50 protein-coding genes and 1 pseudogene (1 of these 51 only partly in view) are annotated in these 56,196 nt (G+C 72.4%); 28 read left to right on the plus strand and 23 right to left on the minus strand.

Translation table 11 applies throughout. From position 1 onward, the window contains the following. Together AB4039_RS11400 and AB4039_RS11405 are read left to right on the plus strand one after the other, a co-directional pair. Positions 1 to 9,091, plus strand: a 9,091-nt coding sequence (locus AB4039_RS11400) for a type I polyketide synthase (RefSeq protein ID WP_442270629.1), incomplete at its 5' end; no start/stop codon positions are given. Positions 9,092 to 9,137: 46 nt separating this feature from the next. Continuing rightward, entirely contained in the window at positions 9,138 to 10,022 is an 885-nt protein-coding gene (locus AB4039_RS11405) for a thioesterase II family protein (protein WP_442270630.1), read from the plus strand. Here the strand turns inward: AB4039_RS11405 and AB4039_RS11410 are convergent. Continuing rightward, positions 9,950 to 10,681: a hypothetical protein gene (locus AB4039_RS11410; RefSeq protein ID WP_266846769.1), complete on the minus strand. Its 732-nt coding sequence runs from the start codon at positions 10,679 to 10,681 to the stop codon at positions 9,950 to 9,952. The two genes, AB4039_RS11405 and AB4039_RS11410, sit on opposite strands and share 73 nt — an antisense overlap. 62 nt (positions 10,682 to 10,743) lie before the next feature. After that, positions 10,744 to 11,283 carry a GNAT family N-acetyltransferase gene (locus AB4039_RS11415; protein WP_442270631.1) on the minus strand — a complete coding sequence of 180 codons (540 nt, stop codon included), beginning with the start codon at positions 11,281 to 11,283 and terminating at the stop codon, positions 10,744 to 10,746. Between the two features lie 201 nt (positions 11,284 to 11,484). On the opposite strand from AB4039_RS11415, the gene AB4039_RS11420 reads away from it, so the two are divergent. Then, positions 11,485 to 12,597, plus strand: a complete 1,113-nt coding sequence (locus tag AB4039_RS11420; RefSeq protein WP_266846772.1) for an ABC transporter substrate-binding protein — start codon at positions 11,485 to 11,487, stop codon at positions 12,595 to 12,597. Between the two features lie 177 nt (positions 12,598 to 12,774). Here AB4039_RS11420 and AB4039_RS11425 read toward each other — a convergent pair whose 3' ends face one another. Continuing rightward, the gene (locus AB4039_RS11425; protein ID WP_266846774.1) at positions 12,775 to 13,179 is read right to left on the minus strand and encodes a hypothetical protein; all 405 of its coding nucleotides are present in this window, start codon (positions 13,177 to 13,179) and stop codon (positions 12,775 to 12,777) included. On the opposite strand from AB4039_RS11425, the gene AB4039_RS11430 reads away from it, so the two are divergent. Both AB4039_RS11430 and AB4039_RS11435 read left to right on the plus strand, forming a co-directional pair. After that, the gene (locus tag AB4039_RS11430; RefSeq protein ID WP_266846776.1) at positions 13,169 to 13,309 is read left to right on the plus strand and encodes a hypothetical protein; all 141 of its coding nucleotides are present in this window, start codon (positions 13,169 to 13,171) and stop codon (positions 13,307 to 13,309) included. The two genes, AB4039_RS11425 and AB4039_RS11430, sit on opposite strands and share 11 nt — an antisense overlap. Before the next feature lie 218 nt (positions 13,310 to 13,527). Beyond that, on the plus strand, positions 13,528 to 14,772 hold the full coding sequence (locus AB4039_RS11435) for a GNAT family N-acetyltransferase (RefSeq protein WP_442270632.1): 1,245 nt from the start codon (positions 13,528 to 13,530) through the stop codon (positions 14,770 to 14,772). A 157-nt stretch (positions 14,773 to 14,929) separates the two neighbouring features. Here AB4039_RS11435 and AB4039_RS11440 read toward each other — a convergent pair whose 3' ends face one another. Continuing rightward, on the minus strand, positions 14,930 to 16,102 hold the full coding sequence (locus AB4039_RS11440) for a UDP-N-acetylglucosamine--N-acetylmuramyl-(pentapeptide) pyrophosphoryl-undecaprenol N-acetylglucosamine transferase (RefSeq protein WP_266846779.1): 1,173 nt from the start codon (positions 16,100 to 16,102) through the stop codon (positions 14,930 to 14,932). A 284-nt stretch (positions 16,103 to 16,386) separates the two neighbouring features. Here AB4039_RS11440 and AB4039_RS11445 point away from each other — a divergent pair, with 284 nt between their 5' ends. After that, the gene (locus tag AB4039_RS11445) at positions 16,387 to 16,875 is read left to right on the plus strand and encodes a hypothetical protein (RefSeq protein WP_442270633.1); all 489 of its coding nucleotides are present in this window, start codon (positions 16,387 to 16,389) and stop codon (positions 16,873 to 16,875) included. A 73-nt stretch (positions 16,876 to 16,948) separates the two neighbouring features. Here AB4039_RS11445 and AB4039_RS11450 read toward each other — a convergent pair whose 3' ends face one another. Together AB4039_RS11450 and AB4039_RS11455 are read right to left on the minus strand one after the other, a co-directional pair. Next, positions 16,949 to 17,491: an NUDIX hydrolase gene (locus AB4039_RS11450; protein ID WP_442270634.1), complete on the minus strand. Its 543-nt coding sequence runs from the start codon at positions 17,489 to 17,491 to the stop codon at positions 16,949 to 16,951. 110 nt (positions 17,492 to 17,601) lie between these two features. Continuing rightward, positions 17,602 to 18,147 (minus strand): AAA family ATPase, encoded by a 546-nt coding sequence (locus tag AB4039_RS11455; protein WP_442270635.1) that lies wholly within the window; start codon positions 18,145 to 18,147, stop codon positions 17,602 to 17,604. Positions 18,148 to 18,307: 160 nt separating this feature from the next. On the opposite strand from AB4039_RS11455, the gene AB4039_RS11460 reads away from it, so the two are divergent. From AB4039_RS11460 to AB4039_RS11470, 3 genes are all read left to right on the plus strand, one after another. Next, complete coding sequence (locus AB4039_RS11460) at positions 18,308 to 18,826, plus strand: MarR family winged helix-turn-helix transcriptional regulator (protein WP_442270636.1); 519 nt, start codon at positions 18,308 to 18,310, stop codon at positions 18,824 to 18,826. A gap of 156 nt (positions 18,827 to 18,982) precedes the next feature. Beyond that, complete coding sequence (locus tag AB4039_RS11465; protein ID WP_266847081.1) at positions 18,983 to 19,456, plus strand: hypothetical protein; 474 nt, start codon at positions 18,983 to 18,985, stop codon at positions 19,454 to 19,456. A 120-nt stretch (positions 19,457 to 19,576) separates the two neighbouring features. Further along, the gene (locus tag AB4039_RS11470; RefSeq protein WP_266847079.1) at positions 19,577 to 20,449 is read left to right on the plus strand and encodes an NmrA family NAD(P)-binding protein; all 873 of its coding nucleotides are present in this window, start codon (positions 19,577 to 19,579) and stop codon (positions 20,447 to 20,449) included. 110 nt (positions 20,450 to 20,559) lie between these two features. On the opposite strand, the gene AB4039_RS11475 is transcribed toward AB4039_RS11470, so the two are convergent. Both AB4039_RS11475 and AB4039_RS11480 read right to left on the minus strand, forming a co-directional pair. Continuing rightward, on the minus strand, positions 20,560 to 21,786 hold the full coding sequence (locus AB4039_RS11475) for an NAD(P)/FAD-dependent oxidoreductase (protein WP_442270637.1): 1,227 nt from the start codon (positions 21,784 to 21,786) through the stop codon (positions 20,560 to 20,562). A gap of 104 nt (positions 21,787 to 21,890) precedes the next feature. Continuing rightward, positions 21,891 to 22,730, minus strand: coding sequence for a patatin-like phospholipase family protein (locus AB4039_RS11480; RefSeq protein ID WP_442270638.1), 840 nt, complete (start codon positions 22,728 to 22,730; stop codon positions 21,891 to 21,893). A gap of 363 nt (positions 22,731 to 23,093) precedes the next feature. Between AB4039_RS11480 and AB4039_RS11485 the strand changes: the two genes are divergently transcribed. After that, positions 23,094 to 23,264, plus strand: coding sequence for a hypothetical protein (locus AB4039_RS11485; protein WP_442270639.1), 171 nt, complete (start codon positions 23,094 to 23,096; stop codon positions 23,262 to 23,264). A gap of 126 nt (positions 23,265 to 23,390) precedes the next feature. Here AB4039_RS11485 and AB4039_RS11490 read toward each other — a convergent pair whose 3' ends face one another. Together AB4039_RS11490 and AB4039_RS11495 are read right to left on the minus strand one after the other, a co-directional pair. Beyond that, the gene (locus tag AB4039_RS11490) at positions 23,391 to 24,038 is read right to left on the minus strand and encodes a response regulator transcription factor (protein WP_266847074.1); all 648 of its coding nucleotides are present in this window, start codon (positions 24,036 to 24,038) and stop codon (positions 23,391 to 23,393) included. Next, complete coding sequence (locus tag AB4039_RS11495; protein WP_266847073.1) at positions 24,029 to 25,282, minus strand: sensor histidine kinase; 1,254 nt, start codon at positions 25,280 to 25,282, stop codon at positions 24,029 to 24,031. Before AB4039_RS11495 ends, AB4039_RS11490 begins: the two co-directional genes overlap by 10 nt. 148 nt (positions 25,283 to 25,430) lie before the next feature. Here AB4039_RS11495 and AB4039_RS11500 point away from each other — a divergent pair, with 148 nt between their 5' ends. Together AB4039_RS11500 and AB4039_RS11505 are read left to right on the plus strand one after the other, a co-directional pair. Continuing rightward, on the plus strand, positions 25,431 to 25,874 hold the full coding sequence (locus AB4039_RS11500) for a hypothetical protein (protein WP_442270640.1): 444 nt from the start codon (positions 25,431 to 25,433) through the stop codon (positions 25,872 to 25,874). A gap of 53 nt (positions 25,875 to 25,927) precedes the next feature. Further along, on the plus strand, positions 25,928 to 26,887 hold the full coding sequence (locus tag AB4039_RS11505) for an SDR family oxidoreductase (protein WP_266847069.1): 960 nt from the start codon (positions 25,928 to 25,930) through the stop codon (positions 26,885 to 26,887). On the opposite strand, the gene AB4039_RS11510 is transcribed toward AB4039_RS11505, so the two are convergent. Further along, positions 26,878 to 27,912, minus strand: a complete 1,035-nt coding sequence (locus AB4039_RS11510; RefSeq protein WP_442270641.1) for a helix-turn-helix transcriptional regulator — start codon at positions 27,910 to 27,912, stop codon at positions 26,878 to 26,880. The two genes, AB4039_RS11505 and AB4039_RS11510, sit on opposite strands and share 10 nt — an antisense overlap. 208 nt (positions 27,913 to 28,120) lie before the next feature. Between AB4039_RS11510 and AB4039_RS11515 the strand changes: the two genes are divergently transcribed. The 3 genes from AB4039_RS11515 (at position 28,121) to AB4039_RS11525 (ending at position 33,660) form a co-directional block, all read left to right on the plus strand. Continuing rightward, positions 28,121 to 28,912: a bestrophin-like domain gene (locus AB4039_RS11515; RefSeq protein ID WP_442270642.1), complete on the plus strand. Its 792-nt coding sequence runs from the start codon at positions 28,121 to 28,123 to the stop codon at positions 28,910 to 28,912. Between the two features lie 204 nt (positions 28,913 to 29,116). Beyond that, complete coding sequence (locus AB4039_RS11520; RefSeq protein ID WP_266847086.1) at positions 29,117 to 29,761, plus strand: GAP family protein; 645 nt, start codon at positions 29,117 to 29,119, stop codon at positions 29,759 to 29,761. Positions 29,762 to 30,501: 740 nt separating this feature from the next. Further along, positions 30,502 to 33,660, plus strand: coding sequence for a patatin-like protein (locus AB4039_RS11525; RefSeq protein ID WP_442270643.1), 3,159 nt, complete (start codon positions 30,502 to 30,504; stop codon positions 33,658 to 33,660). A gap of 268 nt (positions 33,661 to 33,928) precedes the next feature. Here AB4039_RS11525 and hpf read toward each other — a convergent pair whose 3' ends face one another. Both hpf and AB4039_RS11535 read right to left on the minus strand, forming a co-directional pair. Then, a complete protein-coding gene (gene hpf, locus AB4039_RS11530) occupies positions 33,929 to 34,225 on the minus strand; it encodes a ribosome hibernation-promoting factor, HPF/YfiA family (RefSeq protein WP_266847063.1) in 297 nt (98 codons plus the stop codon). 327 nt (positions 34,226 to 34,552) lie between these two features. Continuing rightward, on the minus strand, positions 34,553 to 35,167 hold the full coding sequence (locus tag AB4039_RS11535) for an MmyB family transcriptional regulator (protein WP_442270644.1): 615 nt from the start codon (positions 35,165 to 35,167) through the stop codon (positions 34,553 to 34,555). Between the two features lie 219 nt (positions 35,168 to 35,386). Between AB4039_RS11535 and AB4039_RS11540 the strand changes: the two are divergent. The 3 genes and pseudogenes from AB4039_RS11540 to AB4039_RS11550 all read left to right on the plus strand — a co-directional run. Further along, positions 35,387 to 35,694: pseudogene (locus tag AB4039_RS11540) on the plus strand (carboxymuconolactone decarboxylase family protein); the annotation flags it as partial. 71 nt (positions 35,695 to 35,765) lie between these two features. Then, a complete protein-coding gene (locus AB4039_RS11545; protein WP_442270645.1) occupies positions 35,766 to 36,179 on the plus strand; it encodes a (R)-mandelonitrile lyase in 414 nt (137 codons plus the stop codon). Positions 36,180 to 36,248: 69 nt separating this feature from the next. After that, a complete protein-coding gene (locus tag AB4039_RS11550) occupies positions 36,249 to 37,271 on the plus strand; it encodes a zinc-dependent alcohol dehydrogenase family protein (RefSeq protein WP_442270646.1) in 1,023 nt (340 codons plus the stop codon). 270 nt (positions 37,272 to 37,541) lie between these two features. On the opposite strand, the gene AB4039_RS11555 is transcribed toward AB4039_RS11550, so the two are convergent. Further along, positions 37,542 to 38,135 carry a TetR/AcrR family transcriptional regulator gene (locus AB4039_RS11555; RefSeq protein ID WP_266847057.1) on the minus strand — a complete coding sequence of 198 codons (594 nt, stop codon included), beginning with the start codon at positions 38,133 to 38,135 and terminating at the stop codon, positions 37,542 to 37,544. 123 nt (positions 38,136 to 38,258) lie between these two features. Here AB4039_RS11555 and AB4039_RS11560 point away from each other — a divergent pair, with 123 nt between their 5' ends. Continuing rightward, positions 38,259 to 39,368, plus strand: coding sequence for an FAD-dependent oxidoreductase (locus tag AB4039_RS11560; protein WP_442270647.1), 1,110 nt, complete (start codon positions 38,259 to 38,261; stop codon positions 39,366 to 39,368). 104 nt (positions 39,369 to 39,472) lie between these two features. On the opposite strand, the gene AB4039_RS11565 is transcribed toward AB4039_RS11560, so the two are convergent. The 3 genes from AB4039_RS11565 to AB4039_RS11575 all read right to left on the minus strand — a co-directional run bounded on the left by AB4039_RS11565 (position 39,473) and on the right by AB4039_RS11575 (position 44,582). Next, a complete protein-coding gene (locus AB4039_RS11565) occupies positions 39,473 to 43,018 on the minus strand; it encodes an nSTAND1 domain-containing NTPase (RefSeq protein WP_442270648.1) in 3,546 nt (1,181 codons plus the stop codon). A gap of 4 nt (positions 43,019 to 43,022) precedes the next feature. Then, positions 43,023 to 43,373 carry a CU044_2847 family protein gene (locus AB4039_RS11570; protein ID WP_266847053.1) on the minus strand — a complete coding sequence of 117 codons (351 nt, stop codon included), beginning with the start codon at positions 43,371 to 43,373 and terminating at the stop codon, positions 43,023 to 43,025. Positions 43,374 to 43,913: 540 nt separating this feature from the next. Further along, a complete protein-coding gene (locus AB4039_RS11575) occupies positions 43,914 to 44,582 on the minus strand; it encodes an HSP18 transcriptional regulator (protein WP_266847052.1) in 669 nt (222 codons plus the stop codon). A 129-nt stretch (positions 44,583 to 44,711) separates the two neighbouring features. On the opposite strand from AB4039_RS11575, the gene AB4039_RS11580 reads away from it, so the two are divergent. After that, positions 44,712 to 45,146: an Hsp20/alpha crystallin family protein gene (locus tag AB4039_RS11580; RefSeq protein ID WP_266847051.1), complete on the plus strand. Its 435-nt coding sequence runs from the start codon at positions 44,712 to 44,714 to the stop codon at positions 45,144 to 45,146. 124 nt (positions 45,147 to 45,270) lie between these two features. Then, positions 45,271 to 45,666 carry a DUF2267 domain-containing protein gene (locus AB4039_RS11585; protein ID WP_266847050.1) on the plus strand — a complete coding sequence of 132 codons (396 nt, stop codon included), beginning with the start codon at positions 45,271 to 45,273 and terminating at the stop codon, positions 45,664 to 45,666. Between the two features lie 198 nt (positions 45,667 to 45,864). Here the strand turns inward: AB4039_RS11585 and AB4039_RS11590 are convergent, their stop codons facing one another. Beyond that, entirely contained in the window at positions 45,865 to 46,041 is a 177-nt protein-coding gene (locus AB4039_RS11590; RefSeq protein ID WP_266847048.1) for a hypothetical protein, read from the minus strand. Between the two features lie 822 nt (positions 46,042 to 46,863). On the opposite strand from AB4039_RS11590, the gene AB4039_RS11595 reads away from it, so the two are divergent. The 5 genes from AB4039_RS11595 (at position 46,864) to AB4039_RS11615 (ending at position 49,022) form a co-directional block, all read left to right on the plus strand. Further along, positions 46,864 to 47,214 carry a MerR family transcriptional regulator gene (locus AB4039_RS11595; protein WP_266847046.1) on the plus strand — a complete coding sequence of 117 codons (351 nt, stop codon included), beginning with the start codon at positions 46,864 to 46,866 and terminating at the stop codon, positions 47,212 to 47,214. 150 nt (positions 47,215 to 47,364) lie between these two features. Beyond that, the gene (locus AB4039_RS11600) at positions 47,365 to 47,712 is read left to right on the plus strand and encodes a hypothetical protein (protein ID WP_266847045.1); all 348 of its coding nucleotides are present in this window, start codon (positions 47,365 to 47,367) and stop codon (positions 47,710 to 47,712) included. Positions 47,713 to 47,722: 10 nt separating this feature from the next. Then, positions 47,723 to 48,274, plus strand: coding sequence for an ATP-binding protein (locus tag AB4039_RS11605; RefSeq protein WP_266847043.1), 552 nt, complete (start codon positions 47,723 to 47,725; stop codon positions 48,272 to 48,274). Positions 48,275 to 48,459: 185 nt separating this feature from the next. Beyond that, complete coding sequence (locus tag AB4039_RS11610; RefSeq protein WP_266847085.1) at positions 48,460 to 48,765, plus strand: DUF6247 family protein; 306 nt, start codon at positions 48,460 to 48,462, stop codon at positions 48,763 to 48,765. After that, positions 48,762 to 49,022, plus strand: a complete 261-nt coding sequence (locus tag AB4039_RS11615) for a hypothetical protein (RefSeq protein ID WP_266847041.1) — start codon at positions 48,762 to 48,764, stop codon at positions 49,020 to 49,022. The genes AB4039_RS11610 and AB4039_RS11615 overlap by 4 nt, the downstream gene beginning before the upstream one ends. Positions 49,023 to 49,137: 115 nt before the next feature. On the opposite strand, the gene AB4039_RS11620 is transcribed toward AB4039_RS11615, so the two are convergent. The 3 genes from AB4039_RS11620 to AB4039_RS11630 form a co-directional block, all read right to left on the minus strand. Further along, on the minus strand, positions 49,138 to 49,656 hold the full coding sequence (locus AB4039_RS11620) for a hypothetical protein (RefSeq protein WP_266847040.1): 519 nt from the start codon (positions 49,654 to 49,656) through the stop codon (positions 49,138 to 49,140). Positions 49,657 to 49,946: 290 nt separating this feature from the next. Next, entirely contained in the window at positions 49,947 to 50,546 is a 600-nt protein-coding gene (locus AB4039_RS11625; RefSeq protein ID WP_266847084.1) for a potassium channel family protein, read from the minus strand. Positions 50,547 to 50,957: 411 nt separating this feature from the next. After that, the gene (locus tag AB4039_RS11630) at positions 50,958 to 51,692 is read right to left on the minus strand and encodes an SDR family oxidoreductase (protein WP_266847039.1); all 735 of its coding nucleotides are present in this window, start codon (positions 51,690 to 51,692) and stop codon (positions 50,958 to 50,960) included. Between the two features lie 71 nt (positions 51,693 to 51,763). Between AB4039_RS11630 and AB4039_RS11635 the strand changes: the two genes are divergently transcribed. Next, positions 51,764 to 52,708, plus strand: a complete 945-nt coding sequence (locus AB4039_RS11635) for a LysR substrate-binding domain-containing protein (RefSeq protein WP_266847037.1) — start codon at positions 51,764 to 51,766, stop codon at positions 52,706 to 52,708. Positions 52,709 to 53,477: 769 nt separating this feature from the next. Continuing rightward, positions 53,478 to 54,914, plus strand: coding sequence for a hypothetical protein (locus tag AB4039_RS11640; RefSeq protein WP_442270649.1), 1,437 nt, complete (start codon positions 53,478 to 53,480; stop codon positions 54,912 to 54,914). Between the two features lie 384 nt (positions 54,915 to 55,298). On the opposite strand, the gene AB4039_RS11645 is transcribed toward AB4039_RS11640, so the two are convergent. Continuing rightward, the gene (locus tag AB4039_RS11645) at positions 55,299 to 56,120 is read right to left on the minus strand and encodes a DUF6042 family protein (RefSeq protein ID WP_442270650.1); all 822 of its coding nucleotides are present in this window, start codon (positions 56,118 to 56,120) and stop codon (positions 55,299 to 55,301) included. Positions 56,121 to 56,128: 8 nt separating this feature from the next. Then, a protein-coding gene (locus AB4039_RS11650) for a hypothetical protein (protein WP_442270651.1) crosses the window boundary here: on the minus strand, positions 56,129 to 56,196 show its 3' portion. The gene runs 274 nt beyond the window's last position; the window shows 68 of its 342 coding nt (coding positions 275-342); the start codon falls outside the window, past its right edge — the gene reads right to left on this strand; it ends in the stop codon at positions 56,129 to 56,131.

The following is a 56,196-nucleotide window of genomic DNA, read 5'->3' on the forward strand; positions in this document are numbered from 1 at the left end:
GATCGAGGCGCAGGCGTTGGTGGAGACGTACGGGCGGGGTCGTCCGGCCGGCCGGCCTCTGTGGTTGGGGTCGTTGAAGTCGAACATCGGGCACACGCAGGCGGCGGCCGGGGTGGGCGGGATCATCAAGATGGTCGAGGCGATGCGGCACGGGGTCCTGCCCAAGACCCTGCACGCCGAAGAGGCCTCGCCGCACGTGGACTGGTCGGAGGGAACCGTACGCCTGCTCACCGAACCCGTCGCATGGGGCGAGAACGGCCGCCTGCGCCGGGCCGCCGTGTCCTCCTTCGGCGTGAGCGGGACCAACGCCCACACCATCATCGAACAGGCCCCGCCGGCACCCGACGCGGAAGAGGATCCCTCGGGCCGGGACCGGACCGAATCGCCCGGAGGCCCCACGCCCGTGGCGTGGACCCTCTCCGGACGCAACGGTGCGGCCCTGCGCGAGCAGGCGGAGCGGCTGTTGGCGCACGTCCTCGGCCTCGGCGACGTCAGCACGGTGGACGTGGCCCATTCCCTGGCGACCTCGCGGGCCGCACTGGAACACCGAGCCGCCGTGGTCGGGACGGACCTGCCCGGACTCGTCGCCGGTGTGAAGGCCGTGGCCGAAGGGACCTCCGCCGCACAGGTGGTCGAGGGGATCGGCAGCCGCGACGGCGAAACCGCGTTCCTCTTCTCGGGGCAGGGCAGCCAGCGGCTCGGCATGGGAAGTGAACTGCACGCCTCCTTTCCCGTGTTCGCCGACGCCTTCGACGAGGTCTGCTCCGCGCTGGACCGGCACCTCGAACGCCCCCTGAAGGGCGTCGTGTTCGGCGAGGACCCCGAACTGCTCGACCGGACCGGATACGCGCAGCCCGCCCTGTTCGCGGTCGAGGTGGCGCTGTTCCGGCTGGTGGAGTCCTGGGGCGTCCGTCCGGACTTCCTGGCGGGCCACTCCGTGGGCGAGTTCGCCGCCGCGCACGTGGCGGGTGTGCTCTCCCTCGACGACGCGGCGGCTCTGGTGGCGGCGCGCGGCCGGCTGATGCAGGCGCTCCCCTCCGGCGGTGTGATGGTCGCGGTGCAGGCCTCGGAGGACGAGGTACGCGACCTGCTCGCCGGGTTCGAGGACCGTGCGGGCATCGCCGCGGTCAACGGCCCTTCGGCCGTGGTGGTTTCGGGCGCGCAGGACGCGGTGGCCGCGGTCGTGGACCGGCTCGCGGCCGACGGCCGCAAGACGAAGGCGCTGACCGTCTCGCACGCCTTCCACTCCCCGCTGATGGACCCGATGCTCGAAGAGTTCCGCACGACCCTGGAAACGGTCACCTTCGAAGCCCCGCGCGTGCCGATCGTCTCCACCCTCAGCGGCGGTCCGGTATCGGCGGAGGAGTTCTGCTCGGTCGACTACTGGGTGCGCCACGTCCGTGAGGCCGTCCGCTTCGCGGACGCCGTCACCGCCCTCGCCGGCGAGGGCGTCGGCACCTTCCTGGAGATCGGTCCGGGCGGCGTCCTGACCGCCATGGCCCAGGCCGTCCTCGACGACGACGAAGCAGCCGTCATCCCCGTACTGCGCGCCGACCGGGCCGAGGGCCTGGCCGTCACCACCGCCCTCGCCCACCTCCACGTCCGCGGCACGCCCGTCGACTGGACGGCCGTCTTCGCCGGACACGGCGCGCGACGAGTGGACCTGCCCACCTACGCCTTCCAGCGCGAGCACTACTGGCTCGAAGCGGCCCCGGCCGCCGGTGGTCGCCGTACCACGATCGAGGAATGGCAGTACGACGTCACCTGGAAGCGGCTGACGGACCTTTCGGCCGATCCGGCCACCGGCCCCGCGGCCGATCGGGCGGCCGCGACGGCCGACGGGCACTGGCTGCTGGTCCTGCCCGCCGTCGGCCCGGACCACGACAGCGGCGCCGAACCCCTCGGGGCCGGACTCCGGGACGTGCTCGCCGCACACGGCTGCCCCGTCACCTCCCTCACCGTCGACGGCGCGCAGGACCGGGAGACGCTCACCGCACGGCTGCGCGAGGCCACGGACGCCATGCCCCCGCGCGCCGTCGTCTCGTTGCTCGCACTGGACGAGCGCCCCGTCGAAGGCCTGGCCGCCCTGACCGGCGGCGTCGCCGCCACCCTGACCCTGCTCCAGGCGCTGGGCGATGCGGGCGTCGAGGCGCCGCTGTGGTGCGCCACGCGCGGCGCGGTGTCCACCTCGCCCGACGACCACCCGGTCACGGCCCCCGGACAGGCCCAGATCTGGGGACTCGGCCGGGTGGCCGCGCTGGAGCACCCCGGCCGGTGGGGCGGTCTCCTCGACCTGCCCCCGGACTGCCGAGGACCCGTACCGGCCCGGATCGTGGCCGCCCTCACCGCCGGAGGCCAGGAAGACCAGCTCGCCGTCCGCGCAGACGGGGTGTTCGCCCGCCGCCTCGCCCGCGCCGACCGGGCCGGCGCCCACACCGCCGGGGAGTGGCGCCCCCGCGGAACCGTGCTGATCACCGGCGGGACCGGCGCGCTCGGCGGGCACGTCGCCCGGCTGCTCGCCGCCCGCGGCGCCGAACACCTGGTGCTGACCAGCCGACGCGGCCCCGAGGCCCACGGCGCCGACGAACTGCGCGCCGAACTGGAGTCGCTGGGCGCCCGCGTGACCCTGGCCGCCTGCGACGTGTCGGACCGCGACGCCCTGTCCCGGCTGCTCGCCGACCTGACGGACACGGCGGGCACGGCCGGCCCCCTCACCGCGGTGGTGCACACGGCGGGCGTGGACACCTCCGCCCTGCTGGCCGACACCGACCCGGCCGCCTTCGCCGCCGTCCTGGCCGCCAAGGCCGCGGCCGCCGTCCACCTCGACGAGCTCCTCGACGCACTGCCCGGTGGCCCCGCCGAACTCGACGCGTTCGTACTGTTCTCCTCCATCGCCGGAGTGTGGGGCGCGGGCGGCCAGGCCGCGTACAGCGCCGCCAACGCCCACCTGGACGCGCTCGCCGCCGCCCGCCGGGCCCGGGGCCTGCCGGCCACCGCCCTGGCCTGGGGACCCTGGGCCGACGCGGGCATGGCCGCCGGCCCCGGGATCGCCGAGAACCTGCGCCGGCGCGGCCTCGATCCCCTGGCGGCCGAATCCGCCCTCACCGTGCTGGAACGCGCCATCGCCCGGAACGCGACCGCCGTGACCGTCGCCGACGTGGACTGGGCGCGCTTCGCCCCCACCTTCACCGTCGGCCGCCCCAGCCCCCTGCTCGCAGACCTGCCCGAAGTCCGCGAGGCCGTCTCCGTACGGGCGGGCCACCCCGATGGGGCGCAAGACACCGCGGGCGCCCTGCGCCGGGCCCTCGACCGGGCGGACCCGGCCGAACGCGACCGCACCCTCGTGGAACTCGTAAGGGCCGAGGCCGCGGCCGTGCTCGGACACCCGGGCCCCGAGGCCGTCGAACCCGGCCGGGCCTTCCGCGACCTCGGCTTCGACTCACTGACCGCCGTCGAACTGCGCAACCGCCTCGTCAAGGCCACCGGACTGCGGCTGCCCACCACCATGGTGTTCGACTACCCGTCGGCGCTCGACCTCGCCGGCGCGCTCCTGGTCGAACTCCTCGGTACCGCCGACGCCCCCGAGAGCGCCGCCGTCCCCGTACGCGCCGACGACGAGCCGATCGCCATCGTCGCCATGAGCTGCCGCTACCCGGGCGGGGTCCGCTCGCCCGAAGAGCTGTGGCGGCTGGTCGACGAGGGCACGGACGCCATGTCGGTCTTCCCCGACAACCGCGGCTGGGACCTGGACACCCTCTACCACCCCGACCCCGACCACCCGGGCACCACCTACGCCCGCGCCGGCGGCTTCCTCTACGACCTCGCCGACTTCGACGCCGCCTTCTTCGGCATCTCGCCGCGCGAGGCGACCGCCATGGACCCCCAGCAGCGACTGCTCCTGGAGACGTCCTGGGAGGCCTTCGAGCGGGCCGGCATCGATCCGGCGAGCGTGCGCGGCAGCCGCACCGGAGTGTTCGTCGGCTCCGGGTACCAGGACTACATCCGGCGCGGCATCGCCGTCCCCGAAGACGTCGAGGGCTACCTGGGCACCGGCAACGCCGCCAGCGTCGCCTCCGGGAGGATCGCCTACACCCTCGGCCTCGAAGGACCGGCCGTCACCGTCGACACGGCCTGCTCGTCCTCCCTCGTGGCCCTCCACATGGCGGCCCAGGCCCTGCGCCGCGGCGAGTGCGAACTCGCCCTGGCGGGCGGGGTGACGGTCATGTCCAGCTCCGGCGCGTTCGTCGAGTTCAGCCGCCAGCGCGCCCTCTCCGCCGACGGCCGCTGCAAGGCGTACTCCGCCGACGCCGACGGCACGGGCTGGGGCGAAGGCGTCGGCATGCTGCTGGTGGAGCGGCTGTCCGACGCCCGCCGCAACGGACACCGCGTCCTGGCCGTCGTCCGGGGCAGCGCCGTCAACCAGGACGGCGCCTCCAACGGCCTCACCGCCCCCAGCGGCCGCGCCCAGCAACTCGTCATCCGGCAGGCCCTCGCCAACGCCGGCCTGTCCACCGCCGACGTCGACGCCGTCGAGGGGCACGGCACGGGCACCCGGCTCGGAGACCCCATCGAAGCCTCCGCGCTGCTCGCCACGTACGGCCGGGACCGCCCCGCGGACCGGCCGCTGTGGCTGGGCTCCCTCAAGTCCAACATCGGACACACCCAGGCCGCCGCCGGAGCGGGCGGCATCATCAAGATGGTGCAGGCCCTGCGGCACGGAACGCTCCCCAGGACCCTGCACGCCGAGGAGCCGACCCCGCACGTCGACTGGAGCGCCGGCGCCGTCCGGCTGCTGACCGAGCCCGTCGCCTGGGACCCCGCCGAGCACCGCCCCCGGCGGGCCGCGGTCTCCTCCTTCGGGATGAGCGGGACCAACGCCCACGTCATCATCGAGGAAGCACCGGAAGCACCGGAAGCACCGGAAGCACCGGACGCGCCGCGGACGGGTCCCCGGCCCCCGGCCGGAGCGGCGGCCGTACCCCTGGCGCTGTCCGCCCGCACGGGAGCGGCACTGGAACAGCAGGCCGGACGCCTCGCCGCGCTGCTGCGCGAGGACGGCACCCGGCCGCGCGACATCGGATACGCCCTCGCCACCACCCGCACCCTCTTCGACGAACGCGCCGTGGCGGTCGGCGAGGACCGCGACGAACTGGTCGCGGCCCTGGAGGCGATCGCCTCCGGCGGCTCCCACGAGTTCGCGGTCCGCGGCTCGGCCGGATCCCCCGCCCAGCCGGTGTTCGTCTTCCCCGGCCAGGGCTCCCAGTGGGCGGGCATGGCGATCGAGCTCCTCGACACCTCGCCCGTCTTCCGCGACCGGATCACCGCCTGCGGCGAAGCGCTCGCACCGTACGTGGACTGGACGCTCGACGACGTCCTGCGGGGCGCCGACGGAGCCCCCGCGCTGGACGGCCCGGACGTGATCCAGCCGGTGCTGTGGGCGGTGATGGTGGCCCTCGCCGGACTGTGGAGTGCGTGCGGGGTCCGCCCGGCCGCCGTCGTCGGCCACTCGCAGGGCGAGATAGCGGCCGCCGTCGTCGCCGGGGCACTGACCCTGGAGGACGGCGCCCGGCTCGTGGCCCGCCGCAGCGCCCTGCTCGCCCGGCTCGCCGGGCGCGGCGGCATGGTGTCGGTCCCGCGGTCCGAGGCCGAGGTCACCGCGCGCCTCGCCCCCTGGGAGGACCGCCTCGCCGTGGCCGCCGTCAACGGGCCGCGCACCGTGGTCGTCGCCGGCGAACCGGACGCGCTGGCCGAACTCGTCGACGCCTGCGCGGCCGACGGCATACAGGCCAAGCGCGTCAGGGTGGACCTGGCCTCGCACTGCGCCCAGGTCGAGGAGGTGCGGGACGAACTGGCCGCGGAACTCGCCCCGCTCGTCCCGAGCACGCCCAAGATCCCGTTCTGCTCGACCGTGACGGGCGACATGCTCGACACCGCGCCCGACGCCGCGTACTGGTACGGCAACCTGCGCCGGACCGTACGCTTCGAGCAGGCGGTCCGGCGTCTGCGCGCGGACGGACACCGCGTCTTCATCGAGATCAGCCCGCACCCGGTCCTGGTGTACGGACTCCAGGACACCCTCGACGACGCCCGTACGGACGGCCCCGCCGAAGCCGTCGTGCCGACCCTGACCCGCTCCGCGGGCGGCGCCCGGCGCTTCCTCGCCTCCCTGGGCGAGGCACACGCGCACGGCGTCCCGGTCGACTGGACCGCGGTGTTCGGCGACCCGACCGGCACCCCGGCCGAACTGCCCACCTACCCCTTCCAGCGGCAGCGGTACTGGCTCGACGCGCCCGACACCGCGGCGCAGACGGCACCGGCGCCGCAGTCCGCCGCGGACGCCGAGTTCTGGGCGGCCGTGGAACGCGAGGACCTGACCTCCCTCGCCGAGGAGCTGCGCTTCGACGAGGACACCACCCTCGCCACCGCGCTCCCGGCACTGCACGCCTGGCACCGCGGCCGCCGCGACGAGGACGCGACCCGGGCCTGGCGCTACCGGATCGGCTGGAAGCCGGTGCCCGACGCGGCCCCGCCCGCCCTCGCCGGACGCTGGCTCGCGCTCGTCCCCCGGGACCGGCTCGAAGACCCCGCGGTGGAGCTGGCGCTCGACTCCCTCGGCGCACACGGCGCCGACACCGTCCGGCTGGCCGTCACCGGAGACGAGGACCGTCACACCCTCGCCGACAGGCTGCGGGAAGCGGGCGCCGGCGTACGAGGAGTCCTGTCCCTGCTCGCCCTCGCGGACCAGGCCCACCCCGACCACCCGGCCGTCCCGCTCGGCCTCGCCACCACCCTGCTCCTCGTGCAGGCGCTCGGCGACGCCGACGTCGACGCGCCCCTGTGGTGCGTGACCCGGGGCGCCGTGTCCACCGGGCCCGCCGACCCCCTCCGCGCCGTACCCCAGGCGACGGTGGCGGCGCTGGGCCGGGTCGTGGCCCTGGAACACCCCGCACGCTGGGGCGGCCTCGTGGACCTGCCCGCCGACGTACGGGCCACGGATGCGGGGACCGGACGCCGGCTGGCCGCCGTGCTCCGCGGAGCCACCGGAGAGGACCAGATCGCCCTCCGCGCCGACGGCGCCCACGCCCGCCGGATGCTCCGCGCCACCGGCACCGACATCCCCGCCGGGCCCGGCTGGCAGCCGCGCGGCACCGTACTGGTCACCGGCGGCACCGGCTTCATCGGGAGCCGGGTCGCCCACTGGCTGGCGGCCGCCGGCGCCGAACACCTGGTACTGACCAGCCGTCGCGGCCCCGCGGCCGACGGCGCCGATGAGCTGCGCGCCGAACTGGAGGCACTGGGCGCCCGCGTGACGCTCGCCGCCTGCGACATGGCCGACCGGACGGCGGTGGCCGCCCTCCTGGACTCGCTCGCCGACCTGCCGCCGCTCAGCGCCGTGGTCCACGCCGCCGGCATCGGCACGCCCGCCCTGCTCGCCGACACCACCGTGGCCGAGGCCGCCGACGTACTGGGCGCCAAGGCCGCCGGCGCGGCCCACCTCGACGCGCTGCTCGGCGACCGCGAACTGGACGCCTTCGTCCTGTTCTCCTCCGGCGCCGCCGCCTGGGGCAGCGGCGCCCAGTCCGCCTACGCGGCGGCGAACGCCTCCCTCGACGCCCTCGCCGAACACCGGCGGGCGCGCGGCCTGACCGCCACGTCCATCGCCTGGGGCGCCTGGGGCGGCGGCGGCATGGTCGACCGCGCCGCCGAGGAACGGCTGAGGCTGCGCGGCCTGGACCCGATGGACCCCGCACTCGCCGTACTGGCCCTGCGGCGCGCGGTCGAACACGGGGACACCTCGGTGATCGTCGCCGACGTGGACTGGAAGCGCTTCCTGCCCGGGTTCACCGCCGCCCGGCCGAGCCCGCTGCTCGGGGGCCTGCCCGAGGTGGCCCGCCTGCTGGCCGCCGAGGAGAGCGGCGCGGACGCGGGGTCCGACGGCGAACCCCTCCTGGTACGCCGGCTGACGGGCCTGCCCGCCACCGAACGCGACGCGGCCGCGCTGGAATTCGTACGCTCCGAGGCCGCCACCGTACTCGGCCACCCCTCCGCCGACGCCGTACGGGAACGGCACGTCTTCCTGGAACTCGGCTTCGACTCGCTGACCGCCGTCCGGCTCGCGAAGCGGCTCGGCCGGGCCACCGGCCTCAAACTGCCCAGCACCCTGGTCTTCGACCACCCCACCCCCGCGGCGGTGACCACCCGGCTCCTGGCCCTCCTGGCGGAGGCCTCCGGCGGGTCCCACGGAGCCGGACCGGCCCCGCGCGACGAGCAGGACGACCTGCTCGTCGGCCTCTACCGCCGGGCCGGTGAACTGGGCAGGCTCTCCGAGGGCATCGGGATGCTCACCGCCGCGGCCCGGCTGCGACCGGTCTTCGACGCCGCGTCGGCCGCCGACCACGGTCCGGTCCCGGTCCGGCTGGCACACGGGGACGAAGGGCCGCAGCTGATCTGCTTCGGCCCGTACATGGCGCCCTCCGGGGTGCACCAGTACGCCCGCTTCGCCGCCGCGTTCGGCGGCCGGCGCACCGTCTGGGCCCTGCCCGAGCCGGGCTTCGCCCCGGGGGAGGCGCTGCCGCAGGACGTCGCGGCCCTCGTCGAGGTGCACGTCCGGGCCGTCGCCGACTGCGCGGGCGAGGAGCCCGTGGTGCTCGTCGGCTACTCCTCGGGGGGCTGGGTCGCGCACGCCGTGGCCTGCCGGCTGGAGGAGCTGGGCCGGCCCGTCGAAGGCATCGTGATGCTGGACAGCTTCACCCGCGAACAGGGCATGGCCGACCGTTTCCAGTCGGCGGTGGTACGGGAACAGTCGGAGCGCTTCGACTTCATCTCCGCGCCCGGCACCCAGCTCACCGCGATGGGCGGCTACCTCGCCGTCTTCGAGGACTGGGACGCCCCGGTGGCGAAGGCGCCCACGCTGGTCGTCCGCGCCGCGGACCGCATGGCGCACGGCGAGGACGGGACCGACGACCGGCCGCCCGCGCCCGGACACGCCCAACAGGTCACCGAAGTCCCCGGCGACCACTACACGCTGATGGAACGGCACGCGCCGTCCACGGCGACCGCGGTCGACGAATGGGTCCTCAAGCTGTCCTGACCCCCGCCACCCACACCCGCCCACCCGAAGGGAATCACGCCACACCATGAGCACCCCCGCCCGCACCGCCACCCCCACCGACAACAGCCTGTGGATACGCCGGTTCCAGCCCAGGCCGGACGCCGGCGTCCGGCTGGTCTGCCTGCCGCACGCCGGCGGCTCCGCGAGCTTCTATCTCCCCCTGGCCCGGAACATGCCGGACTTCGCCGACGTCCTGTGCGTCCAGTACCCCGGCCGCCAGGACCGTCGAGCCGAGCCCCTCATCGACAACGTCCCGGAACTCGCCGACCAGGTGTTCACCGCACTGCTGCCCTGGGCGGACCGGCCGTTGGCGTTCTTCGGCCACAGCATGGGCGCCTCGGTGGCCTACGAGGTCGCGGCCCGTTTCGAGCGCGAGAAGGGCATCGTCGCGGCGGCGCTCTTCGCCTCCGGGCGCCGGGCTCCCTCGGCACCGCGGCACGAGACCGTGCACCTGCTCGACGACCGGGGCCTGATCGACGAGGTCAAGAGCCTCAGCGGCACCGACACACAGCTGCTCGGGGACGAGGAGGTGCTCCGGATGGTCCTCCCGGCCATCCGCGCCGACTACCGGGCCGCCGAAACCTACGCCCCCGAGCCGGGGGAGCCCTTGCACTGCCCCCTGGTCGCCATGATCGGCAGCGACGACCCGAAGGTGACACCGGCGGAGGCGGCGGCCTGGGCCGCGCACACCGAAGGCCCGTTCGACCTGCGAGTCTTCTCCCAGGGACACTTCTACCTGGTACGCGACCAGGCCGAGGTGGTCCGCACCATGACGGACCACCTCCGCACCTCCGTCACTCCACCGATCCCGGTCCGCCGCCCCGGGGTGGGCGAGGTTCAGCCGCGCGGAGGGCCCGGGTTCCCCTGCCAGGACTGGTACGCCGGAGCGCCGTGTGCCGGCTGCCGGTAGGGAGCCGGGGCCGGGCGGCCGTTGCGCAGCAGCGTGGCGAAGTGGTCGTGCAGGTTGCGGGCTTGGTCGGCCGGGGGAACGTACGCGGTGACGGATCCGTCGGTCCGCCGGACCGTCACCACGACGCCGCCCTGCGGGTCCACTTGATGCCACACCCCGAGGAGAGCGGTCCCCGGAACCCACCCCGGCTCGGTCTCCGGACCGCCGCCGCGCCACCGGCGCAGCACCGTTCGCCGGTAGCCCGGAATCAGCAGCCCCGGGAGCGTCACCACGACGAACAGGAACAACAGGACGCCGGCGACCACCCCGGCTGTCCAGTGCAACAGTGCGATGAGCGTGCCGTAGCAGACCGCCACGATGAACACCCACATGCAGGCCGTGACGGCGGCCTCCGGCGCCCCGCTCTTGCGGAGCAGACTGAACATCCCCACCGACGCGAGCAGCACCAGTGCGGTGACGCACCCGGCTCCGTCGCCGAAGAGTGTGTCGGCGACGCGGCCGGCGAGCCGGTCCCGTCTGACGACGAAGCCGTGCTCGTGGAACCGGACGTTCATCCGTCCGCCCGGCGTGGCTCTCACGCCCTTGATCTCGTACATGGTGATCACGCTAGCGCCGACGTTCACCCCCTGGAGGACCACCCCCTTCGTCCCCGCGCTCACACGGCCCCCTCAGCGGTGAACTGCGGCGACACGGCGGCCTGACGGTTCCGTCGTGATGCGCGTCAGGCCCTGCTCGCCGGACGGGTCCGGTACAGCACACAGCGGCGGAGCGGCCCCTCGGGCACGCTCGGATCCTCGAAGTCGTCAGCCGGATCGCGGGTCATCCCGATGCGGCGCATCACCGCCTGGGAACGGAGGTTGCCGACGGTCGTCGTCGCGATGATCTCCGGCAGCCCGAGGGTCTCGAAGCCGAAGGCCAGGCAGGCGCGGGCGGCCTCGGTGGCGTAGCCGGTTCCCCACGCCGCACGCACCAGCCGCCATCCGACGTCCACCCCCGCGAACGGCATGCCCTCGTCCACCGTGTCCAGGCCGGCGCGCCCGAGGAACTCACCGGTCTCCCGTGCTTCGAGTGCCCACCAGCCGAATCCCCGCGCGTCGAAGTCGGCCCGCATGCGGGCCACCACGGCGTCGCTCTGCTTCCGCGTCAGCAGTGCCCCCAGGTGTTCGCGCACCTCGGGGTCGGCGTTCATCGCCGCCCACGGTTCGAGGTCGGATTTCCGCCACCGGCGGAGCACGAGACGGTCGGTACGCAGCTCTGGCATGCCGGTCAGGAAACGCCATCACGGCCACCGTGTCGACCGGATAATCGGTTGCGGCCCGGCGATGGGGCGGATGCAATGTCCCGCACGGTCGCCCGGGTGCGCCCGCCAGGGCGAGTCCACCGGACCCCGTACGACCCGGGGATCGCCACGCTGCGATCCGGGCGCACCTCGACCGGATCGCCATACGGGAGACACCCACGCATGAGTACGCCCCCATCGCCTTCCGCGTCGGTACGGACCGACGGACCAGCCGTCCGCATCGGCGCCCTCGTTCCGCTGACCCGGCCCGGCTGGGTCGAGGCGGGGCGGCACCTGCTTGCCGGACTCGAACTGGCCGTGTGCGAGGTCAACGACACCGGCGGGATCTCCGGAAGCCCACTGGAACTGGTGGTCCGGGACACCGCGGCTGATCCGCGCAGGGCCGCGGCGGCCGTCGACGAACTGGACCGCCTGGGCGTGGCAGCCGTGGCGGGGGAGTACCACAGCGTCGTCGCCCGCACGGCCGCTGCCAGGGCCCACGCCCGCGGCCTGCCGTTCCTCTGCTCGTCGGCGGTTCTCGACGCGCTCACCGAACAGCCGACGCCCTGGGTCGCGCGCCTCGCCCCGGCGCAGTCCCACGGCTGGCGGACCTACGCGGACTTCCTCCTGGCCGCCGGCCACAGCCGCATCGCCGTAGCGGTCGATCCGAGTGTCTACTGGGCGTCCGGGACCCGCATCCTGCGGGACCACCTCGCTCCACGCGGCGCCGCCGTCATCGAACTCGACATGCGTGAGCTCGCCCCCGAGGCCGTGTGCGACGCACTCGTCGACCACCGGGCGACGGCCCTGCTCCTCCTGGTCGGCCACCCGGAGCCGGCCGTGCCCGTCGTCCGGTCCGTCCGCCACGACCCGCGCCTCGCCGACGTCCTGATCGGCGCCCCGGCCGGACAGCCGGAGTTCTCGCAATGGGCGACGCTGCTCGGCTCCGCCGGCGCCGCGATCCCGTTCCTGCGCTACCTGCCCGAGCGCCTCGGCCCGCTCGGCGCACGGGTGGGGAAGGCCCTCCGCGAGCGGCTGGCCGAAGCGCCCTCCTTCGTCGCCTTCGAGGGATACGACACGGTCACCGTCCTCGCCGATGTGCTGCGCTCCCACGGCCCGGACCGGGCGCGCATCGCCGAATCCTGGCCGCACGTCACGGTCGAAGGCACCCGGGGGCAGATCCGGTTCTCCCGCACGCCGGGCATCAGCGTCTGGCAATGGGCCTGGACGCCGGTCCAGGTCGTCGACCGGGATCCGGCGGAACCCGCGCGCTTCCGGGTCCTCCACACCGGCTGAGGGAGCACGAAGGGGCCCCGCGGGCCGCCGGCCGACGCGCGGGGCTCAGCAGGGCTCGACGGACGGCCGGACCTTCGGCAGGCACCGAGGCCGCAGGGATCCCCTGATCGTGCGGGGTCGGACCGATCAGGCCGAACGGACAGAGAGGCCGGTCAGACCCGACGGACAGCGTTCGCGCTACGGCTGCCGGGCGAGCATCCGGGCGAGCGCCACCGCCCCCGCGACCCCGTCCCGCACCGGATGCGGGACCAGCCCCCACCGGGCCACGCGGCCGGCGAACCGCTCCAGCAGCGGGCCCTCCCGTCCCAGCAACCCTCCCGCCGTGACCAGGGGTTCGCCGCGTCGAGGCCGCAGCGCCCGCGCGCTCTCGGCGAGCAGGTCGGCGGCTTCGTCGAGGATCCGGCCCGCCACCGCGTCCCCGTCGACGGCCGCCCCGACCACCAGCGGGCAGTACCGGGCCAGCGAGGCGGGTCCGGATGCGGCGAGGGCGCCGTCGACGAGGGCGAAGCGCACCGACGCCGGGTAGCTCTGGTACCAGGCCCGGGACTCCTCGGGCAAGGCGTTCCAGCTCGTGAACGCCAAGTCCTTCCATGCCCACCGCCCCGTGTGCCTGGACGTCGCGGGCCTGGCCGACGGCGCCAACGACCTCCGGGTGGGCGTCTACACCTGCAGCACGAGCTACGGAGACGACCACTGGTGGCAGGTCGCCTGACCCGGTCCCGACCACCCTCCCCTCGCCCTCCACGGGGCCTGCTGCGGGGCGCCGCGCGCCGGCGCCCCGCAGCGGTGCCGCCCGGTCCGGGACCGGGCGGTGCCGTGAGCGACCGCGCACCCGGCCGTATTTCGGTTGCGTCGGCCCTGGATCGACGCTGCACTGTGGCCGGGCACCACGAGGCGTGGTGCCGCACACCGAGGAGGCGGCGGCCCGCAATGCAGATTCGTTCCACGACCGATGACGACCTCGACGTCTTCGTCGACACGCTCCACGCCGCGTTCGGGCGTTTCCCGGAAACCCCGGTCGAGGGCGGCGGACTCTGGTGGTCGGCGCTCGAAGCCGATCGCTGCCTGCTCGCCCTGACGGCGGACGGGCGGCCCGTCGGCACCGCCGGCGCGCACTCCTTCGAGCTCACCCTCCCCGGTGGGGCCCTCGTTCCGGCCGCCGGGGTGACCGCCGTGGGCGTCCTGCCCTCGCACCGGCGCCAAGGCGTGCTCAGCGCGATGATGCGGCATCAGATCGCCGAGCTGCGCGAGCGCGGGGAGTTCCTCTCCGTGCTGTTGGCCTCCGAGGCCCTGATCTACCGCAGGTTCGGCTACGGACCGGCGACCTACACGGCGCGCCTGACGGTGCCGCGCCACGAGGCCGCCCTCGCCGTCCCCCGGGCGCGCGCGATGGCCGGCGCGCCGGGGACCGGCTCGGACGCCGGGCCGGACACCGGCTCGGTGGAGGTGCTGCGGAGCGCCGACTGCGGCGCGGTCCTGGAGGAGGTCTACGACCGGTACCGCCGCGCACAGCCCGGCGCCCTGTCCCGGCCGCACCGCTGGTGGGCCCTGCGGGCGGGGCAGCCCCCGGTCGCCCCGGCGCCGCGCTACGTCGCGGTGCACCGTGACGCCGACGGCGTACCGGACGGGTACGCCAGCTACTCGGTCGGCGAGGCCGCCACCCTGACGGTCGACGAGACCATCGCCACCGAAGACGCCGTCACCACGGCCCTGGCGCGATTCCTGCTCGGCCACGACCTGGTCACTCAGGTCGTGTTCAAGCACTTCCCGCCCCAGCACCCGCTCCGCTGGCAGCTCGCCGACTTCCGGGCCGGCCAGGTGGGCAACGACACGGACTGGCTCTGGGTGAGACTGCTGGACGTACCACGTGCGCTGACCGCGCGCGGCTGGTTCACGGACGGCGAGCTCGTCCTCGACGTCGACGACCCGTTCCTCGGCGAGCGCAACCGTTACCTGCTGACCGTCCGGGACGGCGAGGCCGAGTGCGTTCCGACGGGCCGGGAGCCCGACCTGTCCCTGGACATGAGCGATCTGGGCTCGGTCTACCTCGGCGGCACCGCCCCGAGCACGCTCGTGCGCGCCGGACACGTCCGGGCCCACCACCCGGGCGCGGCCGTCCTCGCCGACGCCCTCTTCCGCGCCGAGCGAACCCCGCACTGCCTGCACTGGTTCTGACCGCGCATCCGCCGCCGGGCCCCGTCAGGAGCCCGACGGCCGGTGCTCCTGTCCGGGGAAGACCGTCCGGGGAGCCGGTGACGACCGGTGACGACCGGCGCGGCCGTCGGCCGGCACCGGCGGTCCCGGTCACCGGGAAGAACGGGCGCGGAGACGGTCAGCCGTTGGCCGCGGCCAGGAGCACGTCCACGAGCCGGTCCGCGGCGTCCGGCCTGCCGTACGCACGCGCCCGCTCCGCCATCGCCGCACGCCGACCGGGGTCGGTCAGCAGCGGCCCCAGAGCGTCCCCGAGGGCCTGCGTCGTGACCTCGCCCAGCAGGGCGACCGCCGCGCCCGCGTCTGCCAGGTGCTGGGCATTGTGCGCCTGCTCGTTCCCCGCGGAAGTGGCCAGCGGAACGAACACGGCCGGCTTGCCCAGCGCGGTCAGCTCCGCCAGCGTGCCGGCCCCGCTCCGCGAGAGCACCACATCGGCCAGCGCCAGCACGTCGGGCAGCTCCGGCCCGACGAAGCCGGTCAGGTGGTAGCGCCCGGCCAGGACCGGGTCCAGGGCGGCCGCGGCGCTGCGGAGTTCGTCCACGTTCGCCGGGCCGCACTGGTGGATCACGTTCGCGTAGGTCAGCAGCCAGGGCAGCAGGTCCCGAACGACGCCGTTGATCTGCTGGGCACCCTGCGCGCCACCGGTGACGTAGACCGTCGGCAGCCGCCGGTCGAACCCGTACAGCGCCAGCGCCTCGACCGCCTTGTCCGGGTGACCGGACAGCACCTCCGGCCGCACCGGGTTTCCGGTGACGACCGCGCGGTCCCGCACATCGGCGGGCAGCAGGGCCAGCGACGACTCCGAGGACACCGCGATCCGGGTCGCGGAACTGGCGAGCTTCCGGTTGGCCAGGCCCAGCCGGACCGTCTGCTCGTGCAGGACCAGGGGACGCCGGTTGAGCCGCGCGGCGAGACCAGCCGGAACGGCGACGTAACCGCCGGTCGCCAGGACGACGTCGGGCTGGAACTCGGACACGATCGCACGGGCCTGCGCCACACCGAGCGGAACCCGGGCCATGTCCTTCACGTTCGCGGCGGACAGCATCTTCAGCGGGTTCGACGAGCGACGGATCTTCCCCGTGGCCACCGTCTTGAAGGCGATGCCCTCCGCCGGAGCGACGCGCGCCTCAAGACCGTCCTGGGTGCCGATCCACAGGACGTCCAGGGTGCCGCCCGCAGCCGCGAGCCGACCTTGCAGGGTCCGTACCGCAGTCAGGGCCGGATAGGTATGACCGCCGGTGCCGCCGCCCGTCACGAGCAGCCGGAAAGAACGCGGGAGCGAAGGAGTATCCACCTGGTCACCCTACTGTTCGACGGCCGGCGACCACGACCGGGGGGGCGGCCGTCGCCGCGGCGCGGCCGCCGGAACGCGCGCCGCCGGCCGGAAGGAGCCGTGCCGGGCATGGCGTACCGACCCGACCCGGCGCACACCCGACCCCGGCCGGTCACGCCGCGTCGGCGTCGGCCCGGTTGCGACTGGTCGCGACGGCCCGGCCAGGCCCGAGGGCGCCTCGCGAGGATGTGGCTGCGGGCGTAATTCCCTCTCCCCGGGCGCCGGTCCGTCCGTAGGATCACGGCATGCCGAAAGACGAACCCGTGACCCGAGCCTCGTTTTCCGACCGCCTCCAGCCGATCGTCGTCCCCAGACCGCTGTCGCTCCTGCCGGGCCGGGTCTGGTCGGACGAGGAATGGGAGTGCATCCGGCTGGGCTACAGCGCCCGGGACATGGACGAGAAGTGGAACGTCTTCGCCGAGGGGAACGTCGTCCATCTGCACCGGAGCTGGACGGGCCACGGGGTCGTCGAAGCGACCTTCACCCCTCTCGACAGCGGCGGCCGGCAGGTCACCGAGGCGGTGGTGGAGCGTGACGGGGACCGCTACAGCGGCACGGATGACGCGTACGACTGCCTGATGCTGGAACTCGTGCTCAGCGCCATCGTGCTCGGTGAGCCGGCACAGGAGCTCCGCGCGCGACTGGTGGAGCGGGTCCGCGGGGCGTCGGGCCGCGAGGACGTTCCCGCCGGGATCGTGCTGCACAGCGCTCTGGGCCTCCGCTCGGGTTCGTAGCCCGGCAGCCGCCCGAGGAGCGGGCCACGCCAGGGCCGCTCCCCCCCGCTCGGGGCGCGCTCGACGTCGGGGATCAGACCCAGGTGTAGTTCGCGTCCGTGACGGCGTCCAGGGCGGGGTTGGCGACCGGTGCGCGGGGGTGGTCCAGGGCGGCGAGCGCGGGCCCGATGGGCGGGAAGACCGGCAGCAGGGCGGCGTCGCGGTAGGGGACCCACTCGATGACGCCGATCTCATGGCCGCCGTCGGGGAGTTCGTCCAGCTCGTGCGTGGCGAGGCGGGCACGGACCTCGGGGGTGATGTGGAGGCGGTAGATCAAGTGGATCTTGCGAGGGGACGGGGTGGGCCCCGGGCGGGTGACGCGCTGGTCGACGACCCACATGAGGTCACCGCCGTCCGCCTGGTCCACGTCGAGTCCGAGCTCTTCGCCGAGTTCCCGGCGCAGGGCCCGCTGGAAGTCTTCGCCGTCCTCGACGTTGCCGCCGGGAGGGGTGTAGTGGACGGAGCCGGCGCGCTCCCGCCGGATGAGCGCGATGTCTTCGCCGCAGAAGACGACGGCTCCGGCGCGGACCTTGATCCGGGAGAAGGCTGTCGCAGGGGTGTTGTCGGTGCTGGTCATGGCCGCCAGTATCGCGGCCTGCCGCGGTGCGGGGGAGGCCCCGGCGGCCCGGCCGGGGCCTCGCGCCACCACGCGGCGCCCGGGGGCGGGACGACGGCCGGGCGGAGTCCTCAGTCGTCGTGCGCCGGCAGTCCCGCGAGGCCGGTCTCCCGCATGATGAGGCCGACCGTACCGTCGAGGGTGCTGTCGGCTCCGATGACGGTTTCGACGCCGCCGGGCAGCAGGTCGCGCTCGCGGTACCAGTCGCGCAGCTCGCGTTCGGTGACCTGGGCGCGGTACGCGGGGTCGGCTTTCGTCGCGTGGCGGAGCAGCGTTTCGGCGATCGGGATGTCGAGGTAGTAGCAGCAGGAGACGCCGCGGTGGTCGGCGAGCAGCCGCGTGAGCATGGTGCCGTAGCGGTCGGCGGAGAGGATGCCCTCGACGAGGACGTGGTACCCGGCGTCGAGCGCGTAGCGGGCCACGGAGTCGATCAGGCCGATGTTCGCGGCGCCGGGCCGGTCCCGTTCGCGCAGTACGGTCCGGCGGAGGTTGTCCTGCCCGACGAGGGCCAGGCCCCGGCCGAACCGGTCGCGGATCCCGGCCGCCACCGACGACTTGCCCGATGCCGAGTTCCCCCGTACGACGACGAGTCTGGTCCCTGCGCTTCCCACGGCCATCCGGAACACGCTACCGATACCCGGGCGGCCGGGATACGGGACGCGGACTGGCCGCGGGCCGTGGGCCGCCGACCGCTCCGGCCCGTTCCCGTGGGGCGACCGCACGGCCGGTAAACGTGATGCCTTGACAGCCCAAGTGATTAGGCGCCATATTACTTGCATGACGAGGGACGGGATCGACGGCGAGGCGCCCACGCTGGACCAGGCCAGGCGGCAGGTCGAGCGCTACGGGCTGGAGGTCGATCCGCAGGCGGTGCTGGTCGCGGTGCGGCTGATCTCGGCGGGTGCGAGGGTCGGCCGGGCGGCCGAGCTGCACTTTGCCAGGTTCGGCCTGTCGACGGGGCGCTACCGACTGCTCGCCGACCTGGAAGACCACGGCGGGGAGAAGACCCCCTCGCGCCTTGCGGCCGACCTCGATGTCTCCCGGGCCACGGTCACCGGCCTGCTGGACGGCCTTGAGCGCGAGGGCCTGATCGCCCGTCGGCCCTCCACGGAGGACGGGCGGGGCACGGTGGCCGTCTTGACCGCCCGCGGGGCGCAGCGCCTGCGCGACATGGCGTCCGAGCATTTCGGGCGGCTTGAGGCGATGGTGGACGGGCTCTCCGGCGAGGAGCGTGCGGTGTTCCTGGAACTGCTGGCCCGCGTCGTGCGCGGCAGCGCCGCCCTGTTCGCGGACTGACCCGACTTCCCTCAGGGTTTCGGCCCCGCCCGTTTGGCGGGGCCTCTTTTACGGGCTAATAGTTAGCCCCCTAATTACATCGGCGAGCCAAGGCGACACCCCGAAGGCCCCGCCGCAACCCTTCGCTTCCCTCACACGAACGAGAAAGAGGCCGGCATGCCCGCAACGAAAGACAGCACCCGCGGAAACCGGGCAGCCTCCCGGCCGGCCCGGCCGTTCACCCTGTGGCGAGAGGTCCTGACCGCCTACGCCGCCCCCGCGCTCACGGCCGGTACCGCCGGAGTCGTCACCGGGCAGCAGGCCTTGGCCGTGGCGGCCTTGACCTCCATCGCCGGCACCTCCGCCGTCGTGGCCTTCCTGGTCGGCGCCTGGCTGCGGCACGGAGGGCAGCCCCGACGGTGGACCACCACCATGCCTCGCGTCGTCCTGACCGTGGCGCTCGTCATCGCCGCCGTCGGCGCGGCGGCCCCGCTGGGATGGTTCGCCGCCCAATGGCTACCCGCCCACACCCCGGTTCCCGCCGTCCCCTGGCTGGAGCGCCTGCGCATCGACCTGCCCGCCTCCGCGGCCCTCGCCACCACCATCGTCACCCTGCGCTGGCGCGGCACCACCGCTGCCACCCCGGCATAGCCCACCCGACCGGCACCACGGCCCAGCCGCCGTACGAGTCCAAGCCCCGCCGAACCCACCCCGACCAACCGCACCCCGGCGGCATCCGTCGCCGGGAAGTCATCCAGAAATGAGCACACGATGATCGTCGTCATGGGAGCGACCGGAGCCACCGGGAACGCCCTGCTCCACCGCCTCGTCGCGCTCGGCGCACCCGTCCGCGCACTGACCCGCACCCCGCACAGGCCGATCCCCGGCATGACCGCTGCCCACCAACCGCCCGTCGAGGTCCAGTACGCCGACGCCACCGACCCCCGTTCCCTGCGCACCGCCTTCGAGGGCGCCGACCGGCTCTTCCTCGCCATGGCCAACGGCCCCGCACAGGTGGAACTCGAAACCCGTGTCATCGACGTCGCCGCCCAGGCCGGCATCGGACACATCGTCAAGATCTCCGCACCCGCCGCCGAACCCGACTCCCCGGTCGCCGTCTCCCGAGGACACCACGCCGTCGAGGAACACCTGCGCGGCAGCGGTCTCGCCCACACCATCCTGCGCCCCTACGCGTTCATGCAGAACCTCCTGCGCCTGGCCCCCACCGTGGCCCGGGGCGTCATCCTCGGCACGACGGGCGGCGCGCCCTGCAACCACATCGACTGCCGTGACATCGGCGACGTCGCCGCAGCCGCCCTCACCAGGCCGGACATCGCAGGCGGCACCTACGTCCTGACCGGACCCGAGGCCGTCACCTACTCCGAACTCGCCGCAAGACTGACCGTCCTGACCGGCAACCACATCCACTACGTCAACCTCACCCCGGACGAAATGCGAGAAGACCTCATCCGCCACGCCCACATGCCCACCTGGCTGGCCGACCACGTGACGGAGATCCAGCAACTCGCCGTGACCCGTCCCGAGACCCCGACCGGCACGGTCGCCGACATCCTCGGCCGCCCGCCCCGCACCCTCGACGCGTTCCTGCGGGAACACCGCGCCCATTTCGGGCAACGCCCGTGAGCCCGCCACGCGGTCCGGCCGCCACCCGGTCGCCCGGCCGCCGACCGACGTACCGGGGCCGGGCCAAGATGCCGGCATAGCCGGGCCGACCCGTCGGCCGCGGTGCGAGGCTAGGCCGCCTGATCGGCGCCCGCCGGGGCTTCGGCGCCCGCCGGGGCTTCGGCACGCCCGGCCGCGCGGACCAGTTCCTGCCGCGCGCCGCCGCGCGCCATGAGGTGCAGCTTGTAGCCGCCGGGCGTGCGCGCCTCGTCGGCGAGGTGCTTGACGACGCCCTTGCACACGAGCTCCTTGAGCTTCGAGCCCACCCAGCCGTCGATCTTGAACCACACCGCGGTGTCGAACCGGTCGGCGAACTGGAAGATGCCGGCGCCCCGCCCCAGACTGATGCACTGGGCGCCGAACACCTGGTTCAGTGGCGCGGGCGACTCACCGGCGATCCGGCTCAGGAGCGTGTCGGCGGCCCGCGCGCCCAGCGGCATCGCGGCCTGGCAGCTCATCCGCAGCGGCAGGCCCGATGGCGCGGCCGAGTCGCCGGCCGCGACGATGCGTACGTCGTCCACGCTGGTCAGCGTCTCGTCCGTGAGCAGGCGGCCCGCGGTATCCGTGCTCAGCCCGCTGCGCGCGGCCAGGTCCGGGACACCGAACCCGACGGCCCAGACGGTCACTTCGCTCGGCAGCTCGCGGCCATCGGCGAGCCGCACGGCATCGCGGGTCACGCCCGTCACCTCCGAGCCGGGGCCGTCGACCACGGTCACTCCGAGCCCGGCCAGTCGCCCGGCCACCGAACGCCGGCCCCGGGCGTGCAGGTAGGGGTTCAGCACGCCGCCGCACACCAGCGTCACGCGCCGGCCCCGCTCCGCCAGCTCGGCCGCGGTCTCGATGCCGGTGGGTCCGCCCCCGACCACCGTCACCGCGGCCGTCACGGCTGCGGCGTCGATCACCGACCGCAGTTCCCGCGCCTCCTCCAGGGTGGCGATCGTGTGCGCGAACTCGGCCACTCCGGGAACGCGCGGGTCGGCGCTGCCGCTGCCCACCGCGTACACCAGGTAGTCGTAGCCGACCGAGCCGCCCGACGTCAGCGTCACGCTCCGTCCCGCCGCGTCGATGCGCGCCACCGAGTCGACCATCAGCCGGACGCCCCCGGCCAGGACGTCCCGGTACTCGACGACGGCGTCGTCCGTCCCGGCCACCAGCTGGTGGAGCCGGATCCGGTGGACGAACGTCGTACGCGGGTTGATCAGCGTCACCCCCACACCGTTCCTCCGGGTCAGGCGGTTGGCCGCCATGACGCCGGCGTACCCGCCGCCGATCACGAGGACTTCGGTGGTGCCGTTCATGATCTCTCCTTGGTTCCGGGCGCGCTCGGATTCGGCGCAGCCCGCGTGGTGGCGCGGAAGGTGGGACGGATGTGCCCGGCCTGCGGCGATGCCGGCCGGCCGGCTCAGGGCTTCCAGACCGCGCGTACGGTGTCCACGTACGAGGCGGCCTGGACGCGGCCCGCCCGGGCGGCGGCCCCCCGGCGGCTCTGGTCGAGCATGTTGCGGCCGAACGCCGCGCGCGAGGCGCGGTCGGGGGTGAGGACGGCCACCGAGGCCCCGCCCGCGGCGAGTTCCGCGCCCTGTTCGATCGCGCTCGGGTGCGGACCGACGGCCTTCGGGATCGGGGCGATGGCGACGACCCGCCGATGGCCGAGGGCAAGCTGGACGTTGGCCGTCGAGCGGCTGCCGCCGTCCATCCAGCGGCGGCCGGCCACCGATACCGGCGGCCAGACCACGGGTACCGCGCAGCTCGCCGCCACCGCCTCGGGGAGGGTGACGCCCGAGGCCGCGTCGAAGACCTCCAGGGCTCCGGACCGGGCGTCGACGGCAGCCAGGCGCAGGTCGCGGGCGGGCCATTCCCGTACGCCCTCCAGGAGCGTGGCGACCGCACCGTGGACGGCCGACTCGGGGGCGGTACGGGCGGCCAGCGCGGTCCGGCCGAGGCGCTGGACGGAGCGCTCCGGGTCACGTGATCCCAGCGCGGCCCACAGGAAGCGGGCGGTCTGGCCCAGGGTGACGGTGACGTCGAGCGCGGGGGCCCCGGCGAGGTTCTCCTGGTACATCTCCTCGGCCGTCACGCCCGAGGCGAGCCGGGCTCCGATCACGGAGCCCGCCGAGGTGCCGATGGTCACGTCGGCACCGGAGAGATCCAGGCCCGCTTCGGCCAAGCCCGCCAGCACCCCGACGGTCCAGGAGAGCCCGACCGCTCCGCCGCCGCCCAGTACCAAAGCCGTGTCCGTCATCGTCCGCGTCCCTCCCGCAAACCTAAACGGGGAGTGTTCCCCGATTCGAGGCCGACGATAGCATGCGAAGCGGGGAACACTCCCCGGTTGATTCGTCGGTGAAGGGGAGAGCGGCGATGACCCTGCCCGTACGGCGCGACCCCCGACGCAACCGCGAACGCCCCGTCGAGGCCGCCCGCGAGGCCTTCGCCCACCACGGCCTGGACGCCGCCCGGTGTGAGCGCCGGCATCCGCGGTCCGCCATGGACCGCCCCGCGGGATCGGTCGCCCGGACCGGGTCCTGCCGGAACTCCGCCGTGCGCCGTTCCGTGCACTCGCTCCCCACCCGGCGCTGCATTTGCCGTCAACCCGCTCGCCTACGGAGTGGACCTGCTCCGGTGCAGCATCACCCTCCGGGTACCCGGCCAGGCAGCCGTGGCGGGCCTCGAACGGTTCGGCCGGCAGCCTCCGCTCCTCCTCGAAGCGGCGGCCCTCCTGACGACCGGCGCCATGGCCCTGCTCTGGGCCGCCCACCGCTTCAACCGCCCCGAATGACCCCGGGCCGCACCGCGGCCCCGACCGGTCAGGGTGTGGGCGAGGCTTCGGTGACGGACATCCGGTCCCGGACGGTCATCCGGTGCGAACCGGCGAACGTGCGACGGGGCAACCCGCACAACCCGTTCAGGGCTTGTTGAGGTAGGTGAGGACCGCGCGGACGCGGCGGTTGGTGTCGTCGTCGTCCGTGACGCCGAGTTTGCCGAACAGGGAGGTCGTGTACTTGCTGATGGCGCCCTCACTGAGGAAGAGGCGGCGCGCGATGGCGTGGTTGGACAGACCCTCGGCCATCAGGCCCAGCACGGAGTACTCGCGTTCGGTGAGCCGCCCCAGTCCCCGGTCGGGGGCACTGCCGGACAGCAGCTTCGCGATCACGGCCGGGTCCATGGCGGTGCCGCCCTCCGCCACGCGCTCCAGGGAGCCGATGAACTGGTCGGCGTCGAACACGCTCTCCTTGAGGAGGTAGCCGACGCCGCCGGAGCCGTCGGCCAGCAGTTCGCGGGCGTACAACTGCTCGACGTGCTGGGAGAGGATCAGGACCGGCAGACCGGGGACCTCGGCGCGGGCGGTGAGGGCCGCGCGCAGGCCCTCGTCCGACTGGGTCGGAGGCATGCGGACGTCGATGACGGACACGTCCGGGCGGTGCGTCCGCAGTGCTTCGAGCGTCTCGGGCCCGGTGGCGGCCGTGGCCACCACCTCGTGCCCGAACGCCTCGATCAGGCGGACCAATCCATCGCGCAGGAGGTACAGGTCTTCGGCTACGACTATTCGCATGGTACGGCCATCCTCACACGCGTCGGCCCGCCCTGGGGACTGGTGATCGCGAGCGTGCCGTCGAAGACGGCCAGGCGGCGGCGCAGGCCGGCGAGCCCGCCACCGGGCCGGGCGTCGGCCCCGCCCCGGCCGTCGTCCTCGACCTCCACGACGATGCCCGTGTCGTCCCGTACGAGGGAGACGTGGGCCCGGGCCGCTCCGGCGTGCTTGACCGCGTTGGTGAGGAGTTCCGCGACGCCGAAGTAGACGGCGGACTCGATCGGCGGGTCCAGGCGCAGCGGGCCGCCGGCGCGGACGGCCACGTCCAGGGGGACGTCCAGCGCGAGCGCGCGGACGGCGTCGACGAGCCCCCGTTCGCTCAGGACGGGCGGGCTGATGCCCCGGATCAGTTCGCGGAGTTCCGTCAGCGAGGCGGCGGCGCCGGCCCGCGCCTCCCGCATCAGCGCCTTGGCCTGCTCGGGGTCCCGGTCCATGAGCGCTTCGGCGGTGGCCAGGCAGAGCCCGAGGGCGACGAGGCGGGCCTGAGCGCCGTCGTGGAGGTCCCGTTCGATGCGGCGGATCTCGGCGGCCTGCGCGACGGTGGCGTCGGCGCGCTGGGAGGTCAGCTCGTCCACCCGCTCCGCCAGCACCATCGCGGGGGAGGGCCGCAGGAAACGGACGGCCACCCGGCCGAGGCACCGCCAGGCGTACGGGCCGCAGCCGACGGCCAGGACCAGGGCGCCCGCCCCGACGAGACGCGCGGCGGTTCCGGGCCCGGCGAACCCGAGGACGGCGACGGCCAGCGAGACCGGCGGGAGGGTGGCCACCACCCCCGCGGTGAGCGGGGCGACGACGGCGAACCGGAGGTCACGCCAGGTGGCGGGGTCGCTCCACCACAGCCGCATCCGCTGGTCCATGACGGCGTCCCGGCGGCTTCGTTCGTAGCTGAAGCCGTTCCACCAGTAGCCGGTGGACAGCTGCATCACCGGCCCGGCCTCCAGGTACCCGGCGGCGATGTCGGTGCCGGTCCACCGCGCCACGAGGAACCGGACCGCCCGGCAGACCGTCCGCGCCAGGGCGAGCGTGCCCGCGCACACGATCACGGCGGGCCCGATCCACGACCACGGGTGCTCCGCCCCGCACCACACCCCCAACCCCACGGCGGCGGCCCACACCACCGGCACCAGCATGCAGACGGCGGCGGCGACACACGTCCGCCCGAACCCCACCCCGGCCCCCACCACCCATGAACCCACACGTCCCATGACTCCCCCTCACTCTCGTTCGACACCCCCACTGTGCACCGCCCGGAGCCCGCGACGGCCCGGCCCGGCAGGGGAGTGGGGCTGGCCCCACCCCCCTGTGGGGCCAGACCGATACCGCGCGGTACGGCTGCTCCGTAGCGTCGTGGCCATGGAAAACAACGCGAACACCACGACCACCGACCCGGCCCTCCTCAACACCCCCGCCACCCGGGCCGCCTTCGGCACGATCGGAGTCAGCGTCAAGATCTACGGCGCGCTCACCGCCGCCGCCCTCCTCGCGGTCGTCGCGGTGGCGAGCACGGGCCACATGGTGAACCCGTTCATGTGGATCCGCGCGATCCTGCTCCCCCTCATCGCGGTGCTGCTCCACCGCCTGGCCCTCTCCGCCTCCCGGGGCTCCCGACGCGCCTCCGAGCGCCTGCGCGGCATATCGGCCGTCTTCCCGGTCGCGATCGTCGGCGTCGACCTGATCCCGGGCGTCTGCCCGTGGTGGTACGCGGCGGTGCAGACGCTCTGCGTACTCCCGGTCGTCCGCATCGCCTTCACGACGCGCGGCGCGGCCCTGCGAGCGGCGTTCCCGAAGACACGTTGAGCCGCGAGAAAAAGGTGACGTGATCTGTCACCTTTGGCAGGCACGGTGGTGACATGCACAAGGACACCGACACCCAGCACTTCGACCACAAGACCCCCCTGGCCGACCGGATCGCGCTCGTCGCCGGCGCCACCCGCGGCGCCGGACGCGCCCTCGCCGTCGAACTCGGCCGCGCCGGCGCCACGGTCTACGTCACCGGCCGCACCACCCGCGAGCACGTCAGCGAGGTCGGCCGGACCACGGAGACCATCGAGGAGACCGCCGAGCTCGTCACGGCGGCCGGCGGCACCGGCATCGCCGTGCCCACTGATCACCTGGACGAGGATCGGGTACGGGCGCTCGTCGACCGGATCGACCGCGACCGGGGGAGGCTCGACATCCTCGTCAACGACCTGTGGGGCGGCGAGCACCTGACAGCCGGTTCCGTCTTCGGCAAGAAGAGCTGGGAGACGCCGCTCGCCGACGGACTGCGCCTCCTGGACCTCGGTGTGCGCTCGCACGTGATCACCGCGGCACTCGCCCTCCCGCTGCTGATCCGCTCGAACGCGCCGCTGCACGTGGAGGTCACCGACGGCACGGCACGCTCCAACCGCCGCTACCGCGAGAACCTCTACTACGACCTCGCGAAGAACGCCCCGATCCGGATCGCCTTCGGACTGGGCGAGGAGCTGGCGGAGTACGGGGGCATGGCGGTGGCCGTCACACCGGGCTTCCTGCGCTCGGAGCAGATGCTCACCCACTTCGGCGTGACGGAGGAGAACTGGCGCGACGCCGTCGCGCGGGAACCGCACTTCGCCATCGCCGAGTCGCCGTACTACCTGGCCCGCGCTCTCGCCGCTCTCGCCGCCGACCCCGACCGGGCGGCCCGCTGGAACGGGAAGTCCGCCTCCAGCGCGGACCTCGCCAAGGCCTACGGCGTACGGGACGTGGACGGCAGCCGGCCCGACGCCTGGGCCTACTTCGAGGACGTCGTGTACGGCGGCAAGGACGGGTCGCCGGACGACTACCGCTGATCCTCCGGCTCCGCGCCGTACAGGGCGGCCAGGGCCTGCGCGTGCTCCCGGAAGCGTGCGCGCAGGCCCGGCGGGGCCAGCACCTCCACCTCCGCGCCGAGGCACGTCAGCTGGGCGAAGGCGACGTCGTCCGACTCCACCGGCAGGTCGAGCGTGACGCGCCCGGCGGGGTCCGGCGCCGACGCCGACGCCAGCGCCTCGCCCGCACCCGCCGGATCCACCACGGCGGGCAGCCGGCGCAGACCCCGCTCCGTCAGACGCACGGTGACGGTCGCGCGCAGCAGCGCCCGGGCGAACCCGTCGGCGTGGTCCCGCCAGTGCGCGGCCAGGTCGAACGACGGTTCGCGGACGAAGGGTTCATCGGCGCCGGGGGCCGGGGACAGCGCGGTGACACGGTCGACGCGGTAGGTGCGCCAGGCGCCGCCCCGGCCCGGCCGCTCACCCGGGACACGGCCCACGACGTACCACACCCCCGCCTTCAGGACGAGCCCGTACGGCTCCAGCAGCCGGATCACGCTCCGGGGCGCCGCGCCGTCCCGGCCGGGCCGCGCGTACGCCAGCTCGACTGCTCGATCGGACCACACGGCGCGCGCCAGCTCCGGCAGCAACTCCGGTACCGACGGCTCGCGGAACCAGTCCGGGGCGTCGAGGTGGAAGCGGCGCACCGACGCCTCGGCCGCCGCCCGCAGCGACGGGAGCAGGGTGGCCGACAGCTTCAGCCGGGCCGTTTCCGCCGGCCCCGACAGCCCGAGATCGCGCAGGACCGTGGGCAGACCGGAGAGGTAGAGCGTCTCCGCCTCGGTGGGATGCAGCGTGGTCAGCCGGGTCCGGTGGCCCGGCGCCAGGCGGTAGCCGCCCGTGCGACCACGCTCCGCCAGGACGGGAACGCCCGCCTCCTGCAGGGCCTGGGCATCGCGGATCACCGTACGCTCGGATACGCCCAGCTCCCGGGCGAGGGACGCAGCGGTCAGACCGGGGCTCGACTGGATGAGAAGGGCCATGCGGATCAGGCGGGCAGCACGCATGCCCACATGATCGCGGACCCGGCGCCGGTGACCGAGCGCGCTCAAAAGGGTGCCGATGCGGAGCGGGATGACGTGAGGCGGGGCGGACGTACGCGTCAGGTCGCAAGAATCGGGCCTCACCCGGTGGTGTGAATGTCTTCGCGTAGGCCCGTGGGGCCCTTGAAACCGCGGTCCGAGGGGTGGTTCGTCCGGCCTACACTCCACGCACATGTCGCTATGGCTGCTCAACCACTTCAGCACCGTCACGCTGGCCGTCGTCGCCGTCGGTGGGACCGTCCTCCTCGCCGTCGCCGGCAGCGTGCTGCTGCGCCGCAGGCACCCGTCGCTGGCCCACGGAGAGCACAACGACATGGTCGGAGTGACGCTGGGGATGTTCGGCGCCATCTACGGGATCATCCTCGCGTTCGTGATCGTCACCCTGTGGACGCAACTGGAGGACACCCAGACCATCGTCGCCTCCGAGGCCACCAACGCGGCGCTCATCACCCGTGACGCCGCCGCGTTCCCGCAACCGGTGCGCGCCCGTCTCGATTCGGCCATGAGCGGCTACGTCCACGCCGTCGTCGAGGACCAATGGCCCCGGATGCGCGCGGGGAACCCCAGCTACGGGGCCACGGAGGCCCATCTGCAGGACGCCTTCCGGGCGCTCCAGACGTACGACCCGCAAGGCCAGGCACAGCAGGTCTTCTACGAGCAAGCCGTCGGTCATCTCAACGACATCGCCTCCCAACGCCGCGCCCGGCTCACCATGGCACGCCGGGAACTGCCCCCGCTGCTCCAGACTTTGGCCTTCGGCGGCGCACTGGTCCTGATCCCGCTCACGTTCCTCTACGGTCTGCGCAAGCTGAGGGTCCAGGTTCTGTTCGTCGCCTCGGTCGCCGGACTCGTCGGCTTCAGCCTGCTGCTGGTCTTCGTCCTGGACCGCCCCTTCTCCGGGGACCTCAGCGTCAGCCCCGCCCCGTACCGGGAAGGAGCCCTGGCCCAGTACTGGACCCCGTGAACCGGCAACAAGGGCCCACCCGGACCCGGAAGAACACAGCCCGCCCCTGCCCGTGACGGCGCAGCGGCCTTCGCGGCACCGGCGTGGCTGGCTTGACCCCTTGGGCCGGGAGCCGCAAAGTCGAGACGGGCGCCAAGCGGGCTCCGGCACCCCCGCCCGCCCGGCGCCCGCGGGCGGCCCTGACCTCCGGGAGCGGCTGTGCCGATGGTCGTCGACCTGGTCGTGATCGGTACGGCCATCACCCTGGGACCGCTGCACAACAGCGGTTTCATCCTGCTGCTCGCGTCGCGCCGGGGTGTCCGCAAGGGCCTCGCCTTCCTGCTGTCCTGGCTGGCCAACCTGGTCGTCGTGGTCGCCTGTGTCGTGCTCCTGACCGGCGGAACGCCGCCCGTCCACCACAGCACGCCGTCCACCGCCGCCGTCGCCGCCAAGCTGGCCATCGGCGTCGGCCTGGTGCTGTTCGGCGGCTACCGGCTCCGGCGGCCGCCCCGCCCGCCCCGGCCACCGAGCTGGACGGCCCGCGTGGACAACGCCTCGCTCGGCACCGCGGCCGCACTCGCCTGGCTGCTCCAGCCGTGGGCGCTGGTCGGCGCCGGCGCGGCCACGGTCGTCGAGGCCGACCTTTCCTCCCTCTCCGACTGGCTCGCCCTGACCGGCTACTGCCTGCTGGCCACCCTCAGCCTCCTGGTCATGGAGCTGTACACCGTTTGGGCGCCGGACGCCGCCCAGGCCCGGCTGAACGCTCTGCGGACCTGGCTCGAGCATCACCAGGACCAGCTGATCGTCACCCTCTCCCTGCTGGCCGGAGTCTGGCTGACCGCCAGCAGCATCTACGCACTCGTCGCCTGACCACACACCCGTCGCCTTGCGACAGGTGTGAAAGAACCGACGGTTGCCCGCCGCGGGCTCCTGAACCAGGCCGCGCCCGGCGGGCCTGCGAGCAGGGCAGGTCCCTGGCCGTCGCCGCCCACGACGGCCGCGTCCTCGTCGTGGACGCCGCCACGGGCGCGGTCACCGAACTCGACCGCAGCGCGCACGGGAGGGTCTCCGGCCTGGCCTCCTCCCCGGACGGGAAGTGGCTCGCCTGACCCCGCCCCGGCCCCGAGGGCCTGCGGCAGATCCGGCTGGCCCCGGTCGGGGGCGGCCCCGTCGTGGAGGCGACCGACGGAAGGTTCCGTGACGAGTCGCCCGCCTTCACCCCCGACGGCGCCCACCTGGCGTCCGTGTCGGACCGGGTGTTCGACCCCGAGTACGAGACGCACGTCCTGGACCCGGCATTCCTCGCCGCCAAGCGCCCCCACCTGCCGATCCTCGGCGCAGACACCCCCTCCCCCTGCTGGAGCCCCTCCCGCTCCCCGTACCGGAGGCCGCCGCCCCGCCCCGACCGTGGTCGATCCCGCGGGTCTGGGGGACCGGATCGTCGCCTTCCCGGTGCGGGCCGCCGAGTACACGACGTCTCAACGTGAGGTTGGAACAGGCTCACGTGTCCGCCCTTGAAATCACCCTCCTGCCCGGCCCCAGATCAGGCGAACCATGGCGCTGGCGTGCTGACCTTAAAGCGTCACGGCCGACGAGCACCGGGAGACAGAGTGACGGGGATCGATGGCAGCGACCGCCAGGACATCCGACTGGCTGTGGTCATGAACGGCGGAGTGAGCCTGGCCGTCTGGATCGGCGGCGTATCCGTGGAGCTCCACCATCTCGCGATGGCCCGCAGGTGGGGACAGCCCGTCTACGACCCACTGCTCGATCTGCTGAACGCCGACGCCCGCGTGGACGTCATCGCCGGAACCTCAGCCGGCGGACTCAACGGAGCCTTCCTCGCCCTCGGCCTGGCCTGGGAACGGGACATCGCCTCCGTCGGTGACCTGTGGCGCGACAAGGGCGCCTTGGGCGAACTGCTCCGCAACCCCCTTCACCGGAATCCGCCCTCGCTGCTCAAAGGCAGCTACTTCCTCGACGAACTCCGCAAGGCCCTCCAGCACGTGAAGGATTCCAGCCCCCCGAAGTCCGCCGGCGGTGGCACGGCCGGCGAGCGACCGGTAGAACTCATCCTCACAGGTACCTTGTGGCGGGGCCGCCAGACCAGCTTCTGCGACGACATGGGCGTCCGCACGACCGAGGTCGACCACGACGCCAGGTTCACATTCGCCACAGAGGGCATCGGCGGCCCGGGCGCCACCAGCCTTCGCGACGAATCGGTGGTCGACCAGCTGGCCGTCGCGGCGCGCTGCTCCTCCTCTTTTCCCGCGGCCTTCGAACCGCACTGGGTGACTGTTCCGCAGTCCAGCAGTGGGGGAGACGGCCCCTGGCCATCGACAGCCGGACTGGCCAACTTCCGCACCTCGCAGTATGTCGTTGACGGCGGCGTGCTGCTGAACAAACCCATCCGCCCGGCATTGGAGGCGATCTACCGTCAGACCGGACAACTCCAGGTCCGCCGGCTCCTCACCTATGTCGTCCCCGACCCCGGGGAAGCGCCCCCGCTCCCGCATATACCAGATACTGCGGCCTCCGCCGGCAGCAATGAGCCGGTTCCCGAGGCCCCCGAGGTCTTGCTCGGCGTTCTCACCCGGCTGCGTTCGACGGACTCGGTGTCCCGTGAACTGGCCGAGATCCGCAGCCGCAACGAGGAGGTCCGGCTGCGCCGCCGGGCGCGCGGTCGCTTCGCCTCCGCCATGACCAAAGTGGCCGAGCCCTTGTCCGAGGCAGCCTGGCAGGGCTACTTGGAAGTACGCGTGCAGCACGCCGCCGAAACCATCGGCCGCTGGCTGACCACAGGGCAGCAAGCCGATGCGGCCAGCCGATGGAGTGAACGTGAGATCGTCGCCTGTCTGCGCACGCTGCTTTGGGACAGACGTGAACAAGATGACTCGTTCATCCCCGGAGGAGCGTCGGCTGCCGATGCCGCCGCCCGCACCGGCGCCGAATGGGACTGGGGCCAGACCACCGTCCGCAGGCTGTTCGACATGACCGCCGACGTCCTCAAGCGGGCCATCTGGCTAGCCCCGATGAACTCGGCACAGCGCCGCGACATCCTGGAACAACGCCAACAGGCGAGCAAGGTGTTCGAAGAGATCCAGGCGAACTGGGAGGAGCTGGGGCAGCAGTGGTCCGGAGCTGGTGCCACCGTCCCGGCCCGGGGGGACGACGGGCTGGGCAGGGCGACGGCCGGCAGCATGCAGCAACTGAAGGAATGGCTGATCGGGGAACTCGATACGTGGAGCAACCCGCCGGAGGCTGCCGAGAAGCCCCGGGACTTCGCCACACGGCGGCGGGAGCGCTCAGAGCAGGCCGAGAGGCTCGCGAAGTGCCTTGCCGACTGCTCGAAAGCCTTGCAACACATTGCCACGAACGGGAACACCGTTGTCGACCCGGACGGCACTGAGAAGGTACGGCTCCAGGCCCTGACCGGCTATCTGCTGGACCCGCCCGACTGTTCCCGCATCCGTTCCCGCATGCTCCTCCTGGACGTCGTCCAACTCGCGTATACGGGAGCCCACCACGAAGTGGAGCAGGAGGTCGAACTCGTCCAGTTCTCTTCCAACAGCCCCGACCTGCTGACAGGAAAACAGCTGCACCACTTCGGCGCCTTCTACCGCGCGTCCTGGCGGGTCAACGACTGGATCCACGGCCGGATGGACGGCGCCGCCCACCTGGTGCGGACGCTGATGTCAGTCGAGCGGCTGCGACAGGTGTCAGCCATCAATCACGGTGACGTCAAGGAGAAGGCCGCCGAACTTCTCGTTGCCAAGATCCGCAAGTGCGCCGTGGACGCCACCGAGCCTGTCGACCGCACATGGCTGGAAGGCCGTTGGGACGAGGAGTACGCCGACGCCTGCAGCACCTTCGCCAGCCGGATGTTCGTCGCGGGTCCGGAATCCGCCGACACCGGCACCGGCACCGGCACCGGCACCGGCAATATGGAGAGTGACCCTCTTGGCCTCTGCGTTGAGGCTGTCACCCGCGCCCTCCAGACCCACATCCTCCGGCAGGATCTGCACCGGCTCGCCGACGCCGTACGCGCAGAGGGTGACGGCCGACCGATGGGCAGCACGGCATGGCTCGCCGAGTACGACACCGAGACCACCACCGCCCGCACCGCTCAGCAGCCGATGGGGCCAGCCGAGCTGTGGAAACTGTGGAACAGTGCGCGGACGATCGGAAGCCAGCGGATCACGCAAGAGGTGGGCGGAGACCTGCTCGCCAACACCGCGGCCCAAACAGCCGCTGTCACGGCAAACTCCGTCGGCCCCCTGTCCCAGGTGAAGGCCGTCGGCGTGGTACTCGGCGCGCTCCGCGGCTACACCCTCGCCGTCTGGGCGATGATCCACTTCCTCACCCGCCCCGGCAGCTTCGGCAACCGCGTAGTACAGCTCGCCCTTGCCACCGGAGGTGTCCTGCTCGCCGTGTCGCTCTTCGTGCCGGCCATGCCGGTGGCCTTCACTCTTGTGGGAGTGCTCGTGCTGCTCGCGGGCTGGTCCGCCGCCGCGCTGCTGACCCCGGACGCACGCCAGGTCGGCTGGCGGCTCGCGATCGCGGCCGGCCTCGCTGGCATTGCGGTAGCCGGTTATGCGTGGTGGGACCTGAGCAGGCGTGAGGAGATGTCGCAGGCCCTGTGGAGCCTGGCCATCAAGCTGGGAGTGGGGCTGCTCGTCGTACTGCTGGGCTGGTGGGTCGCCGGCGCACGGGAGTCTTCGGGCGCTTCTCGGCCCGCTCTACGGTCGCGGCTCTCTCGAAGACGGTAACGATCCGGCCGAGCCGGGGTCGCCGACCTCGATCAGCTCGCCCGAGCCGCGAAGCGGAGCCTCAAGCAGGTCCAGTACCGCCCGGCGCATGCTGCGTGCAACCAGGGCACGGTGTGCACCGCCACTCTCCCTCCTGCCGGTCCAGTGCGGCTGCACCCCGTGGAGCGCGAGGCACGCGCGGGCGGCGGCGATGTTTTCGGTGAAGCCGTGCTCGGCGGTGTCCCACACGATTCCCAGCGCTTTTGGTTCCGCCGCCCGGTGGTTCTGACTACTTCTGGCGTCCGTGCTGCCTCTGCGTGTGCCTCCTGAGCTGGGCGGAGAGCTTGTCGATGAGCGTGTCGATGGCCGCGTGCATGTCGGAGGCCCTTGCGGTGATGGTGGTGAGGTCCTGGCCGTCCACCTGGAGGGTGCCCGAGGCGGTCTGCTCCGAGCCGTTGATCTTCAGGTCCACATGAGCGCTGGTGCTTTCGGTACCCTGCGTGTTGAGCTGGGCCAGCTTCTCGCCGACGATACCGCGCAGTGCGTCGGTGATCTCGACGTTGTCGCCGCTGAGTGTGTAGAGCATCTTTTGCCTCTCGGTTCTGACAGGTCCTCGCTGGTCAGGCTAGGTGCTTCAGCGGGCACGAACGAAGCCATGGCAGAGCTATATCCCCCTTTGGGCTGATTGTTGTACGCCGGATTCTCCCGGGGCCGGGGCCGGGGCCGGGGCCGGGACGGGTCGACGGCAGGGGCGCGAGCGTCGTCACCTCGTCGGAGGGCTGCCCGGGGCCGCCCCGAGCCGTCGTGCTCGGTCTGTGGCGCCGGTGTCCAACCGGATCAGCGGCCTGTCGGCGTGCCCGTAGCCCCTGCCCCTTGAGGCGCGCCTTCTGTGCCGGGGCTCGGGAAGCCACCGTTACGTGCACCGGCTGAGGTGGCGGTCGGCCGGCCCGGGTCCCCGCGACCTCGTTGCCTGGCGAAGGCCGGCCGTGTCGGTCAGCTCCGGGGGCCGGGTGTGCCGGCGGCGGTCTGTGCGTCTTCGGTGGCGGCCCAGGCGGACAGCAGGCGCAGTCCGGTCGTGGCCGGGGATGCCGGGTTCGGCGCTGTAGGCGGTAAGGGTGAGGCCGGGCTGGGCGGGCAGGGCCATGGCATCGAAGTCGAGGAGGATGTCGCCGATTTCGAGGTGGTGGAAGGGTTTGCTGCCGGTGTGGTGCAGGCGCACGTTGTGTTCGGGCCGTGCGTTGCGGAACTCGCCGCTGCGGGTGACCAGTTCACCGATGAGTGCGGTGAGTTCGCTGTCGTGGGGGGCGCGGCCGGCTTCGGTGCGCAGCAGGGCGACGGCGGTGTTGAGCGATGCCGTCCGGTCGGGGAAGAGGTCCGGGCCTGCGGGGTCCACGAACTGGAAGCGGGCGATGCTGACCGGGAGCGGGGAGCCGGGGGTGAAGAGCGGTGCGTAGAGGGCGCGGCCGAGGCGGTTGACGGCCAGGATGTCCAGGCGTCCGTTGCGGACGAAGGCCGGGCTATCGGTCATGGAGTCCAGGATGCGCTGGATGCAGGAGGGGAGTCCTGTCAGTACCTGTAACGACGGTGCCTTCCACGTGGGCTTCACCGGCGGTTTCTCGGTATCGGCGGTAGTCGGCCGGACCCTGGAAACAGGCCGGGGCCGGCCACTGCGGCTGCGGGGCGGGACCCGCTCGCACAGAGTGAGACCTACCGCATACGTGTCCGCATCGCAGCAAGGGGTCATCGCATGGCGAAGCAGTCCGCACCCCCGAGCCGGCCAAGATCGCGCCGAAGCCCGTCGAGGTCTCGAACGATGTGCTCTTCGGCGAGGTGTGGGAGCGCCCCGGGCTGTCCCCCCGAGACCGGAGCCTGGTGACGGTGAGCGAGCTGGCCGCCCTGTACCGCAGCGAGCAGCTCCCGTACTCCCTGGGCCAGGCGCTGGGGCACGGGCTGGGCGTTGAGGAGCTGTCCGAGGCGATCACGCACCTGGCGTTCTACGCCGGATGGCCCAACGCCATGACCGCGATCACGCTGCTGAAGAAGATCGCCGACGAGCATCCGCCTGACCGGCCCCTTTGCCCGGGCCCGCCGCTCCCTCCTCCTCCTCCAGATCAAGGAAAGCCGCCATGGAACACATCACCTCCACCCCCACCACCAAGGCCCCGGCCGAGCGCTTCACCGGCGATGTCTACCTCAACCCGATCGAGGCACCCTCCGACCCGGCCCGCTTGGCCGCCGCGCTGGTCCGCTTCACCCCGGGCGCCCGCACCAACTGGCACTCCCACACCAAGGGCCAGACGCTCTACCTCACCGACGGCGTCGGCCTGGTCGGCACCCGCGATGGCGATGTCGTGCTCGCCGGCGCCGGTCAGACGGTCAAGTGCCCGGCCGGTGAGGAGCACTGGCACGGCGCCACCGACACCACCCTCATGGCCCACATCGCCATCCTCGTCGGCGATGAGAACGGCGACGGCACCGCCTGGCTGGAGCCGGTCACCGACGAGCAGTACGCAGCGGCCCTGAAGTCCGCCGGCCGCTGACCACCCCGCAGATGCGGCCGCCCTGTGTCTGGGGGGCCGCCCCGTCTTTCGCTCGTGAAAGGTTGCACCATGCGCGGAGCAATCCTCTACGCCCCCGGCGACGTGCGCTTCGAGGAGCGCGCCGACCCGAAGATCGTCAATGCCACTGATGCGGTCATCCGCACCGTCGCGACGTGCGTGTGCGGATCGGACCTGTGGAGCTACCGCGGCATCAACCCGGTCGAGCAGCCCACCCCGTTCGGCCACGAGTACGTCGGCATCGTCGAAGAAGCCGGCGATGACGTGAAGAACATCAAGCCGGGCCAGTTCGTCATCGGCTCGTTCGTCGCCTGCGACAACACCTGCGTCACCTGCCGGAACGGCTACCAGACCAACTGCCTGCACCGCGAATTCGTCGGCGCCGAAGGCTGCCAGGCCGAGAAGATCCGCATCCCGCTGGCCGACGGCACCCTGGTCGCCACACCCGAGCTGCCCGGCCAGGAGCACTTGGCCAGCTTGCTGGCCTGCTCCGACGTGATGGGCACCGGCTGGTACGCCGCAGTCGCGGCCCAGGTCCGGCCCGGCGACACGGTCGCCGTGGTCGGTGACGGCGCGGTCGGCCTGTGCGCGGTCATCGCCGCCAAGGAACTCGGGGCGGAGCGGATCATCGCCATGTCCCGGCACGAATCCCGCCAGAAGCTGGCCCGCGAGTTCGGCGCCACCGACATCGTCGCCGAGCGCGGCGACGAGGGCGTGGCACGCATCAAGGAGATGACCGGCGGAATCGGCGCCGACCGGGTGCTGGAGTGCGTCGGCAACGAACAGTCGATGCAGCAGGCCCTCAAGTCCACCCGGCCCGGCGGCAACGTCGGCTTCGTCGGCGTTCCCCACGACGTGGTGGTCGACGGCACCGAGCTGTTCTACTCCCACGTCGGCCTGCGCGGCGGCCCCGCCCCGGTGCGGGCATTCCTGCCCGATCTGATCGACCGGGTCCTTGCCGGTCGGATCAACCCCGGCAAGGTCTTCGACCTCGAACTGCCCCTGTCCGAGGTGGCCGAGGGCTACAAGGCCATGGACGAGCGGCGCGCCGTCAAGACCCTCCTGCGCCCCTGACCCCAGCCCGTACACCGTCTTCCCGACCCGGGCGCCACGTCGGGCCGGGAAACCGCGTCCACCCCGTGCCAGTCGGGGTGATGTCCGGCCGTACGAGCCACAGGAAGTGCTCGCAGTGATTCCGCGGTACGACTTCAAGGGGCGGGCCGCCCTGGTTACCGGGGCGGCCTCCGGCATGGCGGCCGGCAGCGGCGTGGGCCTTCGCCCAGGCGGGCGCAGCCCGGGAGCGCGCACCGCATCCGTGCACACCGGGGCGCCACGCAGACCGGGTCAGCTACCCGGATGGGAGGCGGCCCAGCCGTGTTCGAGCAGCGCGAAGGCCTCGTCGGCGGCTCGGCGCGGTTCGGCGTGCCGCAGGATGAGGCTGCGGGCCTCAAGGGCAAAACGGGCCAGGGCGGCGCAGCTGACGTCGTCCTCGGGCGCACCCACGGCCTCGGCGATGGCCCTCGTCAGGGCCGCCTCATGGCGCGTCCACATGCGGTGGGCGTAGTCGCGCAGCGCAGGGGTCTCCTGCACCAGGCGCGTGAAGTCGGCGAACCGCGGGTCCGCGGCATGGACGGCGAACTGGGTCTGCCCCAGCAGGAGGTGCTCGCGCAACGCTTGCGGGATCGACTGGCCCGGGGTGCGCTTGCGCACGGCGGCGACGAGTGCTGCTTCCAGGTCGTCGTCCTGATCGAAGACCAGGGCTTCCTTGCCGGAGAAGTGCTTGAACAGGGTGGTCACCGAGACGTCGGCGAGGTCGGCGACGTCTTTGACCCCGACCTGGTCGTAGCCGCGCTGGAGGAAGAGCTCAAGTGCGGCGTCGGCCAGGGACTGGCGGGTCTGGGCCTTCTTGCGCTCGCGGCGCCCGGTCGGTTCGGTCACTCGCACACCATACCTTGAAGCGCATTCACTCTAAAAGTTTAGTCATTGCGCTTATTTAGCTAGTGTGCTTTCTTGGTGATGTCGGGCCTCCCGGCGGCCCACCCACCACCGGAAGGACATGCCATGACCCCCGCCCGCGACCCCCGCATCGCGATCGTCGGCGCCGGCCTCGGCGGACTGACCTGCGCCCGAGTCCTGCAGCAACACGGTCGCTCCGTCACCGTCTTCGAACGCGAGGCATCCGCCGACGCCCGCCCGCAGGGCGGCACCCTCGACATGCACGCCGACACCGGCCAGGCCGCCCTGCGGTCGGCGGGGCTCCTCGACCGATTCCACGCCCTCGCCCGCCCCGAGGGCGACGAGTGGCGCGTGCTCGACTTCGCCACCGGCGCCCTCCTTGCGCAGCAGGGGCCGACCCCCGGCGGCGGCCGGCCGGAGATCGACCGGAGTCAACTGCGAGGTCTGCTCCTGGACTCGCTCACCGCGGGCACGGTGCGGTGGGACAACGCTGTCAGCGGGGTCACCCCCCTGGCGGACGGCACCTGCCGGCTGCTCCTCGGTGACGGCACCGCAGAGGACTTCGACCTGGTGGTCGGTGCCGACGGCGCCAGGTCACGCGTCCGCCCGGCCCTGTCACACGCCGCACCCCACTACACCGGTGTCACCTTCGTCGAGACGGGGTTCGACCAGTGCGACACCCGCCACCGGGACCTCGCCCGGCTGGTCGGCAACGGATCGATGCTGGCGAAGGGCGTCGGCAGGACCCTGGTCGCGCAGCGCAACAGCAACGGCCACATCCGCGCCTACATCGCGCTCCGCGAGCCGCAGGACTGGCCCGCGGCCGCCGGTATCGACCTCGGCGACCAACAGGCCGTGCGGGCGCACCTGCTGAGGATGTTCGACGGCTGGGACAAGAGCCTGCGCTACATCCTGCGGAACAGCGATACCGGGTTCGTCAACCGGTCCCTGTTCGTCCTGCCCGTCCCGCACACCTGGGAGCACGTTCCCGGCGTCACGCTGCTCGGCGATGCCGCGCACCTGATGCCCCCGGTGGGGCTGGGCGCCAATCTCGCCATGCTCGACGGCTCCGACCTCGCCCACGCCCTCGTCGCCGAATCCAGCCCCGGCGATGCCGTCCGCGCTTACGAGAGCATCATGCTGCCTCGCTCGATCGAGGCCGCGACGGGAAGTGCGCAGAGACTCGACCAGCTCGTTCCCGCAACGTCCTCCTGAGCCGGCGGACGTCGTCCGGGTCCAGGCAGGCTCGGCGCAGGACTCCAGCGGGTCGCCGGGTTTACCCGCGTGAGTCCCGTCGCCGGCTCGGACCGAGCGCGGCATCAGCGGGACGGGCAGGGGGAGCCGGTCGACCGGCCCTTGAGGTAGGCCGTCCGTTCCTCCGGGGTGAAGCCGCGGTTGACGGCCTGGCAGATGCTTTGGATGGCGACGGAGGGTTTGCGGAGCGTCGCGTCCCAGAGCCGCACGGTGCCGTCCCCGCTACCGGTGGCCAGCGTATGGCCGTCGGGGCTGAAAGCCATCGAGGAAACGTTGTTGGCGTGGCCGGTGAGGGTCGCGCGGGTCTCTTCGGTACGCATGTCCCACAATCGGGCCGTGAAATCGTCGCTGCCGGAGGCGACGGTGAGTCCGTCGGGGCTGAAGGCCACGGACCAGACCCTGTCGGTGTGGCCGGTCAGGGTGGCGCGGAGCCTTTTGGCGGCGACGTCCCACAGCCGCACCGTCTTGTCGGCGCTGCCGGTGGCGAGGGTCTTCCCGTCCGGGCTGAACGCCACCGACGTCACGGGTTCGGAGTGGCCGCCGAGGGTGGCGCGGAGCTTTCCTGTGGCCGGGTCCCAAAGCTGTACTGTTTTGTCCTCGCCGGCGGTGGCGAAGGTGGTCCCATCGCGGTTGAACGCCACCGCGAACACACGCTGAAGCAGGCTGTCCAGTGCGGCGCGGGGCTTTCCGGTGGTCATGTCCCACAACTGCACCGTGTAGTCCTGGCCGGTGCTGGCGAGTGTGTTCCCGTCGGGGCTGAACGCCACCGACAACACGGGACCGGTGTGGCCTTTGAGAGCGGTCCGGGGCTCGCCCGTGGTGGCGTCCCACAAGTGCACCGTCGAGTCGCCGCTACCGGCGGCGACGATGCTCCCGTCAGGGCTGAACGCCACCGACGTCATCGTGTAGCCGATGTCGCCGCTGAGGGTGGCGCGGGCCTTGGCGGTGGCCACGTCCCACAACTGCACCGTTGCGTCGTCGCTGCTGGTGGCGAGGGTTTTGCCGTCGGGGCTGAAGGCCGCCGACGTCACGGTCCGAGTGTGGCCGGTGAGGGTGGCCCGGGGCTTCCTGGTGGCCACGTCCCACAACAGCACCGGTCCGTCGGCGCTGCCGGTGGCGAGCGTGTTCCCGTCGGGGCTGAAGGCCACCGAACCCAGTCCACCAGCGGGGCCGGTGAGGATGGCGCGGCTCTTGCCCGTGGTCGCCTCCCACAACCGCACTGGTCCGTCCACGCTGCCGGCGGCCAGGGTCTTCCCGTCGGGGCTGAACGCCACCTTGCCGACCCCACCGGTGTGGCCCGGCAGACGGTGCTTGAGCGGCAGGGCTGCGGCGTCTTCCAGACCTGCGAGGGCTTCGGGGGTGTGACTGGTCCGGTAGGCCCGGATGGCGAGGAGAGCAGCAAGGTCCGGGTTCGTGTCGAGGAGGGTGTTGGCCTGCGTGGCGAGCTGCCGGGACTGGGCTGCCTCACGTGCGGCGACCGCATTCCGCCACTGCCGCACCGCGCCGCCCGCGGCGACGAGGGCAAGGACGAGCAGGGTGGCCAGGACCGTGTTGAGGCGTCTGCTGCGCCGGATGACCGCCTGTTGGCGCTCCTTACTCGCCGTCAGGAAGACCGCGATGTCGCCCGGCAGATGGCGTTGCTGTGACCAATCGAGCCCCTCGGCCAGAGCCGTTCCGCCGAGCAGGTCCCCGGGGTCGTTGTCCGCGGCCCACCGGGCACGCCGTTCCCGGGTCCGGTCGAGCCATCTCTGGAAGTCGTGGTCCCGTCTCACCCACTCGCGCAGCGTACCCCAGTCGCGGATGAGGGCGTCGTGGATCAGTTCGGCCACCGGCTGCCCGGGCGGGTCACCGGGACGCTCCGGACCGCGGAGCGTCTGGGTGGTGATGATGCGATGGCTCGTGAGGGCAGCGATGACGTCGTCGACGGCGGAGCCATCGCCCCCGGCCGTGCCCTCGGGTCCGGCGGCCAAGTCGCGCAGTTCGCCGAGGGGGAGCTGCGCGCGGATGGCGGGAATGCGGTGGTCGGGGTCTTCGGGGCGTACCAGCGACGTCAGGATACGCCGGGCGACGGGCCGTTGGCCGGGGGAGAGCCGGCTGAGCGCGGTGTCGCACCAGTTGGTGAGGCTTCCGGTGACGCCGCCGATGCGCCGGTAGGCGTCATGGGTGAGGTAGCCGTCCTGGCGCCGGTCCCACAGCTGGCTGAGTGCCAGCTCCAGCAGCGGCAGCACGGTGACCGGCGCCTGACCCGCCGTGGCGCTCTGGGGGGTGATGGCCAGGACGTCGGTGACGATCTGTTCGGGCAGACCGGGCTGGAAGCCGAGCCCCACGTCCCGGGCGGGCAGCGTGATGATGGCGAGCAGGTCCTGCCGGCTCAGGAAGCCGGGCACGTTGAGGAACCCCGGCATCGCCGCCTCCAACAGCCGGGGTGTCAGCGCGGCCAGCTGCGGATAGAAGTCGTCGCGCATGATCAGGATCATGTGCAGGCGTGGGTGCGCGTCGATCGCCGTCGTGATCTGGTCCGCGATCTCCAAACGGCGGTCCGCGCCGCTCGCGGGCTGATCCGCACCGGTCCCGGGCTGGGTGAGGAGCTCCTCGAACTGGTCGATGACCAGCACGAGGCCCCGGTCCGCGGGTTCGGCCGAGAGTCTGCGGGCGACGGCGCCGGAGATCCCCTCGGCCGCGGCCCCGGGCAGTCCGGCCCGTTCGAGTTCGGCCGGCAGGTCTTGCCGCGGCCGGGCGACGACGGGCAGCCACCGGTCGCTGCCGGGCAGCTCGCCCGCGGCCAGGGCGCGCAGCACACCTGCCTGGACCAGGGACGATTTGCCCGACCCGGAGGGCCCCAGCAGCAACGTCAACTGCTGCCGGGCCAGGCTCGCAAGTACCTGCCGCACCGCGTCCTGCCGGCCCTCGAACCACCGGGCATGCTCTGCGGTGAACACCTCGAGGCCCCGGTAGGGGCACACGCCCTGATCGGCCAGCGACGGCCAGACCTCCCGCAGCACCTGCGTGGGCGTGACGTAGGCGATGCCCTGCCCCCGCTCGTACGCGTCGGGGGCGGTGATCTCGGTGAGCATGCCGATGACGAGGCCGGTCACCTCGTCGATGACCGGTCCGCCACTGAACCCGGTGGTCAGGTCGTTCGCGGCGGTCAGCTGTAGGTGCAGGCCCCCGGTCCCGGCGGCGGGCAGCAGGTCGCCGGCCTTCGCATAGCCGTAGTGCCCGCCCTCCTGCGCCTGCGCGGGGAACCCGTACGAGTGCACCCGGTGGCCCCGGCAGCCCTCCGCGGAACCCAACGGGAGCACCTGCGCACCCGCAGGCGTGCCGGCCAGCCGTACGATCGCCACGTCCTCGTCCGCCGGGGCGCGCCACGCGCCGTCCAGGACCTCGCCCTCGGTCCGGGGCGCGCCCGCCAGGTGTGGGAAGAGCAACTGCACCCGCCCGCCGGGCCCGCCTCCCGCGGCCTCGACGACGTGGGCGCAGGTGACCAGAACACCCTCGGCCACCAGGAACCCCGCCCCGGCCGGCTGCCCGTCCGGGCTGAGTACCTGGGCCGTGGCAGTGGGCAGTGCCGGCATCCGGGCACCGGCCGGTTCCCCGTCGGTGGTGTCCACCGGATCACTCCGTGTCCTCGGCCGTGCCGGGGAGACCGGGGGCGTGCTTGTGCCACTGGACGGTCACCTTCAGGTGGCAGTGCGCACCGCTCTTGGTGATCACGGCACCAGCCTCGACCGCGAGGTCGACACCGAACTCGACCGTGATCTCGTCCGGGTGGGCCTTGCGGAGCTGCGTGAGCGTTGCCTGCGCCGCAGCACTGACGGGCACCAGCGCCTCTTCCAGGCTCGCCGGCAGCTTTTGGATGGCATCCGTGACGCGACCGGCCTTCACCGGTCCTTCCGGCGTGGCGGCCGAGGTCTCGACCAGGAGCCAGCCCCCGCTGTCCAACGGAATCCGAGCAAGAGGTGCCACGGCCGGTTCCTCCTCTGCCTGCGCATCCCCGCGCGTGGGAGTACGCGTCGCCTGCCGGGCCCACGGCGGTCACCGCCAGCATCGCCGGGCCCGGCCCGTGCCGCACCCCGGGGCGGGCCGAACGGACGAGACGGTCCGGCGCCGGCCGCCCGCGAAGCGCCAAGTTCTCTCCGGTAGATGGGAATTGACGGCTCGCTGAACACCCAACGAGTCGGGACGGCGGGGGCGCGCGTGGGGGTACGACGGACGGTCCTGGGGGACCGGTACGAGCCGGCCGAGTACCTCGCCGTCGCAGCGCACTCGGCGCCCACCCTGCGCGTCCGGCGGGTAGACGACCACGCGCAGCTCATGCGTCATGCCCCCGCCCTGGGCGTGGCCGGTCATTCGAGCACCCCGAGCGCGGTGTCTGGGCGGCAGGGGTGGAAACGCCGTCGGCGAGCAGGCGGTGTACCTGTTCCGCGGTGGCGGGGGCACAGCGTTGTGGCCGCATGCGCAGCACGGTACGGCCTGCGAAGGGGACCAGGGGGCGGCCCCCCATGCCTAGGTGCTGCGCTGGTCGCGGGTGTCCTGGCGGAGCTCTTCGGTGTGCCGGGTGAGGGCGTCGATGCGTTCGGCGAGGTCGCCCGTCTCGGGCTGCAGGTGGGCCCGGGTCGCGGTCAGGGGTTGCACGAGGCGGGCAGGGTCATTGTCGGCGAGGGCCTGGTTCAGCTCGCCGAGCGCGTGGTCGGCACTGGCGGGCAGGCCGGTGAGGGAGGTGACTTCTCCGGCGAGGCGGCGCAGGTCGGCTGCGTTGTTGCGGGCCCAGGCGGTGACGGTGCGTTCGGCAGCGCGGGTGTCGCGGGTGGCCTGGACGCGTTCTTCCCCGGTGGAGCCGGGGGTACCGGGGCGCAGTCGCAGGTAGCGGCGTTCGGCGGCCTGGCGGCTGGCGACCCCGAGGGGGCCGGCGAGGTCGGCCCAGCTCGCACCGTGTCCGCGGGCGGTTTCGATGAGCCCGCTCTCCCAGCCGGCGAGCTGCTCGCGGATCTCGCGCAGCATCAGCAGCGCGGCCAGCGCCGGATGCGGGCCGGCCTCGGCCGCGGGCGGCCCCGCGGTGAGCGGCGCCCGGGCGGAGGAGTGCTGCGCGTCCTTCACGGACTGGCTGATGGCTTCCAGCGCCGCCGCGGCGGCGGGGAAGGGGACCGGCGCGGCCGGCGTGTCGGCTTCGTTCACGGGACTCTCCGTCGCTCTGTCATCCTCCAGATGACGCCTTGCTTGTCATCGTTAAGACGACATGTTACAACGGATGCACGTTGAAGCGCATTGGCAGTTTCTGCCTGAGCCAACCGGAGGTGTTTCGCGATGTTGATGCGCACTGACCCGTTCCGCGAGATGGACCGCATCGTCCAGCAGCTGTCGGGTACGTCCGGGACCTGGTCGAAGCCGTCGGTGATGCCGATGGACGCCTACCGCGAGGGCGACGAATATGTGATCGCCTTCGACCTGCCCGGGGTGAGCACCGAGGCGATCGATATCGACGTCGAGCGGAACATGCTGACCGTGAAGGCGGAGCGCCGTCCGGTCGCGAAGGCCGACTCCGTGAAGGTGGAGCTCTCCGAGCGCCCCCTGGGTGTCTTCTCCCGCCAGATCGTCCTCGCGGACACCCTGGACACCGAGCGCATCCAGGCCGACTACGACGCGGGTGTCCTGACCCTGCGCATCCCGATCGCCGAGCGCGCCAAGCCCCGCAAGGTCAGCATCAGCGGCAGCACCGGCCGCAAGCAGATCTCCGGCTGAACCATCCCCCCGTCAGCCGGCCGCGGAGGGCGGGAAAGCCTATTTTCCCCCTCCGGCATCCTGCCCTCCGCATGCTTCACCCCTTCACCCCTTCACCCCCTCACCCCTTCCCGGAGGTGACGTGATGCCGATACGCAGGGAGTCGTTCCTGGCCCACGTCCAGGAACGCGGCGAGTACGCGACCGTGGAGGAAGCCGACCGGGTCGCCCGTGTCGTTCTGGCCTTGCTCGGGGCCCACCTGGCCGGCACGGTGCGAGCCGAGCTCGCCGCCCGACTCCCGGAAACGTACGCCCTGATCCTCCTGAATCCGCTGCAGGCGGCGGAGCCGCTCTCACCGGAGCGGTTCGTCCGTGCGACCGCCGCCTGGATCGAGGGCGCCACCGAGAGGACGGCCCTGTGGGACATCGGCGCCGTCCTGTCCACAGCAGCTGCTACCGCGGGCGATGTCCTCACCCGTGAGGTCCTCCTCCAGCTCCCGCCCGGCTACGACCTCCTCTTCGGCCACCCCCAGCCCACCTGACCGCCGCCGGCCCACCCCACCGGCCTTGAAGCTGGTGCGGACGCCCGAATGTCGGATGGTCCTGGCCAGGGGAGGCCAGGACCAGGGGCGGGGCCGGCTCGGGGGCGACCTCGCGGGTGACGCAGCCTTACAACGACGCCTGCGCCCGGCGGCAACGCTGCCAGGCGAGGGATGCGCTGAAGGCAGGCCCAGGCGGGCCTATCGGGGCAGGGCGAGCAGGGTCTCTCCGCGGCCGGTGACGTTGGCGACGCGGGTGGCGAGGGCGAGGCGGTTGACCGTGCGCCAGCCGACGCCGCCCGTGCCGCCGTCCCGGCCCGACCTCTCCGCTCTCGCCACCAGCCACAGCGCGTATGGCCCGGACTGCTCTCTGTACATCCTTCCTGCCCGGAGCTGATTACCTCCCGGCCTCCCGCACGAAAATCTATACTCGCCGGAGTAGACATTTGATGGTCCGGTGGTTATGGTTTCTCTCGTAGCCCGAAGAGATCGAAGGGCCCGGCAGAGACGAACTGCCGGGCAGCAGGACCGCAGTACCCGCAGTTGCAGTGCGCAGGACGGTGCGGTGACGGAGTTCCGAAGCCAGGTTGGTTGCAGGACGGCGACGGGACTGGTGACCGGACCGGGTGGCCCGCAGTGATCAGGGGCCGCCGCAGCAGTAGTCGCAGTAGTCGCAGTGGTTGCAGTACCTGTAGGTGGCAGTACCCAGCAGTGAAGCAAGGGAGCAGTACCTCGGTGAAGGCGTCGGCTGCGGGCGCGCGCACCGGGAGGTCCGGCAGTGGGGTTCTAAGCCAGAGCAGACGCAGGATGGGCGACGGGGCTGGCTGCCGGAACGTGGCGCCAGGCGAGGCCACGAGCAGTAGGCAACACCAGCAGGACACGCAGTTCGCAACACCAGCAGTACGCAGTTCCCGTTTGGTAAGTGAGTGGTCCAGAGGGAAGAACGGAGGAGCCGAACGCCATCAGGATCGCCCGGGCGAGCAGTCGAGCAGTACGGAGCCCGGGTACCGCAGGACATCGATAGTGAGGTGGTCTCCGGTCAAGCAACCGCGATCCCCGCACCCCCGACGCCGTTCCGGTCGGGCAGGCGGAAACAGAAAGCCGGCGCACGTTCAAGGTCGGCAGATGGTGTAGCAGTTCCTTCGGGGCCCGGGAGCCACATGCTCCCGGGCCCCTCCGCGCGTTCCACAGAGAGGTGCAATGACTGCAGCCCACCCGACCGGCCCGCTCGGCGGCCACCTGGACGACGACGACTACCCCGCCTACACCATGGGCCGGGCCGCCGAAATACTCGGCACCACCCAGGGCTTCCTCCGCGCCATCGGCGAGCACCGCCTGATCACCCCGCTGCGCTCCGCGGGCGGTCACCGGCGCTACTCCCGCTACCAGCTCCGCATGGCGGCCCGCGCCCGCGAGCTGGTGGACCAGGGCACCCCGGTCGAGGCGGCTTGCCGGATCGTGATCCTGGAAGACCAGCTCGAAGGAGCGCAGCGCATCAACGCCGAGTACCGGCGTGCCAGCGGGTCGCCGAATCCGCCGGCCGCGGCCTGAGGACCAGCCTGCCGGTGCCTGCCATCATGGCGACCCCACGACGGGCGGCTGGCGGCGTCCGGCGGATGGTGTGGGCGTGGCCGTGGCCGTGGCCGTCGCCGCAGGCACTCCCACAGCGGTGCCGGCGCCCTACAGGCCGCGGTGCGCCACATGTGGGAGACCGCCCGGGGCGAGCCGCTCAAGCAGTGGCTGCACATCGCCTCGTGGGCTGCGGAACTCATCGCCGGTTCCGAGGCCGGCCTGACGGCCGCGGCCGGGCGCGCGAAGGATCTGGTGGCCGAGCAACGCGAAGACGGATCGTTTTACCTGATGCCATGCCGTCGGTCACGGCCCTCGCGTACCTCGCGCTGCGCACCGCCGCATTCCGCGGTCGCGCGGTGCCGCGGCCGGCTGCCGGCCGCGCCGAGGGAGGAGGGTACGTGGCGCTTTGCCGAGAACGACATCTGGATCACTGCGCCGACGGTCCGCCCCCTGCACCTGCGTGCCGCACGGCGCTAGCCTTGGTTCCATGATCGTATGGCTCAACGGCACCCACGGCGCGGGCAAGACGACGACCAGTGCACTCGTGCAGCAGCTGATCCCGGATTCACGGGTGTTCGATGCCGAAAAGGTCGGCGAGACGCTCATGGACATCAAGCCGGGGCTGCCCTGGACGGGCAACTTCCAGGACTGGTCGCCGTGGCGGCCGCTCGTGGTCGAAACCGCCCGCCGCGTACTCGAATACACCGGTGGCACCCTGGTAATGCCCATGACCGTCCTGGTCGAGCACTACTGGCGCGAGATCAGCTCGGGCCTCGCCCAGCATGCGATTCCGGTACGGCACTTCGTTCTCCATGCTGACCAGGACACCCTCCGCGGGCGTATTGAGGGGGACACGGACCTTGGTCCTTCCCCGTTCCGTCTCGCATACCTCGAGCCCTACGCCGAGGCGGCCCGCACGTGGCTGCACAGTGAGGCCGAGGTCGTCGACACCACGCACCTCACGCCCGCCCAGGCCGCCCTGCAGATCGTGGAGGCCGTCAAGAGTCCAGCTCCGCCCGCCGATCATCGCTACCGGTGACAACCAGGCTGCTTCGGCCGGGACCATTCGCCAGGTCATCCGGCTCTGCCGGTGACGACTACTGAGCTTCGGCTCCCCGCCACCGCCCACCCCCACCTCACCCGGTGGAAGGCGATCTGCTCATGCCCGCATCCACGACCACCCAGGGCGCGTACCGTGAGGTGACGACCGGGGAGGACCAGCCCATGAGCGCGCAGCCTGACCACGCACCCCTCACGCCGTACGCCCCCGCCCCCGGGGCCCCGGCCGAACTCCTTGCGCAGCTGCGCGCCGACCGGCGCGCCGCCCAGTGGGTGCCGGCCTTCGAGCAGGAGTGGGCGGCAGCGCTGGAGGAGTCCCGCAGGTCGTTCTCCCTCGGCGGGCTGTACGCGGTTGTCCAGGACTGGCAGGGTCGCCTCGCGCACGCCCCGGCGGTCGACGCGTTCGTCGCCTCCGGCTACGACGACAGCGAGACCATCGACATGGCCGAGCTGCGGGGAAGGCGCCGGTGAGCGGACAGCCGTACGCGGTCCGCTTCTCCGCGCCGGCCGCGAAGGCCCTCGACACCCTGCCCGAGCACGCCGAAGACACCGTGTGGGACGTGCTGGACGCCGCCGCGGCCGACCCCTGGGGCTTCGGGCAGTTCAACGCCGACGACCCCGAGGGTGAAGACGTGCGCTACGCCTCGGTGAGCCGGCTGTCCCTCACCTACTGGGTGAACAGGCCGCTGAACCGCCTGACCGTCCTGAACATCGTCTGGCTCGGGTAGCCACCCGATGACAGCGCCCCGACCCCGGCATGGCAATTGCCGAGGTCGGGGCGCTGTCATCGTAGCCACGGCTGATTCCACCGATGGCCACCCATCGGACGTCGTCGCCTGGAGGTCAGCTGGATCCGGCGGCCATGGAGTCGAAGGTCTCCCGCATCATCCGGTCGATGCCCCCAGGCTGTTCGATCAGGGAATCGAAGAGGTCGGCGAGCAGCCACAACACGAAGCCGTGCACCAGAGCCTCCTCCGGCGGAATCTGCCCGTACCGGTCGCGCCATGCCACGGTGTCCATGCCCATCGCGGCAGCCATGAGAACGCCGGTGACCATCGGCACCTGAGCCGGGTCGGCCATCTCGAAGCTGGGGAGTCGGCGGATCACAGCGGGGATCAGATCGCTGAGCGGATCAAGCCGATCCTCGCCACCGGACTGCTCGGCGATCAGGTACCCGGTCAGCACGCCCACCAGGAAAACCGTGCCCCGGGCCACCTCCTCACGCCCGTACGTGCCCACCGCGGCCCTGACCCGCAGCTGCGCCTCCTGCCGCTCCTTGGCGGAAGTCCGTTTCTCCAGGACCCGGTAGGAGTCCCACGCCGCACGGACCGCCTCATCTGCTACTACGCCTTCACTGGTCATGGAGCGACCGTAGACGAGCCAACGCGCCAGCCTGGATCCCCCCTGGGAAACCGCCGGTCGCGCGGCCGCTGTGGCGTCGGCGAGCGTCGGTCATCCGGCCGCCGCCCTGCGCCCGGCCCGTCAGGAGCGAGCGGCAGTGCCATCGGGCCGCGCGACCCTGACGGCGTAGAAGCCCTCAGAACGGTTCCGCGGTTGACAGGTGCCGTTTCGGGCCTCCGAGCCGTGCGTGGTGAAGCTGTCCTCGGGGGAAGACGGCCTGCTCCGGCGGGTGTTCGGAGCAGGGCCTTCTGTCAGTGCGGTGGATCGACGCCACCAGGCTCCTGGCGCGGTCGATCCGGACCGGCCCCGGTGACGGCCCGGGTGAGGACCTCCACCTGTCCGCGGAGGGTGATGATCTCGGCGCACAGGGCTTCCAGGGCCGCTGAAGCGGGTTGCCCGACAGCCCCCTGCGCCGGCTCACCGGAATCCGTGAGCGGTTCCTTTTCGTCCTCGCCCCCGAAGAAGCCGGCCAGAGAACCGGCCAGGAGGCCCAGAACGGCGAGCCCGGTGATCATGATGGTGAAGCCCGCCCAGCGTCCGGCAAGCGTCTGCGGAGCGATGTCGCCGTAGCCGACCGTGGTGAGTGTCACCACCCCCCACCACAGAGCATCACCGAACGAGGCGAACTCCGTGTTGACGGGCCGCTCGGCACGGTAGGCGACCAGGACCGCGACGAGCACCACGCAGGTGGCGACCACGATCAGCCGTTCCAGCCGCGCCAGAAGCCGTCGCGCTCCCCTGGCAGCCAACAGCAGGCGGGCCGGCCTCGCCAGGCGCAAGACGATGACGAACCGTCCCGCCTGGGCGCCGGGCAGCAGGAACCACGGGGCCGTGGCGATCACGACGAACAGGTCGAAGTTGGCCGAGCGCCGAGCTCGCGTACTTCTCGACGTGGCGTACGCGCATCACGTAGTCCGCCAGGAAGACCAGCCAGGCCGCGACGTTGACGATGACGCTGAGCCACTCTCCGGGCTCGGGCACGACGACGAGCGGCAGGACCGCCGATGCGACCATCGGCAGCCGCATCCGCGCATCGAACCGCTTGAGCCGGTCGCCGTCACCACCTGCCTCCGACCCGCTGAACTCGTTCCGTCCCTCAGGAGCGATGCCCATGCTCAGATCCTGGGCCCCCGCGCCGCATCCGGTCAGGCGACACGCACTACCTCGGCTCAGGGGAGTGAGCGCCGCGGGACGTGCGGGTGCTCTGGCGATGGTTCTGGCGGACATGCTCACCCTCCGGGCGGAGACGGCGCGGCATGGTCTCACCAGGGAATCGGCCCGTCCTCGGCCAGCAAGGCGCCCGTCGGGCCGTCCTCGCCCGCCGTCGCCAGGTCAACTGCGACGGCCGCGCCCTCCTCCGCCGTGCGTATCCCGGTGTGGCGGTTGAGGTCGGTCGCGCAGTAGCCGGGACTCACCGCGTTGACCAGGATCCCTTCGGCGCGCAGTTCATCGGCGTAGAGCACGGTGATCGCGTTCAGCGCGCTCTTCGAGGTGCAGTAGGGGAGGAGGACCGATGAGTAGGCGGACCACGGGCTGCGCGGGTCGGCCAGGTGGGTGAGGGAGCCGAGTTCGCTGGACATGTTGACGATGCGTGCGGCGGCGGAGCGGCGGAGCAGGGGGAGCATGGCGTGGGTCACCGCGATGACGCCGAACACGTTGGTCTCGTAGACCTGCCGGACGGTGGCGGCGGCGGTTTCACTGGGTTTTTGCGGTCCGGCGGCGATCGCGGCGTTGTTGACGAGGATGTCGAGGCGGCCGAACGTGGCGTCGATGTGCTGGGCGGCGGCCTGGACCGAGGTCTCCTCGGTGACGTCCAGCGGTACGAACCGTACGTCGGCGCCGTCGGCGCGAAGCTCCTCGGCCGCCGCCTCGCCACGCTCGGCGTTGCGGGCGCCGATCAGCACGGTGATGCCGAGGGCTGCGAGCCTGCGCGCCGTTTCCTTGCCGATGCCCTTGTTCGCGCCGGTGATCAGAGCAGTCTTCTGCGAAGTCGTCATGGCACACAGCCTCCCCTCACCCACGGGCGGCAGGGAAAGACCAGAAGACTCTGGATCTATAGTCCACAGATATGAGTGAGCTGGAGGTGCGGGAGCTGAGGTACTTCATCGCGGTCGCCGAGGAACTGAACTTCAGCCGGGCCGCACAACGCCTGGGGATGGCGCAGCCCCCGCTGTCGAAGGCGATCGCTCAGATGGAGTCACGGCTCGGGGTACGCCTGCTGGAGCGCACCACCCGGCAGGTGACGCTGACCAACGCGGGTCAGGTGCTGCTCGACCAGGCCCGGATCGCGGTCGACGCGGTGCACGCGGCGGCCCGGCGAGCACGCCGGGCCGGTCAGCCGACACCCCAGCTCGTCGTGGCGGTCAAACCGGGAGGCGACGCCGGGCTGCTGCGGGAGATCCTCGCCGCCTACCGGGGAACGGGTGCGCATCTGCCGCCGCCTGAAGTCGTCGTCGGCGGCAGCGGAGAGCCGATCGCCATGCTGCGGGACGGCCGTGCCGACGTAGCGCTGCTGCGCAGCCCGTTCGACGGTCAAGGGCTGGATTCCCAGACGCTCGTGGTCGAGCCGCGACTGGCCGTTCTCCCCGCCGCGCACCGCCTGGCCGGACGCCGACGACTGCGACTGACCGACCTCAAGGGCGAACCGATCCCGCGCTGGAAAGGGGCCGCCCCCTCCAACACCGCCTACTACACAGGATGCGACGGAGCAGAGGCAGGCGATGGGCACGCAGGCTTGGCGCCGGCCGACACGCCTGAGGGGCCGCTCGTGGCCAGCGTCGAGCAACTCCTGGAGGTGGTCGCGCTGGGCCAGGCGGTGGCGTTCCTGTCACGCTCCACCACCGAGCGGCACCAGCGCCCGGACATCGCATACCGGCCGGTCACCGGCCTCAGCCCCAGCGCGGTCATGGTCGCCTGGCCGGAGACCTCGCGATCCGCAGCCGTCGCCGCCTTCGTCCAAGCCGCCCACGACGTCGCCACCCACCACCCCGACCACATGACCGCACTGGCCTGACCGGCGTACTCAACCCCTGGCCGCGCCATCCACGCGCTTCTTTCCTCGCCCCGACAGCCCGACTGCGAAAGGGCTGGACGCTGCGGGACGCGGACGGCAACCGCTACCGGTTCGACCACGTACGGATCGCCGGCCACGCCCGCAAGGCGTCGCGAACGACCTCGGGAACCCGCAGCTGATCGCGGTGTCCGCTGCGTCGAACCGGTCGAAGGGCGATCAGTCCCGGACCAGTGGAGCCCCCCTCCCAGCGCGCCTATTGGTGCACGTACTCCCGGGCGGGACCCACATCAAGCACGTGTACCAGCTGAACGCCACCGCGGCCGAGCGTGATCAGCTGAACGTCATGCTCGACACCTGCGAGTGAGCCCGGCCCCATGAGGCATGGGTGCCGGCGGACCACGGCAGTGGTTACGGCGGCGCCTCGCCGTTGGGCAGTAAACCCCCTGGAACTCCGGAGTCGTCGAAGGCCACGTCAACCGGACCAAGATGCTCAAGCGCCAGATGTTCGGCCGTGCAGGCTTCGACCCTTTTCAAGCGGTTGTGCCTGGACGTGACCGCGGGCGACGTCCCGCTCTTCGGCGCGGGGCTGGCTGGCTGCGGCGGTCGGCTGATCGTCGTCCGCGCGCACGCTGGGATGGTCCCGCGAGACCGTCGAACCATGAGCGGCTGCCTCTGGAAGGCCGCCTGCTGCTACCCCGCGTGAGGTTTGACTGTGCGTCACTTTGTTAGTCTCGGCGCTCTTTGATCATTCTTGCGAGGGGGAGTACCCATGCGCGCGACGAAAGTGACGGTCGCCCTGGGCGCCGTGCTGACGGCCGCATTGCTGGCCGGCTGCAGCAACGCGCCGAGCCCGAACGACACGAGCCGTCCCGGCGGCACGGCGAGCGGGGACGCGAAGGCACCGGCCAAGCTGGCCGTGCCGCCGGCCTACGACGGTGCCAAGGGCTGGGACGAGTCCCTGCCCTGGGTCCCGGAGCACGCGGACCCGCCCGTGGCGGTCCTGCCCGGTGCCGGTGCCGGTGCCGGTGGCGAGGCCGTGGCAGTGCTGACGGTGGGCGAGGCCGGCGGCTTCGCCGTGCGGACCAGGGCCGCCGATACCGGAAAGGTCCTGTGGACCTCGGCGGTCTGGAACCCGCCACTGCCGCTGGAGTACGCGGAGAAGAAGGACATCCCCACCGTGCTCGGCGTCGAGCAGGACGGCCGCAAGTTCGTTGTCGTGTCCGCGCACGGCAAGGTGGGCAAGGACGACCTGCACGCGGGCACCGAGGTGGTCCGCCTCGCCGTGTTCGATGCCGCCGACGGCCAGGCCACCGGCCGCAAGCCGCTGCGGGAGATCGACGTGCCGGTGGAGGTGAAGGCGGACAACGACGGCTGGCGGGTGAGCGCCGACGGCGGCCGGGTCCTGGTCGCCTACGGCGACCACGGCCGCTACCCGAGGTGGGGGACCACCGTCGACCTGATCAGCGGCAAGGTGACACCGTACGGGCTTTCCGCCGGTCTGCTGAAGCAGTGCGAGGGCAAGTCCCTGGAATGCGGCTGGAGCCGGGTGGTCGCAGTGAGCCCGAAGGGCCCGCTGGTCGGCCTCGGTCACGGCTTCGGCGCCCCGGGCGCCTGGTTCAGCGACTCCGTCCTGCCGCAGGGCGCGGCGCCGACGTACTCCTTCGGCTTCTCCGACTCCTGGAACGGCGACGTCTACGGCGTGGCCGGCGGCCGCTTCCTCGCACAATGGCACGGCGCCGAGAAGAACGGTTCGCAGGGGCCGGCCGTGTGGTCCGTGCACGAGGTCGGCTCGGGCGCCCCGCTCGCCCGGATGGAGTGCGCCTACGACGACTTCCCCACCGTCACCTCCCAGGGCAACTCCCGTGCCTACCAGGTCGTCACCTCGCCCTCGGGCCGCTTCCTTGCCGCCGGCCCCGTCGCCTTCGACCTGGAGCGCAAGCAGGGCGTCTGCCTGCAGGGTGACGGCAACCGCAAGACGATCGCGGTGGGTGCCATCGCCGACGACGGCGTCGCCTACGGCACGGTCATCGGCGACAGGTCCGACCAGGTGGCCGCCCTGCTCGACCTGAAGACGGCGACCGGCGACGCCAAGGTGCTCGGCCCCGGGGTCGAGATCCCGCAGCACACCTCCGTGGCCCGCTCGGGCCTCTTCGTCACCCGCGACCAGAACCAGAACGTGCTCGTCGCGCTCCGTCCCCTCCGCTGACCCCGGCCACCGTCGCCCCGGACCCTGCGCCGATCGCGCGCCCGCCGACCCGGACCGCCCCCTCAGTGACGGGCCGGCGGCCCGGGCGACCCTGCACCGGAGTGTGGTTCGCCTCCGTGCGAGAGCTGACGTCCGGAACGGACGTGACCCCTGCCTGGTGGGACGAGTGGTCGTGCGGCGAGCCGGGGCCGGGTGAACCCGCGCCTGCGCGGGGCAGGCGCAGGCGGGCGCCGGGCGCTACGGGGCGGGTTCGTAGATGACGGTGGTGGTGGGGCCGGTACTCGCCAGGCCGAGGAGGGCCCGGCGCTCGTTCTCGTCGACGGCGAGGTCCCACTGAGGGGTTTGCGGAGGCGGGCCTTGTCCGGGCCCGCCCCAGCCACGGGGTCAGCCCCGCCTGACGATGATGCGGTTGTCGTTGAAGTGCTGCCAGTCCACCACGAGGTGGAACCGTTCGTGGTTCTTCAGGTCATCGAGGTTCACCTGCGAGCGGGGGGTGCCGCGTTCGAGCCGGGCCTCGTTCTCCTGGAGCATCTGTCCGAGCGCGTAGCGGACGTCGTCCTCACTGACCTTCGACGCCGCGGCCAGCCTGCCGACAGACGTGAAGACTTCGTCCGGCTGGCCCAGGTCGTCCGTGAGGTGGTTGAGCAGAGCGCTCTCAGCCGGGCCGCGTTCCCAGATGCGACGCGTGTCGGCGATCTCGTCCCGCTCGGCGTCCGTCAGGTCGAGGACCGCCTCGGGGCCGGGGAGGGGGTCCTGCATGGACCACACGCCGTCCTGCACTGTGGCGATGCCGAGCGCGAGCATGGTGTCCGCGAGCTCACGGATGGTCCTCGGGACCTCCACACCGGCATCGCGGAGCAGTCCCTCGCACCTGGCTTGGTGCTCCGCGGCATCTGCGCAGAACTGGTCCTTCTCCTCGTCGGTCTCCAGATAATCCAGTTCGTCGTCGTCCATCCACACGACGGGGGAATCGAGAGTGCCTCCGTGCCGGCCGAAGAAGGCGCCGGGCTCGCCGTTGAAGAGCTGCTGGACGACCTCATCCAGGCTGCCCCGCAGTCCGCGGACCGCAGCCGTGCCGAAGAGCATGCAGAGCACCATCGCCTGGTGCCGGGGCAGGTAGCTCGGCCATCCACTAGGGAACCAGCCGTTGTGCATGGACAGGTAGCCGTCGCCACTGTCCTGACTCGTGTCCTGGTCGACAGACATGGGTCTCCTTATGAAAGCTGCGGGGAAGGCGGGTAGTACGGCGGGAGGTTCTTGATCCGCTCGGCCAGGAGATGGG

Origin of the sequence: Streptomyces sp. M-16, assembly GCF_052114405.1 — a bacterium.
GTDB lineage: Bacteria > Actinomycetota > Actinomycetes > Streptomycetales > Streptomycetaceae > Streptomyces.

Excerpts from the sequence above, each read along its gene's own strand:
- AB4039_RS11620 (WP_266847040.1), bottom strand. The coding sequence starts at position 49,656 with ATGACCAGTGAAGGCGTAGTAGCAGATGAGGCGGTCCGTGCGGCGTGG.
- AB4039_RS11550 (WP_442270646.1), top strand. The coding sequence starts at position 36,249 with ATGCGCGGAGCAATCCTCTACGCCCCCGGCGACGTGCGCTTCGAGGAG.
- AB4039_RS11455 (WP_442270635.1), bottom strand. The coding sequence starts at position 18,147 with ATGGCCGTGGGAAGCGCAGGGACCAGACTCGTCGTCGTACGGGGGAAC.
- AB4039_RS11415 (WP_442270631.1), bottom strand. The coding sequence starts at position 11,283 with ATGCCAGAGCTGCGTACCGACCGTCTCGTGCTCCGCCGGTGGCGGAAA.
- AB4039_RS11590 (WP_266847048.1), bottom strand. The coding sequence starts at position 46,041 with ATGTACAGAGAGCAGTCCGGGCCATACGCGCTGTGGCTGGTGGCGAGA.
- AB4039_RS11595 (WP_266847046.1), top strand. The coding sequence starts at position 46,864 with ATGACTGCAGCCCACCCGACCGGCCCGCTCGGCGGCCACCTGGACGAC.
- AB4039_RS11470 (WP_266847079.1), top strand. The coding sequence starts at position 19,577 with ATGATCGTCGTCATGGGAGCGACCGGAGCCACCGGGAACGCCCTGCTC.
- hpf (WP_266847063.1), bottom strand. The coding sequence starts at position 34,225 with ATGCTCTACACACTCAGCGGCGACAACGTCGAGATCACCGACGCACTG.
- AB4039_RS11645 (WP_442270650.1), bottom strand. The coding sequence starts at position 56,120 with ATGTCTGTCGACCAGGACACGAGTCAGGACAGTGGCGACGGCTACCTG.
- AB4039_RS11535 (WP_442270644.1), bottom strand. The coding sequence starts at position 35,167 with ATGACCGATAGCCCGGCCTTCGTCCGCAACGGACGCCTGGACATCCTG.
- AB4039_RS11405 (WP_442270630.1), top strand. The coding sequence starts at position 9,138 with ATGAGCACCCCCGCCCGCACCGCCACCCCCACCGACAACAGCCTGTGG.
- AB4039_RS11515 (WP_442270642.1), top strand. The coding sequence starts at position 28,121 with ATGTCGCTATGGCTGCTCAACCACTTCAGCACCGTCACGCTGGCCGTC.
- AB4039_RS11560 (WP_442270647.1), top strand. The coding sequence starts at position 38,259 with ATGACCCCCGCCCGCGACCCCCGCATCGCGATCGTCGGCGCCGGCCTC.
- AB4039_RS11450 (WP_442270634.1), bottom strand. The coding sequence starts at position 17,491 with ATGACCAGCACCGACAACACCCCTGCGACAGCCTTCTCCCGGATCAAG.
- AB4039_RS11635 (WP_266847037.1), top strand. The coding sequence starts at position 51,764 with ATGAGTGAGCTGGAGGTGCGGGAGCTGAGGTACTTCATCGCGGTCGCC.
- AB4039_RS11475 (WP_442270637.1), bottom strand. The coding sequence starts at position 21,786 with ATGAACGGCACCACCGAAGTCCTCGTGATCGGCGGCGGGTACGCCGGC.
- AB4039_RS11585 (WP_266847050.1), top strand. The coding sequence starts at position 45,271 with ATGCCGATACGCAGGGAGTCGTTCCTGGCCCACGTCCAGGAACGCGGC.
- AB4039_RS11545 (WP_442270645.1), top strand. The coding sequence starts at position 35,766 with ATGGAACACATCACCTCCACCCCCACCACCAAGGCCCCGGCCGAGCGC.
- AB4039_RS11510 (WP_442270641.1), bottom strand. The coding sequence starts at position 27,912 with ATGCGTGCTGCCCGCCTGATCCGCATGGCCCTTCTCATCCAGTCGAGC.
- AB4039_RS11630 (WP_266847039.1), bottom strand. The coding sequence starts at position 51,692 with ATGACGACTTCGCAGAAGACTGCTCTGATCACCGGCGCGAACAAGGGC.
- AB4039_RS11600 (WP_266847045.1), top strand. The coding sequence starts at position 47,365 with ATGTGGGAGACCGCCCGGGGCGAGCCGCTCAAGCAGTGGCTGCACATC.
- AB4039_RS11495 (WP_266847073.1), bottom strand. The coding sequence starts at position 25,282 with ATGGGACGTGTGGGTTCATGGGTGGTGGGGGCCGGGGTGGGGTTCGGG.
- AB4039_RS11420 (WP_266846772.1), top strand. The coding sequence starts at position 11,485 with ATGAGTACGCCCCCATCGCCTTCCGCGTCGGTACGGACCGACGGACCA.
- AB4039_RS11500 (WP_442270640.1), top strand. The coding sequence starts at position 25,431 with ATGGAAAACAACGCGAACACCACGACCACCGACCCGGCCCTCCTCAAC.
- AB4039_RS11480 (WP_442270638.1), bottom strand. The coding sequence starts at position 22,730 with ATGACGGACACGGCTTTGGTACTGGGCGGCGGCGGAGCGGTCGGGCTC.
- AB4039_RS11640 (WP_442270649.1), top strand. The coding sequence starts at position 53,478 with ATGCGCGCGACGAAAGTGACGGTCGCCCTGGGCGCCGTGCTGACGGCC.
- AB4039_RS11520 (WP_266847086.1), top strand. The coding sequence starts at position 29,117 with ATGGTCGTCGACCTGGTCGTGATCGGTACGGCCATCACCCTGGGACCG.
- AB4039_RS11460 (WP_442270636.1), top strand. The coding sequence starts at position 18,308 with ATGACGAGGGACGGGATCGACGGCGAGGCGCCCACGCTGGACCAGGCC.
- AB4039_RS11445 (WP_442270633.1), top strand. The coding sequence starts at position 16,387 with ATGCCGAAAGACGAACCCGTGACCCGAGCCTCGTTTTCCGACCGCCTC.
- AB4039_RS11580 (WP_266847051.1), top strand. The coding sequence starts at position 44,712 with ATGTTGATGCGCACTGACCCGTTCCGCGAGATGGACCGCATCGTCCAG.
- AB4039_RS11435 (WP_442270632.1), top strand. The coding sequence starts at position 13,528 with ATGCAGATTCGTTCCACGACCGATGACGACCTCGACGTCTTCGTCGAC.
- AB4039_RS11605 (WP_266847043.1), top strand. The coding sequence starts at position 47,723 with ATGATCGTATGGCTCAACGGCACCCACGGCGCGGGCAAGACGACGACC.
- AB4039_RS11490 (WP_266847074.1), bottom strand. The coding sequence starts at position 24,038 with ATGCGAATAGTCGTAGCCGAAGACCTGTACCTCCTGCGCGATGGATTG.
- AB4039_RS11505 (WP_266847069.1), top strand. The coding sequence starts at position 25,928 with ATGCACAAGGACACCGACACCCAGCACTTCGACCACAAGACCCCCCTG.
- AB4039_RS11465 (WP_266847081.1), top strand. The coding sequence starts at position 18,983 with ATGCCCGCAACGAAAGACAGCACCCGCGGAAACCGGGCAGCCTCCCGG.
- AB4039_RS11610 (WP_266847085.1), top strand. The coding sequence starts at position 48,460 with ATGAGCGCGCAGCCTGACCACGCACCCCTCACGCCGTACGCCCCCGCC.